At 70.5% G+C, this 56238-nt stretch carries 54 protein-coding genes (2 of these 54 running past the window's edge); 28 read left to right on the top strand and 26 right to left on the bottom strand.

Annotated features, from left to right (window positions below):
* A protein-coding gene (locus ACH4TV_RS21470) for a proline dehydrogenase family protein (RefSeq protein WP_398400337.1) crosses the window boundary here: on the bottom strand, window positions 1-9 show its 5' end (the start). Its footprint begins 903 nt before the window's first position; the window shows 9 of its 912 coding nt (coding positions 1-9); its start codon is at window positions 7-9; its stop codon lies off the left edge, out of view.
* Window positions 10-439: 430 nt separating this feature from the next.
* Here ACH4TV_RS21470 and ACH4TV_RS21465 point away from each other — a divergent pair, with 430 nt between their 5' ends.
* From ACH4TV_RS21465 to ACH4TV_RS21455, 3 genes are all read left to right on the top strand, one after another.
* The gene (locus ACH4TV_RS21465) at window positions 440-1618 is read left to right on the top strand and encodes an FAD-dependent oxidoreductase (protein ID WP_398400335.1); all 1179 of its coding nucleotides are present in this window, start codon (window positions 440-442) and stop codon (window positions 1616-1618) included.
* Window positions 1615-2826, top strand: coding sequence for an allantoate amidohydrolase (locus tag ACH4TV_RS21460; RefSeq protein ID WP_398400333.1), 1212 nt, complete (start codon window positions 1615-1617; stop codon window positions 2824-2826). The genes ACH4TV_RS21465 and ACH4TV_RS21460 overlap by 4 nt, the downstream gene beginning before the upstream one ends.
* A 174-nt stretch (window positions 2827-3000) precedes the next feature.
* Window positions 3001-3699: a GntR family transcriptional regulator gene (locus ACH4TV_RS21455; protein ID WP_398400331.1), complete on the top strand. Its 699-nt coding sequence runs from the start codon at window positions 3001-3003 to the stop codon at window positions 3697-3699.
* Window positions 3700-3781: 82 nt separating this feature from the next.
* Here ACH4TV_RS21455 and ACH4TV_RS21450 read toward each other — a convergent pair whose 3' ends face one another.
* Complete coding sequence (locus ACH4TV_RS21450; protein ID WP_398400329.1) at window positions 3782-5170, bottom strand: glycoside hydrolase family 43 protein; 1389 nt, start codon at window positions 5168-5170, stop codon at window positions 3782-3784.
* 321 nt (window positions 5171-5491) lie between these two features.
* Between ACH4TV_RS21450 and ACH4TV_RS21445 the strand changes: the two genes are divergently transcribed.
* The 3 genes from ACH4TV_RS21445 to ACH4TV_RS21435 all read left to right on the top strand — a co-directional run bounded on the left by ACH4TV_RS21445 (window position 5492) and on the right by ACH4TV_RS21435 (window position 7857).
* Window positions 5492-5710: a hypothetical protein gene (locus ACH4TV_RS21445; RefSeq protein ID WP_398400327.1), complete on the top strand. Its 219-nt coding sequence runs from the start codon at window positions 5492-5494 to the stop codon at window positions 5708-5710.
* A 159-nt stretch (window positions 5711-5869) separates the two neighbouring features.
* Window positions 5870-7357 carry a flotillin family protein gene (locus ACH4TV_RS21440; protein ID WP_398400324.1) on the top strand — a complete coding sequence of 496 codons (1488 nt, stop codon included), beginning with the start codon at window positions 5870-5872 and terminating at the stop codon, window positions 7355-7357.
* Window positions 7358-7410: 53 nt separating this feature from the next.
* Window positions 7411-7857, top strand: a complete 447-nt coding sequence (locus tag ACH4TV_RS21435; protein WP_398400322.1) for a type II toxin-antitoxin system PemK/MazF family toxin — start codon at window positions 7411-7413, stop codon at window positions 7855-7857.
* Window positions 7858-7934: 77 nt separating this feature from the next.
* Here the strand turns inward: ACH4TV_RS21435 and ACH4TV_RS21430 are convergent, their stop codons facing one another.
* Complete coding sequence (locus ACH4TV_RS21430; RefSeq protein ID WP_398400320.1) at window positions 7935-8756, bottom strand: TIGR02452 family protein; 822 nt, start codon at window positions 8754-8756, stop codon at window positions 7935-7937.
* Between the two features lie 278 nt (window positions 8757-9034).
* Between ACH4TV_RS21430 and egtA the strand changes: the two genes are divergently transcribed.
* The 5 genes from egtA to ACH4TV_RS21405 all read left to right on the top strand — a co-directional run bounded on the left by egtA (window position 9035) and on the right by ACH4TV_RS21405 (window position 13737).
* On the top strand, window positions 9035-10351 hold the full coding sequence (gene egtA, locus ACH4TV_RS21425) for an ergothioneine biosynthesis glutamate--cysteine ligase EgtA (RefSeq protein WP_398400318.1): 1317 nt from the start codon (window positions 9035-9037) through the stop codon (window positions 10349-10351).
* The gene (egtB, locus tag ACH4TV_RS21420; protein ID WP_398400316.1) at window positions 10348-11673 is read left to right on the top strand and encodes an ergothioneine biosynthesis protein EgtB; all 1326 of its coding nucleotides are present in this window, start codon (window positions 10348-10350) and stop codon (window positions 11671-11673) included. Before egtA ends, egtB begins: the two co-directional genes overlap by 4 nt.
* A complete protein-coding gene (egtC, locus tag ACH4TV_RS21415) occupies window positions 11673-12473 on the top strand; it encodes an ergothioneine biosynthesis protein EgtC (protein ID WP_398400314.1) in 801 nt (266 codons plus the stop codon). The genes egtB and egtC overlap by 1 nt, the downstream gene beginning before the upstream one ends.
* Complete coding sequence (egtD, locus tag ACH4TV_RS21410; RefSeq protein WP_398400311.1) at window positions 12470-13432, top strand: L-histidine N(alpha)-methyltransferase; 963 nt, start codon at window positions 12470-12472, stop codon at window positions 13430-13432. Before egtC ends, egtD begins: the two co-directional genes overlap by 4 nt.
* A gap of 89 nt (window positions 13433-13521) precedes the next feature.
* Window positions 13522-13737, top strand: coding sequence for a dodecin (locus tag ACH4TV_RS21405; RefSeq protein WP_398400309.1), 216 nt, complete (start codon window positions 13522-13524; stop codon window positions 13735-13737).
* Window positions 13738-13755: 18 nt separating this feature from the next.
* Here the strand turns inward: ACH4TV_RS21405 and ACH4TV_RS21400 are convergent, their stop codons facing one another.
* The gene (locus tag ACH4TV_RS21400) at window positions 13756-14259 is read right to left on the bottom strand and encodes a hypothetical protein (protein ID WP_398400306.1); all 504 of its coding nucleotides are present in this window, start codon (window positions 14257-14259) and stop codon (window positions 13756-13758) included.
* A gap of 284 nt (window positions 14260-14543) precedes the next feature.
* On the opposite strand from ACH4TV_RS21400, the gene ACH4TV_RS21395 reads away from it, so the two are divergent.
* The 6 genes from ACH4TV_RS21395 to ACH4TV_RS21370 all read left to right on the top strand — a co-directional run bounded on the left by ACH4TV_RS21395 (window position 14544) and on the right by ACH4TV_RS21370 (window position 23594).
* Window positions 14544-15956, top strand: coding sequence for a family 43 glycosylhydrolase (locus tag ACH4TV_RS21395; protein WP_398400738.1), 1413 nt, complete (start codon window positions 14544-14546; stop codon window positions 15954-15956).
* Window positions 15957-16007: 51 nt separating this feature from the next.
* Window positions 16008-18812 carry a beta-L-arabinofuranosidase domain-containing protein gene (locus tag ACH4TV_RS21390; protein ID WP_398400304.1) on the top strand — a complete coding sequence of 935 codons (2805 nt, stop codon included), beginning with the start codon at window positions 16008-16010 and terminating at the stop codon, window positions 18810-18812.
* A gap of 199 nt (window positions 18813-19011) precedes the next feature.
* Complete coding sequence (locus ACH4TV_RS21385; RefSeq protein WP_398400302.1) at window positions 19012-21225, top strand: MMPL family transporter; 2214 nt, start codon at window positions 19012-19014, stop codon at window positions 21223-21225.
* A gap of 116 nt (window positions 21226-21341) precedes the next feature.
* On the top strand, window positions 21342-22556 hold the full coding sequence (locus tag ACH4TV_RS21380) for a sensor histidine kinase (RefSeq protein ID WP_398400300.1): 1215 nt from the start codon (window positions 21342-21344) through the stop codon (window positions 22554-22556).
* Window positions 22553-23236: a response regulator gene (locus ACH4TV_RS21375; protein WP_398400298.1), complete on the top strand. Its 684-nt coding sequence runs from the start codon at window positions 22553-22555 to the stop codon at window positions 23234-23236. The genes ACH4TV_RS21380 and ACH4TV_RS21375 overlap by 4 nt, the downstream gene beginning before the upstream one ends.
* A gap of 100 nt (window positions 23237-23336) precedes the next feature.
* A complete protein-coding gene (locus ACH4TV_RS21370) occupies window positions 23337-23594 on the top strand; it encodes a hypothetical protein (protein ID WP_398400296.1) in 258 nt (85 codons plus the stop codon).
* Here ACH4TV_RS21370 and ACH4TV_RS21365 read toward each other — a convergent pair.
* The 5 genes from ACH4TV_RS21365 to ACH4TV_RS21345 all read right to left on the bottom strand — a co-directional run bounded on the left by ACH4TV_RS21365 (window position 23578) and on the right by ACH4TV_RS21345 (window position 29116).
* Window positions 23578-25779: a hypothetical protein gene (locus ACH4TV_RS21365; RefSeq protein ID WP_398400294.1), complete on the bottom strand. Its 2202-nt coding sequence runs from the start codon at window positions 25777-25779 to the stop codon at window positions 23578-23580. The genes ACH4TV_RS21370 and ACH4TV_RS21365 overlap by 17 nt on opposite strands.
* A gap of 315 nt (window positions 25780-26094) precedes the next feature.
* Window positions 26095-26634, bottom strand: coding sequence for a hypothetical protein (locus ACH4TV_RS21360; RefSeq protein WP_398400293.1), 540 nt, complete (start codon window positions 26632-26634; stop codon window positions 26095-26097).
* 183 nt (window positions 26635-26817) lie between these two features.
* Window positions 26818-28047, bottom strand: coding sequence for a cation:proton antiporter (locus ACH4TV_RS21355; RefSeq protein ID WP_398400291.1), 1230 nt, complete (start codon window positions 28045-28047; stop codon window positions 26818-26820).
* A gap of 7 nt (window positions 28048-28054) precedes the next feature.
* Window positions 28055-28540 (bottom strand): cation:proton antiporter regulatory subunit, encoded by a 486-nt coding sequence (locus ACH4TV_RS21350; protein ID WP_398400289.1) that lies wholly within the window; start codon window positions 28538-28540, stop codon window positions 28055-28057.
* 45 nt (window positions 28541-28585) lie between these two features.
* Complete coding sequence (locus ACH4TV_RS21345; RefSeq protein WP_398400287.1) at window positions 28586-29116, bottom strand: DinB family protein; 531 nt, start codon at window positions 29114-29116, stop codon at window positions 28586-28588.
* 97 nt (window positions 29117-29213) lie between these two features.
* On the opposite strand from ACH4TV_RS21345, the gene ACH4TV_RS21340 reads away from it, so the two are divergent.
* Window positions 29214-30260 carry an LLM class flavin-dependent oxidoreductase gene (locus ACH4TV_RS21340; RefSeq protein WP_398400285.1) on the top strand — a complete coding sequence of 349 codons (1047 nt, stop codon included), beginning with the start codon at window positions 29214-29216 and terminating at the stop codon, window positions 30258-30260.
* Here the strand turns inward: ACH4TV_RS21340 and ACH4TV_RS21335 are convergent.
* The 5 genes from ACH4TV_RS21335 to ACH4TV_RS21315 form a co-directional block, all read right to left on the bottom strand.
* Window positions 30184-31053, bottom strand: a complete 870-nt coding sequence (locus ACH4TV_RS21335; RefSeq protein WP_398400282.1) for a lysophospholipid acyltransferase family protein — start codon at window positions 31051-31053, stop codon at window positions 30184-30186. The genes ACH4TV_RS21340 and ACH4TV_RS21335 overlap by 77 nt on opposite strands.
* Window positions 31053-31826 carry a GNAT family N-acetyltransferase gene (locus ACH4TV_RS21330; protein ID WP_398400279.1) on the bottom strand — a complete coding sequence of 258 codons (774 nt, stop codon included), beginning with the start codon at window positions 31824-31826 and terminating at the stop codon, window positions 31053-31055. The genes ACH4TV_RS21335 and ACH4TV_RS21330 overlap by 1 nt, the downstream gene beginning before the upstream one ends.
* A gap of 310 nt (window positions 31827-32136) precedes the next feature.
* Window positions 32137-32886, bottom strand: a complete 750-nt coding sequence (locus ACH4TV_RS21325; RefSeq protein ID WP_398400277.1) for a succinate dehydrogenase/fumarate reductase iron-sulfur subunit — start codon at window positions 32884-32886, stop codon at window positions 32137-32139.
* Window positions 32883-34829, bottom strand: a complete 1947-nt coding sequence (locus tag ACH4TV_RS21320; protein ID WP_398400275.1) for a fumarate reductase/succinate dehydrogenase flavoprotein subunit — start codon at window positions 34827-34829, stop codon at window positions 32883-32885. Before ACH4TV_RS21320 ends, ACH4TV_RS21325 begins: the two co-directional genes overlap by 4 nt.
* 1 nt (window position 34830) lies before the next feature.
* Complete coding sequence (locus ACH4TV_RS21315) at window positions 34831-35502, bottom strand: succinate dehydrogenase (protein ID WP_398400737.1); 672 nt, start codon at window positions 35500-35502, stop codon at window positions 34831-34833.
* A 130-nt stretch (window positions 35503-35632) separates the two neighbouring features.
* On the opposite strand from ACH4TV_RS21315, the gene ACH4TV_RS21310 reads away from it, so the two are divergent.
* A complete protein-coding gene (locus ACH4TV_RS21310) occupies window positions 35633-36517 on the top strand; it encodes a LysR family transcriptional regulator (protein WP_398400274.1) in 885 nt (294 codons plus the stop codon).
* A gap of 25 nt (window positions 36518-36542) precedes the next feature.
* Here ACH4TV_RS21310 and ACH4TV_RS21305 read toward each other — a convergent pair whose 3' ends face one another.
* The 4 genes from ACH4TV_RS21305 to ACH4TV_RS21290 all read right to left on the bottom strand — a co-directional run bounded on the left by ACH4TV_RS21305 (window position 36543) and on the right by ACH4TV_RS21290 (window position 41333).
* On the bottom strand, window positions 36543-36959 hold the full coding sequence (locus ACH4TV_RS21305) for a DUF4440 domain-containing protein (protein ID WP_398400273.1): 417 nt from the start codon (window positions 36957-36959) through the stop codon (window positions 36543-36545).
* A 50-nt stretch (window positions 36960-37009) separates the two neighbouring features.
* Window positions 37010-39154: a putative bifunctional diguanylate cyclase/phosphodiesterase gene (locus ACH4TV_RS21300; RefSeq protein WP_398400271.1), complete on the bottom strand. Its 2145-nt coding sequence runs from the start codon at window positions 39152-39154 to the stop codon at window positions 37010-37012.
* Window positions 39151-39963, bottom strand: a complete 813-nt coding sequence (locus tag ACH4TV_RS21295; RefSeq protein ID WP_398400269.1) for an SAM-dependent methyltransferase — start codon at window positions 39961-39963, stop codon at window positions 39151-39153. Before ACH4TV_RS21295 ends, ACH4TV_RS21300 begins: the two co-directional genes overlap by 4 nt.
* Window positions 39964-40328: 365 nt before the next feature.
* On the bottom strand, window positions 40329-41333 hold the full coding sequence (locus tag ACH4TV_RS21290) for an SCO0930 family lipoprotein (RefSeq protein WP_398400267.1): 1005 nt from the start codon (window positions 41331-41333) through the stop codon (window positions 40329-40331).
* Between the two features lie 273 nt (window positions 41334-41606).
* On the opposite strand from ACH4TV_RS21290, the gene ACH4TV_RS21285 reads away from it, so the two are divergent.
* The 3 genes from ACH4TV_RS21285 (at window position 41607) to ACH4TV_RS21275 (ending at window position 43925) form a co-directional block, all read left to right on the top strand.
* Window positions 41607-42356, top strand: a complete 750-nt coding sequence (locus ACH4TV_RS21285) for a hypothetical protein (protein WP_398400264.1) — start codon at window positions 41607-41609, stop codon at window positions 42354-42356.
* Between the two features lie 18 nt (window positions 42357-42374).
* Window positions 42375-43139 carry a hypothetical protein gene (locus tag ACH4TV_RS21280; protein ID WP_398400261.1) on the top strand — a complete coding sequence of 255 codons (765 nt, stop codon included), beginning with the start codon at window positions 42375-42377 and terminating at the stop codon, window positions 43137-43139.
* A gap of 261 nt (window positions 43140-43400) precedes the next feature.
* Window positions 43401-43925, top strand: coding sequence for a hypothetical protein (locus ACH4TV_RS21275; RefSeq protein WP_398400259.1), 525 nt, complete (start codon window positions 43401-43403; stop codon window positions 43923-43925).
* Between the two features lie 90 nt (window positions 43926-44015).
* Here the strand turns inward: ACH4TV_RS21275 and ACH4TV_RS21270 are convergent, their stop codons facing one another.
* Window positions 44016-44504, bottom strand: coding sequence for a hypothetical protein (locus tag ACH4TV_RS21270; protein ID WP_398400257.1), 489 nt, complete (start codon window positions 44502-44504; stop codon window positions 44016-44018).
* A 395-nt stretch (window positions 44505-44899) separates the two neighbouring features.
* Here ACH4TV_RS21270 and ACH4TV_RS21265 point away from each other — a divergent pair, with 395 nt between their 5' ends.
* Window positions 44900-45562 carry a class F sortase gene (locus tag ACH4TV_RS21265; protein ID WP_398400254.1) on the top strand — a complete coding sequence of 221 codons (663 nt, stop codon included), beginning with the start codon at window positions 44900-44902 and terminating at the stop codon, window positions 45560-45562.
* Window positions 45563-45606: 44 nt separating this feature from the next.
* Here the strand turns inward: ACH4TV_RS21265 and ACH4TV_RS21260 are convergent, their stop codons facing one another.
* Window positions 45607-46452: a polysaccharide deacetylase family protein gene (locus ACH4TV_RS21260; RefSeq protein ID WP_398400252.1), complete on the bottom strand. Its 846-nt coding sequence runs from the start codon at window positions 46450-46452 to the stop codon at window positions 45607-45609.
* 171 nt (window positions 46453-46623) lie between these two features.
* Between ACH4TV_RS21260 and ACH4TV_RS21255 the strand changes: the two genes are divergently transcribed.
* Window positions 46624-47100, top strand: coding sequence for a universal stress protein (locus ACH4TV_RS21255; protein ID WP_398400250.1), 477 nt, complete (start codon window positions 46624-46626; stop codon window positions 47098-47100).
* A gap of 15 nt (window positions 47101-47115) precedes the next feature.
* On the opposite strand, the gene ACH4TV_RS21250 is transcribed toward ACH4TV_RS21255, so the two are convergent.
* Window positions 47116-48267, bottom strand: coding sequence for a CapA family protein (locus tag ACH4TV_RS21250; RefSeq protein WP_398400736.1), 1152 nt, complete (start codon window positions 48265-48267; stop codon window positions 47116-47118).
* A 205-nt stretch (window positions 48268-48472) separates the two neighbouring features.
* On the opposite strand from ACH4TV_RS21250, the gene ACH4TV_RS21245 reads away from it, so the two are divergent.
* The 3 genes from ACH4TV_RS21245 to ACH4TV_RS21235 all read left to right on the top strand — a co-directional run bounded on the left by ACH4TV_RS21245 (window position 48473) and on the right by ACH4TV_RS21235 (window position 50487).
* Window positions 48473-49021, top strand: a complete 549-nt coding sequence (locus tag ACH4TV_RS21245) for a sigma-70 family RNA polymerase sigma factor (protein WP_398400248.1) — start codon at window positions 48473-48475, stop codon at window positions 49019-49021.
* A 148-nt stretch (window positions 49022-49169) separates the two neighbouring features.
* Window positions 49170-49685: a hypothetical protein gene (locus ACH4TV_RS21240; RefSeq protein ID WP_398400246.1), complete on the top strand. Its 516-nt coding sequence runs from the start codon at window positions 49170-49172 to the stop codon at window positions 49683-49685.
* 139 nt (window positions 49686-49824) lie between these two features.
* Window positions 49825-50487, top strand: a complete 663-nt coding sequence (locus tag ACH4TV_RS21235) for a zf-HC2 domain-containing protein (protein ID WP_398400244.1) — start codon at window positions 49825-49827, stop codon at window positions 50485-50487.
* Window positions 50488-50502: 15 nt separating this feature from the next.
* On the opposite strand, the gene ACH4TV_RS21230 is transcribed toward ACH4TV_RS21235, so the two are convergent.
* From ACH4TV_RS21230 to ACH4TV_RS21220, 3 genes are all read right to left on the bottom strand, one after another.
* Complete coding sequence (locus tag ACH4TV_RS21230) at window positions 50503-51366, bottom strand: Fpg/Nei family DNA glycosylase (protein ID WP_398400242.1); 864 nt, start codon at window positions 51364-51366, stop codon at window positions 50503-50505.
* A gap of 31 nt (window positions 51367-51397) precedes the next feature.
* Window positions 51398-53485, bottom strand: a complete 2088-nt coding sequence (locus ACH4TV_RS21225; RefSeq protein ID WP_398400240.1) for a SpoIIE family protein phosphatase — start codon at window positions 53483-53485, stop codon at window positions 51398-51400.
* Window positions 53486-53549: 64 nt separating this feature from the next.
* On the bottom strand, window positions 53550-53810 hold the full coding sequence (locus ACH4TV_RS21220) for a hypothetical protein (protein WP_398400239.1): 261 nt from the start codon (window positions 53808-53810) through the stop codon (window positions 53550-53552).
* Window positions 53811-53898: 88 nt separating this feature from the next.
* Here ACH4TV_RS21220 and ACH4TV_RS21215 point away from each other — a divergent pair, with 88 nt between their 5' ends.
* Complete coding sequence (locus ACH4TV_RS21215; protein WP_398400237.1) at window positions 53899-55323, top strand: lipase maturation factor family protein; 1425 nt, start codon at window positions 53899-53901, stop codon at window positions 55321-55323.
* Here ACH4TV_RS21215 and ACH4TV_RS21210 read toward each other — a convergent pair.
* A complete protein-coding gene (locus tag ACH4TV_RS21210; protein ID WP_398400235.1) occupies window positions 55311-56147 on the bottom strand; it encodes an amidohydrolase family protein in 837 nt (278 codons plus the stop codon). The two genes, ACH4TV_RS21215 and ACH4TV_RS21210, sit on opposite strands and share 13 nt — an antisense overlap.
* On the bottom strand, window positions 56144-56238 hold the final stretch of the coding sequence (locus ACH4TV_RS21205; protein WP_398400233.1) for an L-rhamnose mutarotase. 220 nt of this gene lie beyond the right edge of the window; the window shows 95 of its 315 coding nt (coding positions 221-315); its start codon lies off the right edge, out of view; the stop codon is at window positions 56144-56146. Before ACH4TV_RS21205 ends, ACH4TV_RS21210 begins: the two co-directional genes overlap by 4 nt.

Here is a 56238-nt window from a genome sequence, read left to right as displayed (position 1 = left end):
GTTCGGCACGGGGATGCCCTTCTGATCGGAGTAGAGCGTCGGGAGCACCGTGGATGCGCGACGGCTCCGGGCTCTCCGCGAGGAGGTCTTCGAGACGAGTGAGAGTGCGCACCGGTTACCGTAATTTGTGATCACACATCACGCAAGGTTCGTTCATGCGAAAACATCAACCACCACCCGACCGATCTGCGACTACACCAGGAACGCCGCGCCGCAATCGACTTCTAGTGCACATTTTGGCTGGTCAAGCACATATTCCAGCCCGCCGAAGAGCACAGCCGCCGAGCAGGCGATTCTGCGAACCCTGGGCCATGGAGCAGCAGACATCGACCTCCAAGTTACCGGCGGGTCACTATGGACGCCAGATGTGATCACATGTCACGCTCACTGAACCAGGTGACCTTTCTCTGCCGCGAACACGACATATCAGGAACAGACCATGGCAACTGAGCAGTCCACCTTTGTCGTTGTCGGCGCGGGGCTGGCCGGCGCCGCGACCGCATGGCGCCTCGCGGAAGCCGGCAACGACGTCACACTCGTCGAACGCGGTCTGCCGGCCGACCACGAAGGCAGCTCGCACGGCTCCGCACGGATCTTCCGATACGCCTACCCGTCCACGCTCTACACCGATCTGGCCCTCCGGTCGCGACCCCTCTGGTCGGAGCTGGAGGCGGCTGCCGGAAAGCAGCTGATCAGCCGGACCGGCTGTCTGGACTGGGGCGAGCGGCGCGACCCGGGCGCACTCGCGCGCTCCCTGGAGGCGGCCGGCATCGAGCACGAACTGCTCAGTCCTGCGATGGCCTCGGAGCGCTGGCAGGTCGAGTTCGACTCGCCGGTGCTGTGGCATCCGGACGCCGGGGTGATCGACGCGGAGAGGTCGGTCGAGGCGATGGTCTCTCTCGCGGTCTCCCACGGTGCCCGCCTGCGAACGGGGCGGGACGTACAGAGAATCGACAGGATGGCGTCCGGCTATCGTCTGCATGACGGCGCGGGTGGCACTTTCGATGCCGAGCGAGTGGTCCTCTGCGCCGGCGGCTTCCTGCCTCGACTCCTGCAGAACACTGGTGCCGACGAGCGGTTCACAGCCGCGATGCCGCGGTTCACGGTCACCCAGGAACAGGCCTACCACTTCCCCTACCGTGACGGCGCCGAAGGCTGGCCGACCTTCATCCACAAGACCGAGGCGATCCGAACCTACAGCCTTCCCGGTGGTCGCGACGCCGATTTCCGTGGCCAGAAGCTCGCGGAGTACGCCGTGGGGAAGGTGCTGCCCTCGGCATACGAGCAGGACGGGCAGATCGATCCGGCGAACCGCGAACGGCTGCTCTCCTACGTCAAGGACAACCTCCCCGGCCTCGTGCCCGAGCCGTACGCGGAGACGACCTGCCTCTTCACGACGACCCCGAGCGAGGACTTCGTGCTCGACCGTACCGAGAACCTCACAGTGATCTCCCCGTGCTCCGGACATGGCGCGAAGTTCGCTCCACTCATCGGCGTTCTCGCCGCCCATCTCGCCGGCGCCGGCACTCCTGCCGCCGGTCGCGCCGCCCTCCCCCGGGAGTTCCTGGTCGGCGGCAGCCTGGGTGCCGCTTCCCTCCGGGACGGGGGACGGCGATGACCGCCTCGTCGATGATGGCCGGCCTGTCCGGGATCGGCCGCGATCCGAAGCGCGGGGGCTACAGCCGCCCCGTGTTCTCGCCGGCGGAACTCGAGTTGCGGGAGTGGTTCGCCGGGGAAGCCCAGCGTCTGGGGCTCGACGTGGAAACGGACCGGAACGGCATCATCTGGGCCTGGTGGGACGCACCGGGCCGAGCTCGTGACCATGCTGTCGCGACCGGGAGCCATCTCGACTCGGTGCCCGGCGGCGGCGCGTTCGACGGTCCACTGGGGGTCGTCTCGGCACTCGCGGCGGTCGAGCTGATGCAGGCTTCCGGTTTCCGCCCGAGCCGCCCTGTGGTCATCGTCGTCTTCCCGGAGGAGGAGGGATCGAGGTACGGCCTGCCCTGCCTCGGCTCCGGTCTCATGGCCGGCACGGTCTCCGTGGACCGAGCCCTTGCGCTCAAGGACGACAACGGCGACACGCTCGCCGATCTCTTCGGCCGCAACGGAATCGACCCCGACCGGGTCGGACCCGACGCGAGAGCCCTGGAACGCATAGGCGCCTTCGTGGAGCTCCACGTCGAGCAGGGCCGAGGCCTCGTCGACCTGTCCGAGCCCGTGGCCATCGGCCGCAGCATCATCGGGCACGGCCGCTGGAAGCTGCGCTTCGAAGGGCAGGGCAACCATGCCGGAACGACGTTGATGTCGGACCGCCGCGACCCGATGGTCCCCGCGGCCCGGACGATCCTCGCGGTACAGGAGGCTGCGCGGGCCGTCGCGGGTGCCCGTGCGACCGTCGGGAAAGTGATTCCGGTGCCCGGCGGCTCCAACGTCATCGCCTCGGCCGTGGACGTCTGGCTCGACGTGCGGCACGCGGACGAGTCGGTCCTGGAGCCCCTCGTCGATGAGATCACGACCCAGGCACGCGGACTCGCACTCGCGGCAGACTGCCACTCGTCGGTCACCCGTGAGTCGTACAGCCCGACCGCGACCTTCGATGCCGACCTGATCCAGCGCTTCACGAAGGTCCTTCCGTCCGCGCCACTGCTCGACACGGGTGCCGGTCACGACGCGGGAGTGCTGGCGCCGTTCACCCCCTCGGCAATGCTGTTCGTGCGTAATCCCAGCGGAATCTCACACTCCCCGGAGGAGCACGCCGAGGACGCCGATGTGGACGCCGGCGCACAGGCGCTCGCCCTGGTCCTGATGGATCTGTCGTCCGAGTAGCCCTCGTACCGTCTCGGCGTGGCTGTCAGGAGGTGCGCGATCCGGGCCGGCGGGACCGGGGCCGGCCGATTCCGGGCCGGCCCGCCTGGGCCGTACGACCGGCCGGGTCAGACCGCTCCCGTACGCGGCTATCGTGTTCCTGTCTTCTCTGCTGCCGACGCGATGGAGTTCTCAGTGGTCACAGGAACTGGCCGCGAGAGCCAGACCGTCAACCCGACGCTCGTCGCGGACCAGGTCTACGAGGTCCTCGCCCAACGCATCTTCGACGGCGAACTCGCGGCGGGAGACCGTCTGCCCGTCCGGGACCTGGCCGAGCAAGTGGGAACGAGCGTCATGCCGGTTCGGGAGGCGATTCGGCTCCTGGTGAAGAACGGCCTCGCCGTGGCCCACCCGCATCGAGGGGCCCGGGTCCGCGAGTTCACCGTTCACGAGCTACTGGATCTCTATGAGGTCCGGACGATCCTCGAGGTCGAGGCCACCCGGAAGAGCGCGGCGTCCGTCACCGGCGACGACCTGGACAAGATGCGGGGCGCTTGTGAACGGATGTACCGGGCCGTCGTCCTGGGACGCGTCACGGATGCTCTCGACGAGGACGAGGACCTGCTGCGGCACCTGTACCGCGCAGGCGGCAACGAGGTCCTGGTGTCGACCATCGACTCCTTGTGGATCCAATGCCGGCCCTACAAGGTGATCGGTGCACGTGTGGCCCTGGAAGCTCACGACTCGTCCTTGTGGACCCCCCAGCCTGCGCTGATCGACGCGCTCTCGGCCGGCGACACGGAACTGGCCGCCACGATCACGCGTGACTCCCTTCTCAGCGCCCGCCGACGCCTCGTGCGGGAGATGCGTGTCCCGGAGGACCCGGACCAGTAGGCATACGCAGCGACCCCTGTGACGGTCGGACCGCACAGGGGTCGCACCCGGACCATCCGGATCAAGCACGCGCCGCCGGCTTTCAGGCCCAGGCGGTCACCGGCACGAACGAGCTGTCCTGGCGGAAGGTGTCCGTGCCGTCCGTCACGTCCACGCGCAGCTGGTAGTTGTAGTGGCGCAGGAAGTAGCCCGGGTAGTTGTACGACTCGAAGCGCATCGAGCCCGACGCCGTGCCCGTCCGCGCGATGAACGTGGCGTCCCTCGCGAAGGTGGACGTACCGTCGTTGGCGTCGAACCGGGCGCGGTAGCTGTAGTGGCGCAGGTAGTTGCCGGCGCTGTCGCGGAAGGAGTAGCCGTTGGCGTCGGCGAGACCGGCGACGACGGTGAAGGTGGCCGCCTGCTTGACCGCGGCGGTGCTGGAGCTGCTCACCACGGGGAGGTTGAGCAGGGAGGACTCCACCTGCCAGTACCGCGTCGAGTAGTTGGCCGACCGGAAGGAACGTGTGACGCCCTTCGCCAGGGTCGGGCCGCCGCTGACCGTCTCCTTGATGACGGTGAAGTGGCGTGCCGTGCCGGAGACCACGGGCAGCGCCTTGGGAGCGGTCCAGGTGGCGAACGTGTTGTAACTGTCGCTGTAGTAGTAGTTCCCGTCGCCGTAGCCGTCGAAGAAGATCCGCCAGCCGCCGTTGTCGAGCTGGATCACGGACGGGCCTTCGCGGTAGCTGCCCCAGCCCGCCCAGTTGCCGGTCTTCGAGATGGTGTAGGGGCCGGCGAGGTTGGTCGCGGTGGCGTACTCGATGTACTTCGTCGTCTCGTTCTTCGGGAACGCGTGGTAGGTCGAGCCGATCTTCACGATGACCGTGTCGATGTGGTTCGCCCCGATGCCGGACAGGGCGACCGGTGAACTCCACGCGGTGAGCCCGGAGTTGGTCGCCCTCAGCAGATACGGGGTGAAGATCCACTCGTCGCTGGTGACCGAGCAGGACACGATGATGTTCACGCTGCCGTCGCTGTCGACGAACCACTCGGGCGCCCAGGCGCGGGAGAGGTTGGCGATCGGGACCGTGTAGTCGTACAGGAAGGTCCAGTTGACGCGGTCCGAGCTGCGGGCGAAGCCGATGGTGGTGCTGGTGTCCTGCCAGGTGTGCGTGGTGTAGGTGACGTAGTAGTAGCCGTTGGTGTGCTTGATGATGCTCGCGTCGCGGATGCGGTTGCTGGGCGGGGTGTAGGCCGAGGACTGCACGAGCCGGAAGTCGGTGGCGTCGTCGGACTGGTAGACGTTCACCGTGCCGTCGTTGCTGTTGAGGAACGGCACGATGGTGTACCGCGTGGCGGATCCGCTGGGCGGGGCCGCCGCGGCGGCGGTGCCGAGCAGTCCGGGCAGTTCACCCAGGACGAGCGCCGAGACGGGCAGGGCGGCCAGCGCACGCAACAGGCTGCGGCGGGAGGGCGTGGGGCGGGGTCTGGTCACGTGCGGCTCCTTGGTGATCCAACCGACGGCTCTCCACGTTCGACATTGCGAACGCAGTTCGGTAAATCGGTCAGACCGTAGATCCGGGCCGTGCGCACGTCAATACTTCGGGCACGCCCCGGACCTGTGAATCTCCGCCCGGCCAGGCATATTCGACATCCCGAACGACATCACTCCGCCGGCCGTTACCGTGCGGTAGAGGAGCTGTGGAATAGCAATGGAGAACACGCCGACGCGGCGGACAGGGAGTGGGCCGCGGGTGGACGAGCCGGTCGCCGACTCGACGGCCACGCAGGGGGGTTCGGCCCGTACCCTGTGACCATGGACGACGCGCCGATGGTCGGCTTGATGGGGCGGGTGACCGGCACGATCGGACCGGGGCTGGTCGGCGAGGTGATCGTCCGGGTGCGCGGCGGTGCCGAGCACTTCCTGGCGTACCCCGCCGCCGCGAAGGACCGCATCGAGCGGGGGACGGTGGTGATGGTCGTGGAGTATCTGCCGCCGCGCACGGTGTACGTCACCCCTGCGTACGACAGTTGAGCCCGGCCGGCGTGCCGTCGGGCTGTCCGGGTACGTCTGCGGATGATCACGTATGCGTCAAACTTGCAACAAGGATTCGTCAGGTTCTGTACCCCGGCCCCGCACAGGAGCACCCTTGCGTTCGTTCGGTGCCGAAAGGGCACCAGGCAAAGGGGGCGTATGCCGATGTTCGTCGGCGTCGTTGCGGGGATCGCGGTAGCAGCGGTTCTCGCACTCATCGGTGTGTTCAAGATGATGTGGCGGGTCGCTGAACCCAACGAGGCACTCATCATCTCCGGTTCCAAGCACAGGACCGAAGGCCTTGAGGAAGGCATGGGGTTCCGTATCGTCACCGGGCGCGGCACGCTTGTGCTGCCCGGGATGCAGGCGGTGCGCAAGCTGTCGCTCGACCTCAACGAGACCGAGCTGCTGGTGGACTGCGTGACCACCCAGGGCATTCCGCTGAAGGTGCGGGGCGTGGTCATCTTCAAGGTGGGCGACGACTTCGTGTCGATAGCCAATGCGGGCCGCCGTTTCCTCGACCAGCAGAAGATGATGGCGGAGCGCGTGCACAACGTGTTCGCCGGGCATCTGCGGTCCATCGTCGGCGGGTTGACCGTCGAGGAGATGATCCGCGACCGGGAGAAGCTCACCGGGCAGACCCGGGCCGCGTGCGGCACCGAGATGGAGAAGCTCGGGCTGATCGTCGACTCCCTCCAGATCCACGAGATCGAGGACCCGACCGGGTACATCAAGAACCTCGCCATGCCGCACGCCGCCGCCGTACAGCGGGACGCGCGCATCGCACAGGCGGAGGCGAACCGTCTCGCCACCGAAGCCGAACAGAAGGCCGCGGCGCGGATGTCGGAGGCCACCCGGGACAGCGAGATCCTCCAGGCCGGGTACCAGGCCGAGCGCGACAAGGCGGCGGCCAAGGCCCGGCAGGCCGGACCGCTCGCCGACGCCGCCGCCCGGCAGGACGTCGTCGTCCAGGAGACCCGCATCGCCGAACTCGACGCCCTGCGCCGCGAGCAGCAACTCCAGGCGGACGTCCGCAAGCCGGCCGACGCACAGGCCTACGAGACGCGGGCGCGGGCCGAGGCCGAGCGTGACGCGCGTATCTCGGCGGCGCAGGCCAAGGCCAAGGAGACCGAGCTCGCGGCCACGGCCGAGGCGAACCGGGTGAAGGCCGCCGCGGGCGCCGAGGCCGAGGCGACCAAGGCGCGAGGTGCGGCCGCCGCCATGGCGACCAGGGCCACCGGTGAGGCCGAGGCCGCCGCGTCCCAGGCCAAGGGGCTCGCCGCCGCCGAGGCGACGCGGGCGAAGGGGCTCGCCGAGGCGGAGACCATCAAGGCGCGGGCAGCCGCACTCGCGGAGAACCAGGAGGCGGTGGTCGCCCAGCAACTCGCCGAGAACTGGCCGGAGATCGTGAAGGCCGGCGCGTCCGCCTTCGGCAGCGTGGACAACATGGTGGTGCTCAACGGCGCGGACGGTGTGGCGGAGATGCTCGCCAAGGCGCTCACGATGGGCGGTACGGGGCTGGGGCTGGCGCGGCAGCTGCTCGCGTCCATGAACCAGAACGGGCAGGCTCCGAACGGGACTTCGGCGTTGAACGGGCTGGTGGCGCCGGGCTCCCAGAAAGTGCCGGTGGAGAAGGACGAGGGGTGATGCGGTGAGGGCGGTGCGGTGAGGGGCGGTGCGCAGGCTCTAACGTGAGCCTCGTGACTGCCTTCACCGATGCCGATGTTCCGGGGCGATACGGCCCCTCCGCCACCACCGAGGCCGATCCTCGCGACGTGGGCCGGGTGCGTACCGAGTACTCACCGGCCCACGACGGCGATCCCGATCCCGGCGAGATCGTGTGGACCTGGGTGCCGTTCGAGGAGAACGACGGGCGGGGCAAGGACCGGCCCGTCCTTGTTGTCGCTCGCGAGGCCGGCGGGACGTTTCTTGCCGTGCAGCTGTCGAGTAAGCGGCATGACGGGGACCGGGAGTGGGTGCCCATTGGGAGCGGCCCCTGGGATCGGACCGGGCGGGACTCGTGGGTTGATGTGGATCGGGTGCTGCGGCTGTTTGAGGACGGGATGCGGCGGGAGGCCTGTGCATTGGATCGGATGCGGTTCAACTCTGTTGTTTTGCGGCTGCGGGAGCGGTATGGGTGGCGGTGAGTTTCGGTTGTGATCACAGTGCGGGGCTGTGGGGGCTGGTCGCGCAGTTCCCCGCGCCCCTATAAGCAAGCCGCGCCCTAGGGGGCGCTTGCTCCAGTGAACGTGCGTTCGAAGGACGCCCGCGTCGTCGCGTTCTTCGTGCGGTCCAGCACCGCGAACACCACCCTCTCGAATCTGCCCTCGAAACGGCCGCCCACCAGCAGGTTCCTGAACGTGGCCGCCACCATGGCCGGGTCGTTCTGGAAGACTCCGCAGCCCCACGCGCCCAGTACCAGGCAGTGGTAGCCCTCTGTCGTGGCCGTTTCCAGGACCCGTGCCGCTCGGCTCGCCAAGGCTCCCGGAAGTTCGGGGGCCCGGTCAGGGGCCGTTCGTCGTACGACGCCCGCGTTCGGGGCCGCCGAGGTCAGGAAGCCGGCCGTGAACGGGGTGTCCAGCAGGTTGCCCCGGTCGTCGCGGAAGACCGGTACCCCGGGTGAGTGGATGACGCGGTCCGTGTAGAAGGGGTCGCGGTGGGCGCGGTGGTGGTCGTAGAACTCGCGCGCCTCTCTCAGGCAGACGTACAGCGCCGAGGCGCGGCACAGGGCCTCTTCCTGGGCCTGCGCGCCGTTCAGGTAGCCGCCGCCCGGATTGCGGGCCGAGGAGAAGTTCAGGACGGCCACCGGGCCGGGGAGACGGCGGGCGGCCTCCAGGCTGCTCTCACCGGTGACCTCGAACGTCGTGTCCAGCAGTGAGGCCGCCGGAGGCACCTCCACCGGGCCCGGGCCGTAGAGGCGGGTGCCCGCCCGGGCGGCCTTGATCGCCGCGGCGAGTCGCACCTCGCGTCCGTCGGACGCGCGGTAGGAACCGGCCGCGACGATCTCCTCCGTGCCACGGGCGAGGTCGCGCAGACGGGCGCTCATGGCGCCACCCCCGTGTGCGCCATGTCAGTGCCCCGTGCTCGCTCCCCCGCCGTGCTCATGCAGGCATCGTGGGCGATGCTGGTCGTGCGGTGCAACAGAGTTTCCCGGCCCGCGAACGGCACGGAAACGCCAAGGAAACGGAGATCCATCGTCCGGAAAGCGCCCATGTGCACCCTTGTGCGATTCGACGCGAGGGGTTTGGGTGGGACGAGCGTTGCCTGTCCGGCCCACCCGTAGCCGGGCCGGCGGCATGGTGGAGTCTCAGGAGGAATCCCAACATGTCCGATTCGGTGAGCGGCTGTACCAAACGCCGCACCGCCCTCTCCGAGGCCGAGGTCGAAGCCCTCGTCCGGGGAATCTGTTTCAAGACCGGACCGCCCCGCACCCTCGGTGTCGAGGTGGAATGGCTCGTCCACGAGCTGCGGCAACCGCAGCTCCCCGTCACACCCGCACGGCTCGAAGCGGCCTACGCTTCCCTGCGGACCCTGCCTCTCAGGTCGGCGCTCACCGTCGAACCCGGCGGCCAGCTGGAGCTCAGCTCCGCTCCCGCCGACACCCTGATGGAGTGCATCGGATCCGTCTCCGCCGATCTGGACGCCGTCCGCGCCGTACTGCGCGAGGACGGTCTCGGTCTGGTCGGAATCGGCCAGGATCCCTGGCACCCGCCCCGCCGTTTCCTCCACGAGCCGCGCTATGACGCCCTGGAGCGCTGCCTCGACCTCACCGGCCCGGCCGGCCGCGCCATGATGTGCACCTCGGCCTCCGTCCAGGTGTGCCTCGACGCCGGGTACGAGGAACCGGGCCCCCTCGGCCACGGACGGCGCTGGTGGCTCGCGCACCAGCTCGGCGCGGTCCTGGTCGCCGCGTTCGCCAACTCCCCGCTGGCGCACGGCAACCCCACCGGCTGGCGTTCCAACCGGCAGGTGCTGTGGATGGAGATCGGCGCGGGGCGGGCCGGCGCACCCGCGATGGACGCCGACCCGCGGCACGCCTGGGCCCGGCATGTGCTCGACGCCCCGGTGATGTGTGTACGGCAGGACAGCGGGCCGTGGGACGTACCGACGGACGGTCTGACGTTCCGGGAGTGGATCCGGTCCGGGGTGCCCCGGCCGCCGACCCAGGAGGATCTCGACTACCACCTGACGACGCTGTTCCCGCCGGTCCGGCCGCGCGGCCATCTCGAACTGCGCATGATCGACGCCCAGCCCGGCGACGACGGCTGGATCGTCCCGCTCGCAGTGACGACCGCGCTCTTCGACGACCCGGAAGCCGCCGAGCGGGCCTACCGGGCGGTCAAGCCGCTGGCCGAGCGCGCCGGGTCGTTGCCCGCCCCGCACAATCCGCTGTGGGCCGACGCGGCCCGCTACGGCCTGACCGACCCCGAACTGCACGAGGTGGCCGTCGTCTGTTTCTCGGCCGCCCTGGAGGCCCTGCCCCGGCTCGGTGCGAGCCGCGAGGTCGTCGACGCCGTCGCCGCTTTCCTGAACCGCTATGTCATCCAAGGCCGTTGCCCCGCCGACGACCTGCTCGACCGCCTGCGTGGCACGGACCGGCGTGCGCACGGGACCTCGTACGGGAAGGACCTCCGCACATGACCGACGCCGCCCTGGACACGGAGGCGCTCCGGGAGCGCGCGCTGGCCGCGCTCACCACCGCGCGGGAGCGGACCGCGTTCCTCACCTCCTGCGTGGACGAGCCCGAACTCACCGCCCAGCACTCGCCGTTGATGTCCCCGCTGGTGTGGGACCTCGCGCACATCGGCAACCAGGAGGAGATGTGGCTGCTGCGCGCGGTCGCCGGGCGGGAGGCGATGCGGCCCGACATCGACGGGCTGTACGACGCCTTCGAGCACCCGCGCTCCGAACGGCCCTCGCTGCCGCTGCTGCCGCCCGCCGAGGCGCGCACGTACGCGGCGGAGGTGCGCGGGCGGGCCCTGGACGTGCTGGAGAGCGCCGCGTTCGAGGGGACGGGCGCGCGGCTGACCGAGGCCGGGTTCGCCTTCGGGATGATCGCCCAGCACGAACAGCAGCACGACGAGACGATGCTGATCACCCATCAGCTGCGGAAGGGGCCCGTGGCGCTCACCGCGCCCGATCCCGAGCCCGTTCCCCTCTTCACCGGTCCGGCCGAAGTCCTGGTCCCCGGGGGCCCGTTCACGATGGGCACCTCCACCGAGCCGTGGTCCCTGGACAACGAACGACCCGCGCACCGGCGGGAGGTGGCGTCCTTCTTCATCGACACGACCCCGGTGACGAACGCCGCCTACCAGGCGTTCATCGCGGCCGGTGGCTACGACGACCCGCGCTGGTGGACGCCGGACGGCTGGGCGCATGTGCGCCAACACTCGCTGCACGCACCGCTGTTCTGGTACCGGGACGGCAGGCAGTGGCTGCGGCGGCGGTTCGGGGTCACCGAGGTGGTGCCGCCCGACGAGCCCGTCCTCCACGTGTGCTGGTACGAGGCCGACGCGTACGCCCGCTGGGCCGGGCGCCGGCTGCCCACCGAGGCGGAGTGGGAGAAGGCGGCCCGGCACGACCCGGTGACCGGCCGCTCGACGCGCTACCCGTGGGGCGACGCCGACCCCGCCCCCGAACACGCCAACCTCGGTCAGCGGCACCTGCGTCCGGCGCCCGCCGGCTCCTATCCAGCCGGTGAATCGCCGCTCGGGGTACGGCAGTTGATCGGTGACGTGTGGGAGTGGACGGCGAGCGATCTCGCGCCGTACCCGGGGTTCGACGCGTTTCCGTACAAGGAGTACTCGGAGGTGTTCTTCGGACCCGAGTACAGGGTGCTGCGCGGTGGTTCGTTCGCCGTGGACGCGGTGGCCTGCCGGGGGACGTTCCGCAACTGGGACTATCCGATCCGGCGGCAGATCTTCTCCGGGTTCCGCACCGCCCGTACCCCGGAGGCTGTCTGATGTGCCGTCAACTGGCTTATCTGGGGCCCCCGGAGGCCATCGGCGCGCTGGTGACCGAGCCGCCGCACGGGCTGTACCGGCAGTCCTGGGCGCCCCGGCGCCAGCGGTACGGCACCGTCAACGCCGATGGTTTCGGGGTCGGTTGGTACGCGGAGGGCGATCCGGTGCCGGCCCGCTACCGGCGTACCGGACCCGTCTGGGCAGACCCCTCCTTCGCCGACCTCGGCCGGGTCGTGCGGACCACCGCCCTGCTCGCCGCCGTACGTGACGCGACGGTGGCGGGCGCCGACGGGGAGGCCGCGGCGGCGCCGTTCGCCGCCGGTGCCTGGCTGTTCGGGCACAACGGGGCGGTCAAGGGGTGGCCCGGGTCGCTCGCTCCCCTCGTACAGGCGCTGCCCGCCGAGGAGTTGCTGTCGATGGAGGCGCGCTGCGACTCGGCGTTCGTGTGGGCCCTGGTGCTGAACCGGCTGCGCGCCGGTGACGACGTGGGGCGGGCGCTGGCGCGGACGGTACTGGAGGTCGCCGCGGCGGCCCCCGGGTCCCGGCTCAACCTGCTGCTCACCGACGGCGACACGATCGCCGCGACCACCTGGGGCGACACACTCTTCCACCTCTCCGGGCCCGGCCCGCGCACGGTCGTGGCCTCCGAACCGTACGACGACGATCCGCGCTGGCAGGAGGTACCCGACCGCACCCTCGTCATCGCGAGCCGCACCGAGGTACGGCTCACCCCGCTCCAGGACGTGAGCGACACGAGCGGCGACCTGGCATCCGTACCACCCGAGGAGCTTCGTACGTGAGTCCGTTCCTGGTCACCCGCACCCTGCCCGAGGACGCCACGGAGGCCGCCCTGCGCGCCGATGTGCTCCACGGGCTCACCCGCACCCCGAAGACTCTCCCGCCGAAGTGGTTCTACGACGCCCACGGCAGTGAACTCTTCGACCGGATCACCGAGTTGCCCGAGTACTACCCGACCCGGGCCGAGCGCGAGATCCTTCTCGCCCGGGCCGGGGAGATCGCCGCCGCGTCCGGTGCGCGCACGCTGGTCGAGCTGGGCTCCGGCTCGTCGGACAAGACACGGCATCTGCTGGACGCGCTGACCGAGCTGGACACGTATGTGCCCGTCGACGTCAGTGAGAGCGCGTTGCGGCAGGCGGGCGAGGCGCTGGTCGCCGAGCGGCCCGGGCTCGGCGTACACGCCCTGATCGCCGACTTCACCGGCGGTCTGGCGCTGCCGGGCACGCCCGGGCCCCGGCTGGTGGCGTTCCTCGGCGGCACGATCGGCAATCTGCTGCCCGCCGAGCGCGCCACGTTCCTGGCCTCGGTCCGCTCCCTGCTGTCCCCCGGCGACGCGCTGCTGCTCGGCACGGACCTGGTCAAGGCCGAGTCGGTGCTGGTCCCGGCGTACGACGACGCGGCGGGCGTGACGGCCGCGTTCAACAAGAACGTACTGACCGTCGTCAACCGTGAGTTGGGCGCCGACTTCGACCCGGACGCCTTCGAGCATGTGGCGCTGTGGGACGCGGAGAACGAGTGGATCGAGATGCGGCTGCGCTCCCTCGCCGGGCAGACCGTGAAGATTCCCGCACTCGACCTCGCCGTCGATTTCGCGCCGGGTGAGGAGATGCGTACGGAGGTGTCGGCGAAGTTCCGGAAGGAGGGTGTGTACGGGGAACTGGCCGCGGCGGGGCTGGAGGCGACCCACTGGTGGACGGACACCGGTGGCCGCTTCGCACTGTCGCTCAGTGTGGCCCGTTAGCGACGTCTCGCGAACCTCCGCCACATCGGGCACGGTGGAACGGGGAATGCCGCCAGGTACACCCGCCACGGCGAAGAGGAGCACCCGCAATGTCCAACCACACCTACCGGGTCACCGAGATCGTCGGCACCTCGCACGAAGGTGTCGACCAGGCCGTCCGCAACGGCATCAGCCGGGCCTCGCAGACCCTGCGCAACCTGGACTGGTTCGAGATCACCCAGGTCAGGGGTCAGATCGTGGACGGGCAGGTCGAGCACTACCAGGTCGGCCTGAAGGTCGGTTTCCGGCTGGAGGACGGCGACTGACCGCCGTAGGTCACCTGTTCAGGTCCGGCCCTCGCCCTCCTGGGCCTCCTTCAGCGCGGCGGACTCGGCCGTCCAGCGGGCTCGTACGACGGTGAAGCCCGCCCGCTGGGCGTCCTGGCAGACGAGTTCGTCGTCGTCCACCAGGACGCGGATCTCGCGGTCGCGGGCCAGGCCGCGGAGGGTCTCCAGCTTGGTGGCGCGGACGGGCCTGCGGTCGTCGTTGCGCCGCATCCACACCCGGCCCTCGGGCAGCCCGTGCACGGCGAGCCAGGCGAGGGTGTCGCGGCGGCAGCGCTCGGGCCGCCCGGTGAGATAGACGACCTCGCACTCCCGTGCGCTCTCCAGGGCCAGCGCCACGCCCTCGGCGAGCGGCGGGTCGTGCGGGGCGGCGGCGAAGAACGCCGCCCAGTCGCGCGGCTTGCGCTCCAGGAACCGCTGCCGGTGCGCGGTGTCGGCGAGCGTGTTGTCCAGGTCGAACACGGCGAGCGGTCTGCGGCTGTTCGGTCTGCTGTTCTGTGTCACGGTCCCCGACCCTAGTCAGCCGGACCCGGCAACCTCCACGCCAGACAATCTCCAGGCGGCGTGAGAAGTCAACCGAAACTCAACACGTCGGAAACATTGACTCACTCCCGCCCCCTACTTATCTTCTGGTCGAGACTCCGTACACAGTTCTAAATATCGAACAACGTCTGCTGCCGCACAGACAGCTGAACAGGCCGTGAACAGGCCCTCGAAGGAGAACCGCCGTGGACCGCACCCGCAGCAGCTCGACCAGCCGTCGCACCCTCCTCAAGGCCTGCACGGCGCTGGTCGTCGCCGTGACCGTGCCCGTCGCCGCCGGGACGCCGGCATTCGCCGCCGTCCCGGCCTCCCCGGCTGTCACCTTCACCAACCCGGTCGCCGAGCAGCGTGCCGACCCGCACATCCACAAGCACACCGACGGCTACTACTACTTCACCGCCACGGTCCCCGCGTACGACCGGATCGTGCTGCGCCGCGCCACCACGCTCCAGGGCCTCGCGACCGCCGCCGAGACGACGATCTGGACCAAGCACGCCAGCGGTGAGATGGGTGCCCACATCTGGGCGCCGGAGATCCACTTCATCGACGGCAAGTGGTACGTGTACTTCACCGCCGGCTCGTCCAACGACATCTGGAAGATCCGGCCGTACGTCCTTGAGTCCAGCTCCGCCAACCCGCTCACCGGCACCTGGACCGAGAAGGGCCGCATCGCCCTGCCGCTGGACACCTTCTCGCTCGACGCGACGACCTTCGTGCACAACGGCACCCGCTACCTGAGCTGGGCGCAGAACGACCCGGCCGTCGGTGCCGGCACCAACATCTACCTGGCCAGGATGTCCAACCCCTGGACCATCACCGGCAGCCCGGTCATGATCTCCCGTCCCACCCTCGCCTGGGAGAAGGTCAACCAGACGGTCAACGAGGGCCCGGCCGTCATCCAGCGGAACGGCAAGGTCTTCATGACCTTCTCCGCCGCGGCCACCGATGCCAACTACTGCCTCGGTCTGCTGACCGCCAATGACACCGCCGACCTGATGAACCCGGCCTCCTGGACGAAGAGCCCGAACCCGGTCTTCAAGAGCAACGACGCGACCGGCCAGTACGGCCCGGGCCACAACACCTTCACCACGTCCGAGGACGGCAAGTCGGACATCATGGTCTACCACGACCGCAACTACAAGGACATCAGCGGCGATCCGCTCAACGACCCCAACCGGCGCACCCGGTACCAGAAGCTGTACTGGAACGCCGACGGCACCCCGAACTTCGGCATCCCCGTCTCCGACGGTGTCACCCCGGTCCGCTTCTCCTCCTTCAACTACCCGGACCGGTACATCCGGCACTGGGAGTACCGGGCGAAGCTGGAGGCGAACGTCACCAACCTCGCCGACTCGCAGTTCCGGATCGTCACCGGGCTAACCGGCTCCGGGACCGTCTCGCTGGAGTCGGCGAACTTCCCCGGCTACTACCTCCGGCACAAGAACTACGAGCTGTGGGTGGAGAAGAACAGCGGCACGGCCACCTTCCTGGCCGACGCCTCCTTCACCCGGCGGGCGGGCCTCGCCGACTCGGCCGGGGTGTCCTTCGAGTCGTACAACTTCCCGGGCCGTTACATCCGGCACTACAACGGTCTGATCCAACTCCAGGCGCTGAGCACCTCCTTGGACCAGCAGGACGCGACCTACTACGCCGAGTAGTGCGCCGAGCAGGGCTTCAGACACGTCAGTCACCTCAGAGACGAGGCACATGTGACCCCCCATCTCTCCCGGCGGTTCCTTCTCCAGAGCGCGATACTCGCCGCCGCCGCGCCCGCGTTCGCCTACGCGGGCTCCGGCCGGGCCGCCGCCGCGGTCGTGCCCGCGCCGTCCGCCTGGACGCTGCGTCCCTTCGAGCTGAAGGACGTCTCGCTCGGCCAGGGCGTCTTCGCGAGCAAGCGCCAGCTGATGCTGGACCACGGGCGCGGTTACGACGTGAACCGGCTGCTCCAGGTGTTCCGCGCCAACGCGGGCCTCTCCACCGGCGGCGCGGTCGCCCCGGGCGGCTGGGAGGGCCTGGACGGCGAGGCCAACGGCAACCTGCGCGGCCACTACACCGGCCACTTCATGAGCATGCTGTCGCAGGCGTACGCGAGCACCGGCGACCAGGCGTACGCCGACAAGATCCGCACCATGATCGGCGCCCTGACCGACGTGCGCGCGGCGCTGCGCACCGACCCGCGCATGCTCACCGTCACCGGGAGGTGGGGCGGCGCGCACGAGAACGTCCGGGGCTCCTACCAGTACGTGGACCTCCCGGCGACCGTGCTGGGCGGGGCCGCGGCGATCACCCTGTCGACCTGGGTCAAGCCCACCCACGACGCCAACTGGCAACGCGTCTTCGACTTCGGCAACAACACCACCCGGTACATGTACCTGGTCACCCGCAACGCCAGTGGGGTGCCGCGCTTCGCCATCACCACCAACGGTCCCGGCAGCGAACAGGCCCTCAACGGGACCGCCGCGCTGCCGCTGAACCAGTGGAGCCACCTCGCGGTGACCATCTCGGGCACCACGGGCACCCTCTACGTCAACGGCACCGCCGTCGCCACGAACACCGCGATGACGCTCAACCCGTCCGTCCTGGGCACCCTGACGAACAACTGGCTGGGCCGCTCGAACTACTCCGGCGACCCGGTCTACGCGGGCGCCTTCGACGAGTTCAACGTCTACTCGCGCGCCCTGACCGCGGCCGAGATCACCTCGTTCCAGGGCAACGAGGCCAAGAACTCCGCCGCGGGGCTCGGCAACCTCGCCTCGTACTACTTCTCCGCCACCTCCGGCGGCACCTTCGGCGACGCCTCCGGCCGCGGGCTGACCGCGACCCTGCGCCGCACCTGGGGCGGGCCGAGCCATGCCGGGTTCCTCGCCGCGTACCCGGAGACGCAGTTCATCGACCTGGAGTCGAGGACCAGCGCGGACTACACGAAGGTGTGGGCGCCCTACTACACCGCGCACAAGATCCTCAAGGGTCTGCTGGACGCGTATCTCGCCACGGACGACGCCCGGGCGCTCGACCTCGCGTCCGGTATGTGCGACTGGATGTACTCCCGGCTGTCCAAGCTGCCCGAGGCCACCCTGCAGCGGATGTGGGGCATCTTCTCCAGCGGCGAGTTCGGCGGCATCGTCGAGACGATCGTCGACCTGTACACGATCACCGGCAAGGCCGAACACCTCGCGCTGGCCAAGCTGTTCGACCTCGACACGCTCATCGACGCCTGCGCCGCGAACACCGACACGCTGGACGGCCTGCACGCCAACCAGCACATCCCGATCTTCACCGGTCTGGTCCGGCTGTACGACGCGACAGGTGAGACCCGTTATCTGACCGCCGCGAAGAACTTCTGGGGCATGGTCGTGCCCTACCGGATGTTCGGCATCGGCGGTACGAGCACGGCCGAGTTCTGGAAGGCCCGCGGCCTCGTCGCGGGCACGATCAGCGACACCAGCGCCGAGTCCTGCTGCGCGTACAACCTGCTCAAGCTGAGCCGGATGCTGTTCTTCCACGACCAGGACCCGAAGTACATGGACTACTACGAGCGGGGCCTGTACAACCAGGTCCTCGGCTCGAAGCAGGACAAGGCCGACGCGGAGAAGCCGCTCACCACCTACTTCATCGGCCTGACGCCCGGTCATGTCCGTGACTACACCCCCAAGCAGGGGACCACCTGCTGCGAGGGCACGGGCATGGAGAGCGCCACCAAGTACCAGGACTCGGTGTACTTCAAGAAGGCCGACGGGAGCGCGCTGTACGTCAACCTGTACAGTCCGACCACCCTGACCTGGTCCGAGAAGGGCGTCACCGTCACGCAGACGACGGACTACCCCAGGGAGCAGGGCTCCACCCTCACCATCGGCGGTGGCAGCGCGGCCTTCGAGCTGCGGCTGCGGGTGCCGTCCTGGGCGACGAGCGGCTTCCGGGTGACGGTCAACGGCACTGCGGTGAGCGGTACCCCGGTCGCCGGGAGCTACTTCGCCGTCTCGCGGACCTGGCGCGCCGGTGACGTCGTTCGCGTCACCATCCCGTTCCGGATGCGGGTCGAGAAGGCCCTCGACGACTCGGGGCTCCAGACCCTCTTCTACGGCCCGGTCAACCTGGTCGCCCGCAACAGCAGTACGAGCTATCTGCAGTTCGGGCTCTACCGCAACGCCGCCCTCTCCGGCGACCTGCTGCCGACGCTGGCCCCGGTGGCCGGCAAGCCGCTCCACTACACGCTGAACGGCACCGAGTTCGCCCCGTTCTCCGAAGGGACCGAGGATCCCACGCACGCCTACTTCCGGCGGTCCGAGCCCAGGGTCGTCTTCGGCACCACCGACTCCGGCGTCACCAACCCGGCGAAGACCGACGGCACCACCCTGCTGGACGAGATCTGGGCCGGCGCCCCGTTCGCCAACAAGGCCGCCCTGGTCTCACGGGTGCAGAGCACGGTGCCCTCCTGGGTGTCGGCGGGTCTGCTCACCCAGGCCGCCGCCAACACGGTGGTGAGCACGGCACAGGGGGCGACGTACGTGGCCTGATCACGTCGCGGACGTCCTGATCCGGGCGGTACCCCTACTCCAGGGGTACCGCCCGTCGTGCGCGCGGATGACGGTCAAAGGCGCGTGTACTGCGTTCTCAGTACCCGCGATTGTCGGCAGGCGCACGACGACGGGAGGGGGGTGTTCCCGGGAGCCTTGGCAGGAACCCGAGATCCGATGATGTGGAGACCTCCCCCTCGTGGCTACCTTCCTGTACAAGCTGGGCCGACTGGCCTTCCGACGGCGCTGGTACGTCGTCCTGATGTGGGTGGCGGTACTCGCCGCCGTCGGCGCGGGCGCCGCCACCGCACCCGCCGCTCCCGACGCGGACAACTCGATGCCGGGTATCGAGTCCCAGAAGGCCTTCGACCTGATGGACCAGCGGTTCCCCGGCTCCGACGCGCAGGGCGCCGGCGCCCGGGTGGTCTTCGTGGCCCCGGGCGGCGAGAAGGTCACCGCCACCGAGAACAGGGCGGCGATCGAGAAGTTCGTGGCCGAGGTGTCCGACAGTTCGCAGGTCGCGTCCGCCACGGGCCCCTTCGAGGCCCAGGCGGTCAGCAAGGACGCCACCACCGCGTACGCCACCGTCAGTTACCAGGCGAAGGCCGACGATCTCACCGACGCCACCAAGGACCAGCTCAGGGACGCCATCAAGGAGGCCCAGGGTTCGGGGCTGACCGTCGAGGTCGGCGGCACGGCACTGGCGAGCACGCCCTCGGCGGGCGGTGCGGCCGAGGCGATCGGTATCGCCATCGCGGCCCTCGTCCTGCTGGTCACGTTCGGTTCGCTGGCCGCCGCCGGGCTTCCGCTGCTGACCGCGATCATCGGTGTGGGCGTCAGCATGGCCTCGATCCTGGCGCTGAGCAGCGCGCTCGGTCTGTCGCCGACGACCGGCACCCTCGCCAGCATGCTGGGCCTGGCCTGCGGTATCGACTACGCGGTGTTCATCGTCTCCCGCTACCGCGAGGAGCGCACCAAGGGCCACGGACCCCAGGAGGCGGCGGCGCTCGCGACCGGTACCGCCGGTTCGGCGGTCGTCTTCGCCGGTCTCACCGTCGTCATCGCGCTGGCCGGACTCTCCGTGGTCGGTGTGCCGATGCTGACCAAGATGGGACTCGCCGCCGCGGCCGCGGTCTTCGTCGGCGTGCTGATCGCGCTGACGCTGGTCCCGGCGCTCGTCGGGTTCTGGCCCAACGCCCTGCTGTCGCGCTCCGCCCGTAAGTCGGGGCAGGTCAAGGAGGCCGCCGAGCACAATGGCGGCACCCGCTGGGCCCGCTTCGTCCTGCGCCGCCCGATCCCGGTGCTGATCGCCTCGGTGGCCGGCCTCGGTGCCCTCGCCATACCGGTGATGGACCTCCAGCTGGGCACCTCCGGCGACGAGGCCAAGCCGACCTCCACCACCGAGCGCCGCGCCTACGACGACCTGGCCACCGCCTTCGGCCCCGGCTTCAACGGACCCCTGACGATCGTCGTGGACGCCAGGGGGGCCGCCGACGCCAAGGGCGCGGTGGCGACGATCTCCGAGAAGATCGCCGCCACGAAGGGGGTCGTGTCCGTCTCCCAGGCGCGTTTCAACACCGCCGGTGACACGGCGATCTTCTCCGCGGTCCCGGCCGACGCGCCGACCAGTACGAAGACCCAGGACCTCGTCAAGACCATCCGCGCCGACCGCCCGGCCACCGTGGCCGGCACGGACGCGGAGTTCAGCGTCACCGGCAGCACGGCGGCGAACATCGACGTCGCCCAGAAGATGCAGGACGCGCTGATCCCGTACCTGACCGTGGTCGTGGGTCTGGCCATCGTGCTGCTCCTGCTGGTCTTCCGGTCGATCCTGGTCCCGGTCAAGGCGGCCCTCGGCTTCCTCCTGTCGGTGCTGGCGGCACTCGGTTCCGTCATCGCGGTCTTCCAGTGGGGCTGGGGCGCGGAGCTCCTCGGCGTCGAGACGACCGGTCCGATCATGAGCATGATGCCGATCTTCCTGGTGGGCATCGTCTTCGGACTGGCCATGGACTACGAGGTGTTCCTGGTCGCCCGGATGCGGGAGGCGTACGTCCACGGGGACGGGCCCGCGCAGGCGGTCGTCACCGGGTTCCGGTACAGCGCCCGGGTCGTGGTGGCCGCCGCGCTGATCATGATGGCCGTCTTCTCGGGCTTCATCGGCGCCGGTGAGTCGATCATCAAGATGATCGGCTTCGGACTGGCGGTGGCCGTCCTGTTCGACGCGTTCGTCGTCCGGATGGCGCTCGTCCCCGCCGTACTGGCGCTGCTCGGCAGGTCCGCCTGGTGGCTGCCTGGCTGGCTCGACAAGGTGCTGCCGCGGGTCGACGTGGAGGGCGAGGCGCTCGCGCACAGGTCGGCCGCACCCCAGGACGGGGCGGACGGTTCGGCAGACCGGGAGGCGGTCCGGGTCTGACCTATGGCCGTACGCCCCTGAGGGCCGCCCGTGCTGGACACACGGGCGGCCCTCACCGGACGTCGTGACGGACTGTCGTGGACCATGGGGCCACGCCCTTCGACCGGAGAGAGCCGATGAGCACCAACCTGCAGCGCTCCATGACGCGCCATCCGCGTGTCGTCGACACGGCGATCGTCGTGACGCTGTTCGTCCTCTTCCTGGTGGGCGCCGAGATCACCCTGCCCGGCGCCACCCAGCCGGCTCTGTGGCCCGCCGCGCTCATCGCCGTCAACGCCTGCGCGGGCGTACTCCTGAGCCGCAGTCATCCCCGTACGGCCGTCGCGGTGACCACGGTCTGTGCCATGACGGCGAGCGCGCTGGGCTATCTGCTCACCGTGCTGATCCTGGCGCCCGCCATGGTCGCCATCTACTGGCTGGCCGTCCTCACCGACCGGCGGACGACCCGTTACTACTGCGTCGGCGTGATCGCCCTGCTGGTGGCCGCGGCCACGCTCCTCGACCCGGCCGACCATCCGCTCGTCCTCAAGACGGTCGCCCCCGTCGCCTACATCCTGGTCCCGGTCACCACCGGCAGTTCACGACGTATGCGCCACGCCTATCTGGACGCCGTGCACGCCCGCGCCGAGCACGCCGAACGGACCCGCGAGGAGGAGGCCCGGCACCGGGTCACCGAGGAGCGGATGCGCATCGCCCGCGAGCTGCACGACGTCGTCGCCCACCATCTGGCGCTGGCCAACGCCCAGGCGACCACGGCCGCGCACCTCTCGCGCACCAACCCCGAGCAGTCCCGCAGGATGCTGACCGACCTCTCCGGCACCACCTCCTCGGCGCTGCGCGAGCTCAAGGCCACCGTCGGTCTGCTGCGCCACGAGGGGGACAGCGACGCCCCCCTGGAACCGTCTCCGGGGCTCTCCCGGCTCCCTGAGCTGATCGTCGCGGTCGAGTCCGCCGGGCTCCAGGTCGCCCTCACCACCGAGGGCAGGGAGCGCCCGCTGTCCCCCGGGGTCGACCTGACGGCGTACCGGATCGTGCAGGAGGCGCTCACCAACATCACCAAGCATGCCGTCGGGGCGACGGCGTGCGTGCGGCTCGGGTACTCGGCCGACCGGCTGACCATCACGGTCACCGACAACGGCCCCGTCGCGGCCCCCGCCGGCCCCACCGACCGCGCGGCCGCGCGCGGCTACGGTCTGATGGGCATGCGGGAGCGCGCCCACTCCGTCGGCGGCAACCTGGAGGCAGGCCACCGTCCGGAGGGCGGCTTCGAGGTCTCGACCGCGCTGCCCCTCTACCCCCAGCCCTCGGAAGAAGAAGAGCGCACCCCATGACCATTCGCGTCCTGCTCGCCGACGACCAGGCCCTGCTCCGGGCGACGTTCCGGATCCTGATCGACTCCGAGGCCGACATGACGGTGATCGGCGAGGCCACCGACGGCCGGGAGGCGGTCGAGCTGACCCGCACCCACCTCCCCGACCTGGTCCTGATGGACATCCGGATGCCCGGCACCGACGGTCTGGCCGCAACCGCCGCAATCTGCGCCGACCCGGAGCTGTCCGCGACCCGGGTGCTGATCCTGACGACCTTCGAGACGGACGAGTACGTGGCCCAGGCGCTGCGGGCCGGCGCCAGCGGCTTCCTCGGCAAGGACGTCACCGCCGAGACGCTGCTCGCCGGTATCCACACGGTGGCCGCGGGAGACTCCCTCCTCTCCCCCAACGCCACCCGCACCCTCATCACCCGCTTCCTCAGCACCCCGGCACCGGGCACCCAGCTGGCGACCCCGGAGGCGCTCGGGGCGCTCACCACCCGCGAACGTGAGGTGATGTCGCTGGCGGCCGAGGGCAGGTCGAACGACCAGATCGCGGAGAAGCTGTACGTCAGCCCGCTCACCGTCCGCACCCATGTGCACCGGGCGATGACGAAGCTGGGCGCCCGCGACCGGGCCCAACTGGTCGTCATGGCCTACCAGTCGGGGCTGGTGCAGGCCGCGCCCCCGCAGCCGTTCTGAGTAGTGGGACAACAGGGCCACGGGGACTGCCGCAGAGCATGGTCGGGTCGTCGGGCAACTGCCGGGCGCGCGGCTGGCGTTGGAGACCGCGGCCGGCCATATGGTCGACAGCCAGGACACCCACGACGTGCTCGGCCGGATGGCGGCACGGATGCGATGGCGCTGCGACGACCCCCGCGCCATCGAGGCGTGGCGTCCGGATGTCCGGCTGGACGAGTCCTGCACCTTCGTGCAGCTGCCCCCGGCACTCCGCCGCCGCCTGCCCCGCTCCACCCGGCTGCTGCTCGGGCTGCTGGGGAGGGTCAGGCGGCGTGACATGGAGGCCTACCGGTTCAATCTGTTCAGCTGCGGCGGCTGAACCCTGCGATCCCCTTCCCCTGGCCCCGGCGGTACGCGATCCAGCCGGCCGCGGTGAGCGCCGCGGCGCCCGCGGTCATCCCCAGGGCGTCGACGCCGGTGGAGGCGAGGCTGCCGCCGGTGGTGCCGGTGGCCGTGGTGCCGCCGATGGTGGAGCCCGAGCCGCCGGTCGTGTCGGCAGCGCCCGTGGTACTGCCCGTGGTACTGCCCCCGGTCGTGCCGGCGCCCGTCGTACCGCCGGATGCCGTGCTGCCGCCGGAGGTCGTGCTGCCCCCGTCGGTGCCGCCGGTCGTGCCGCCGTCGCCGCCGGTGTCACCGCCCGTGTCCCCACCGGTGGACCCGCCCGACCCGCCTGAGGTGCCCGAGTCGACGGTCACGGTGAGCGTGACGGGCGCGGTGCGGGTGGTGCCGGCCGTGTTGGTGAACTCGGCGCGGTAGCGGTGGCCGTCGTGGCCGGCCTCGGCGGTGAAGGCGTACGTGTTCCCGGTCGCCCCGCTCACGTCCTGCCAGGTCTGCGCCCCGTCGGTGCTGACCTGCCAGCGCAGGGTCGGCTGCGGGGTGCCCTCGGCCTGGGCGATGAGGGTGACCGTGTCACCGGCCGTGACCGTCTGGTCCGTCGGCGCCTGGACGACCTTCGGCGACACGAACTGGTCCAGCTTGACCACCTTGCCCTCGGCGGGGCTGGTGGCGTAGACCGCCGTACCGCCCGGGGCGACGGCGACCGCGGCCGAGCCGAGCTGGGACTGGTTGCCGGGCAGCGGGACCGCCTCGACGGCGACCGCGTAGGTCGTCGTGTCGTACACGGCGAGCGACCCGTTGTTGTCGCCGCCGCTGCCGGTGTCGCCGTTGTCCTGCCGTACGACGAACGCGCGTCCCGTGGACGGGTCGAAGGCGACGGCGGCGGCCTCGTCGGTGCCCTCGACGGTGGCGAGGAGTTTCGCGTCCCGGTCGAACACGAGGACCGAACTGCCCGCGCCCACCCAGACGTTGCCGGTGGCGGGGTCGGTCTCGACGAACCCGATGGACGCGTCCGGGAGTTGGGCGGAGGCCGTGACGGCGAAGGTGCCGGTGTCGACGCGGAGCAGCTGCCCGCCGGTGGCCCCCGTGGACCAGACGGTCGCCCGGGAGACGTCGACGGCGATCCGGCGTCCGCCGTCCAGGGTGAGGGTGCGGCGGACGGCGCCGGTGGCCGTCTCCAGCTCGGAGAGGGTGGCGCCCTGGGCGACCAGGACGGTGTCGGCGGTGGCGCCCGGGCCGAGGTCGGTGATGGTCGCGCCGGTCAGCCAGACGCCCTTTGCGCTCTGGTCGCCGTCCTTCGCGGTGCCGATGCCGCGCAGGGGGTAGCGGTAGAGGACGCCGTCCCCGGGGAGTGCGGCGGCGAGTTGTGCGGCGGCCGCGGTGCGCAGGACGCCGTTCGTTCCGGGGGCCTGGCTGATGTGGCTGCGGACGGTGCCGTCGGCGGGGTCGAGGACGTACAGGCCGCGCTCGTCGACGTCGGCGGTGTCGGCGAGGTTGTCCGAACCGACGTACAGCTTCCCGGAGTCGGGGTGCAGGAGCACGTCGAGCGGTTTGCCGGTGGTGGTGAACTCGGCGGCCTGCCGGTAGCTGACGGTGCCTGCCGGGACGTCCACTCCGTCGCCGCCCCCGCCGGGTTCCTGGCCGGTGAAGGTGACGGGGATGCGTACGTCCTGGGAGCGGTCGCCGCTGCCCCGGTGGTCGACGCGGGTGACGATCGCGCAGGACACCTGGGCGCAGTCGAGGCCGTCGCCCGCGGCCGTGATGTCGAGGGTCACGTCGAAGGTGCCGCCGTCGCCGTACGCGACGGCCAGGTCGCCCTCGTAGGTGTCGCCCTTGGGGACGATCCAGCGCGAGGCCGCGCCGCCCCCGGACATGTCGGCGCCGCCCAGGCAGGGGCTGGGGACGCGGTTGTCGCCGTTGTCCTTGCAGAGGGCGACGTAGATGCCCTTGGTCTGGTCGTATCCCTCGCCGGTGACCTGGAGGCTCTCGCCGTCGGGGGCGAGATCGGCGGAGGCCGAGACGGTGAGGCGCTGGCCCTCTTTGCCGAGGGCGGTCTTCGGCGAGTCGGCGGCCTGGGCACCGGGACCGGCACCGAGGGTGGCGAGCGAGAGGGCGGACACGGCGGACAGCGAGGCCACCGCCCAGAGTCTGCGGCGCGAGTGTGTCATGGGGTCCTCGGGGGTGAGCCAGCCACGGGCTGGGCCTGTCCGGCGGATCAGGCTGGAGGAAAGCAGCGGCGCCTCATCGGCGCACGCGAGCGGGGTGATGGGGGTCCCCCCGCGCGAGCGCAGCCGAGCGTGGGGGAGTCGGCAACCGACGACAACGCCTCAGATGGGCGCCCGCCGCAGAGCGGCTGATGTCACGGCCACCCCGCGCCTCCGGCGTGATCCGCCGGACAGGCCCTGGGCCCGGCCGGGTATCGACCGGCCGGGCCCCACCCCGACGACTGCGGACGGCTGTGGGAGACGGGAAACGCGAGACGGCTACTGGAAGGTGACCGGGACGTGGACGTCGTACTTGCGGTCGTTGGTGTCGAAGTGGTCGGCGCGGGTGACGACGGCGCAGGTGACGTCCTCGCCGCAGACCTGGCCGTCGTCGAGGGTGGCCTTCACGAAGATCTGCACGCTGAAGGTGCCGCCGGTGCCGAACGTGGAGCTGTTGGCGAACAGGCCGCCGAAGGTGTTGTTGATCCAGTGCGAGGCGCCGGTCGAACCACTCTCGTCCTGGCCGCCCAGGCAGGGCGTCGGCTTGTTGGCACCCTGGGCGCCGTCCACCGCGCACAGCCCGACGTAGACGCCCTGGCCCGTGTTGTAGCCGGAACCCGTGACGGTGATGACCTGGCCCGCCGCGGCGGCCGTGGCCGGCGCGGTCAGCGACAGGTTGTAGGTGGTGCTGCCGTCGACGACGGTGCGGGTCGCGGTGGCGGCGGAGGCCGAGGTGGCGAGCCCCAGGGTCAGCGCGGCGGACGCTGCGACGGCGAGACCGGTACGGGTGGCGGTGCGTACGGACAGCAGAGATCTCATGATCGGGTGGGCGCCTCTCGCGATAGGTAATTAGGTAAGGCATACCTAACTTCAAGGTCCGGGGAATGTCAACGGGAAGCAAAGGGCACATCAACCTCCCCAGGAGATACAGCAGTTGAGGCAACGACAAAGCCACCCACCCCGGGGCGAATTCGAGGGGTGGGTGGCTTCGTGAGGAGGTCTTCAGTCGCCGACCGTCGTGGGCACCGCCTCGTCCTGCGATGCCGTGGCCGGGTTCTTCGGTCCGGCGCGCCGGTCCCGCCACGCACCCACGCGGGCGGCCAGAGGCTCGGTCCAGCGGGCGGTGAGCGGGCCGGCGACGACCAGGATCAGGACGTACGCCGTGGCCAGCGGGCCCAGGTCGGACTCGATGCCGGCGGTGACCGCGAGACCCGCGATGACGATGGAGAACTCGCCGCGGGCGACCAGCGCGCCGCCCGCGCGCCAGCGGCCCTTGACGGAGATCCCGGCGCGGCGGGCGGCCCAGTAGCCGGTGGCGATCTTCGTGCCCGCCGTGACGGCGGCCAGCGCGAGGGCGGGCAGCAGGACGGGCGGGATGCTGGCCGGGTCGGTGTGCAGCCCGAAGAAGACGAAGAAGATGGCCGCGAACAGGTCCCTGAGCGGACTGAGCAGGGTGTGCGCGCCCTCCGCGACCTCCCCCGACAGAGCGATTCCGACGAGGAACGCCCCTACGGCGGCGGAGACCTGAAGCTCCTGGGCGATGCCCGCGACGAGGATGGTCAGACCGAGGACGACCAGCAGCAGCTTCTCGGGGTCGTCGCTGGAGACGAAGCGCGAGATGACGCGGCCGAAGCGGACGGCGACGAACAGCACCAGTCCGGCGGCCCCGAGCGCGATCGCCAGGGTCACGCTGCCCGCGGCGAGGGAGACGCCGGCCACCAGGGCGGTGACGATGGGCAGGTAGACGGCCATCGCCAGGTCTTCCAGGACCAGGATGCTGAGGATGACCGGGGTCTCGCGGTTGCCGACCCGGCCCAGGTCGCCCAGCACCTTCGCGATGACCCCGGAGGACGAGATCCAGGTGACCCCGGCGAGCACGACGGCGGCGACCGGTCCCCAGCCGAGCAGCAGCGCGGCGGCGGCGCCGGGCAGCGCGTTCAGGGTGAAGTCCACCAGGCCGGCCGGGTAGTGGGACTTGAGGTTGGAGACGAGGTCGCTGGCCGTGTATTCGAGCCCGAGCATCAACAGCAGCAGGATGACGCCGATTTCGGCGCCGGTGGCGATGAACTCCTCGCTCGCGCCGAGCGGGAGCAGCCCGCCTTCGCCGAAGGCGAGACCGGCGAGCAGGTAGAGCGGTATCGGGGAGAAACTCAGCCGGGCGGCCATCCGGCCGAGCAGTCCGAGAGCGAGGATGATGGCGCCGAACTCGATCAGCAGAACCTGGGAGTGCATGGTGCTGTCACTCCCGTCCGAGTATCGCCGCGGCGGCGTCGACGCCCTCGCGGGTGCCGATCACGATGACGATGTCTCCGCCGGCCATCCGGAAGTCGGGCGTCGGGGAGGGGATCGCCTCGGCCCGCCGCAACACCGCGACCACGGACGCGCCGGTCTCCGTCCGCATCCGTGTCTCCCCGAGCACCCGCCCGTTCCAGCGCGAACCGGCGGCAACCTCCACCCGCTCCGCGACCAGACCCAGCGGAGTGGTGGACAGCAGGCTGGGGCTGTGGTGGGAGGGGCTCAGCGCGTCGATCAGCGAGGCGGCCTCGGGCGCGGTCAGCCGCAGCGACTGGGCGCACGAGTCCGGATCGTCGGCCCGGTACATGCTCACGGTACGGCCGCCGTCGCGGTGGGCCACCACCGACATATGCCGTTGCTCACGCGTGACGAGGTCGTACTGAACCCCGATACCCGGCAGCGGAGTCGCCCGCAGGCGTGGCGCAGACACGTTGGATCCCCTTGCTGGTTGGTTGTGTTGGACCTTTGTCAGGGCTCAGGCCCCGGTGGCCCCGTCGATGAGTTCACGGAGGAGGTCGGCGTGGCCGTTGTGGCGGGCGTACTCCTCGATCATGTGGACCATGATCCAGCGCAGCGAGAGCCCCTGGGTACCGGCCAGGGCCGCCTCCGCCTCCGAGAGCCGCCCGGTTTCGTCCAACGAGGCCGCGGCGCTGACCAGTTCCCGACTCCGCGCGATCTCCGTCCGCCAGACGGCCAGCGTCTCGTCGAGCCCGCGCCCGGGGACAAGGCCGAAACCGTCGCCCTTGCCCTCCGGGTGGATGACGGGCACGTCGAGGCCCGCGAATATCCGCTGGAACCAGTTCCGTTCGATGTCGGCCATGTGCTGGACGAGACCGAGCAGGGTCATCTCCGAGGGAGCCGCCGAGGCGAGGCGTAACTGCCGGTCGTCGAGGCCCTGGCACTTGAGGGCCAGGGTGGCGCGGTGGAAGTCGAGCCAGGCTGCCAGCATGGCACGCTCGTCGGCGTGCGCGGGAGGTATCGGACGGCCGTCCGCTGTAGTCGACATGTACTGCACCCTTGCACAGGTGCCCGGGAGGCCGCGAGGAATACGTGCGGCCGGAAGATCGCTGACACGGACACACCCGAGGACGTCCGGAGCCGTTATGCCGAACCCAGCAGATCAACCGGCGCAGCCGCAGCGACCGGGTCCGTGGCCGGTACTGTCCGCGACCCGGTTCTCGGTGCTCGACCGGTCCCGGACCCGGGAGGGACGCCCGGACTCCGAGGCCCTGCGGGACACGGTCGCGCTGGCCCGTGAGGCGGAACGGCTCGGCTTCCACCGGTTCTGGGTCTCCGAGCACCACGGCGTCCCCGGGGTCGCCGGTTCCGCGCCCACCGTGCTGGCCGCCGCCGTGGCCGCCGCGACGCGGACGATCCGCGTCGGCACCGGCGGGGTCATGCTGCCGAACCACCAACCACTGGTCGTGGCCGAGCAGTTCGGCGTCCTGGAGTCCCTGTTCCCGGGCCGGATCGACATGGGGCTCGGCCGCTCGGTCGGCTTCACCGACGGCGTACGCCGGGCCCTGGGCCGCGACAAAGAGGTGGCCGAGGACTTCGCGGCCCAGCTCGACGAGCTGCTCGGCTGGTTCGACGGCACCTCCCCGACCGGGGTGCACGCCCGCCCCGCCGAGGGCTTGACGGTGCCGCCCTTCGTGCTGGCCATGGGCGAGGGCGCGGCGATCGCCGCCCGGGCGGGCCTGCCGATGGTGATCGGCGATCTGCGCAGCCGTGAGCGGATGCTGCGCGGCATCGACGCCTACCGTGCCGGTTTCCGGCCCTCGGCCTGGGCGAGCGAGCCGTATGTGGTCATCTCGGGAACGGTCGCGGTGGCCGGCACCCCGGAGGAGGCCCGGCGGCTCCTGATCCCCGAGGCCTGGTCGATGGCGTACTCCCGCACGCACGGCACCTTCCCGCCGCTGCCGCCGGCCGAGGTGGTCGAGTCCCGCCCGATGACCGCCAAGGAGCGCGGCTTCTACGAGTCCGGGCTCACGGGCCAGCTCGCCGGAACGGCGGACGAGGTGGCCCATGAGTTGGAGACGGTGGTGAAGGAAACGGGCGCGCAGGAGGTCCTGGTCACGACCAGCACGTACGACCGAGATGCCCTGCTGGACTCCTGCCGGCGGCTGGCCGGACTGTTCCGGGCGGCGTGACGAGCTGCGGCTGATGCGCTCCCAGCGGCGGCGGCTGGGCGGCGCGGGCCAGAGCGCGCCGGTCCGGGTGGCTGCCCGGCGCTATGGCCTCCCGTACCCCGACCTCCGCCACCAGCCCGCGCGCCGACACCACCCGCCACACCGACGCGAGCAGGGAGTCCTCGCCGACGAACGCGGGCGCGGTGCTGGCCCCTCCCCCGGCGAGCCGGTAGTGGATGTGGACCGGCTGGACGGGGACCCCGGCGTCCAGCGCGGCCTGGAACACGGCCCGGTGGAAGGGGCCCTGCGCCTTGCCGCACCAGGTGCTGCCCTCGGGGAAGGCCACGACCGCCGTGCCCGCGCGCAGGGCGTCGGCGATCTTCGCGACCGTCTGCGGCAGCGCCCGCAGCCGGTCGCGCTCGATGAACAGCGCGCCGCTGCTCGCGGTCAGCACACCCGCCACCGGCCACTGCCGGATCTCGGCCTTGGCCAGCATCCTGGCCGGTCGTACGGCGGCCAGCAGCGGGATGTCCAGCCACGAGATGTGGTTGGCGACCAGCAGAAGGCCCCCGGCGGGGGCGGTGGCGCCGGTCGTCCGGACCCGCACCCCCGCCGCCCGCACGATCACACGGACCCAGATCCGTACCCACCCGGCGGGGATCCTCCTGCCGAACGGACACAGCGCGATCCCCGCGAGCAGGACCACAAGGACCGTCATCAGCCGCAGCACGGCCAGGGGTACGGCCGTCACGGAACCCTTCGTCTCCACACACGTCCTCGGGGTGCAGGGCGCGCTGGGCAGCCAGACGCTCATCAGGCCGGGACGAGGGAGAGGAAGTGCCGCAGATAGCGCTGGTTGATCCGGCGCATCGACAGCAGCACGTACAGGTCGGCCACCCCGAAGTCCGGGTCGTGGGCGGGCTCCCCGCAGACCCAGGCACCCAGGCGGACGTACCCGCGCAGCAGCGGGGGCAGTTCGGTGCGGCCCTCGGGACGGGTCACGCCCTCGGCGGACCAGGGCAGCAGCGGCCGTACCCGGAACTCCTCCGGAGCGAGGTGCCGGTCGCGGACGCGGTCCCAGGTGGCGGCGGCGAGCGCGCCGCCGTCGGAGAGCGGGATGGAACAGCAGCCGGCGAGCCAGTCGTGACCGCGGTCGATCATGTAGCGGGCGATCCCGGCCCAGATGAGGCCGATGACCGTGCCGTCGCGGTGGTCGGGGTGGACGCAGGAACGGCCGACCTCGACGAGTCCGGGGCGGATCGCGTCGAGCGGGGAGAGGTCGAACTCGCCCTCGGAGTACAGGCGTCCGGCGATCGCGGACCGTTCCGGGGGCAGCAGCCGGTAGGTGCCGACGACCTGGCCGGTGACCGTGTCGCGGACCAGCAGGTGGTCGCAGTACGCGTCGAAGGGGTCGATGTCGAGGCCGGGCTGCGGGGAGGACAGCAGGGCCCCGAGTTCACCGGCGAAGACGTCGTGACGCAGCCGCTGCGCGGCTCGTACGTCGTCCTCGTCGCGGGCGAGGGTGACGGTGTAGCGGGTGGGTACGGCGGGGAGCGGGGGACGTTCGATGGTGGAAACGCCGGTCATGGCTCTCTCCTGGTCACGGGCCGGGGACGGCGAGGCGGCGAGCTGGCCGGTCCCGTTACGTCCGGCCGCATCAGTTCTTCCGACTGCGGCTGTCCGGGGCGTGACTCTCGAAGAGAGATCGGGTGTGAGCTTGCTGAATGCCAGGGGTGCCTGGCGGGACCGGGGATGAGCACCACTCCCGGTCCCGCCCGTCCGCACCTTGTCGGCGAACGGTCACTGGAGCGCCCCCAAGGGGCGCGGGGCTGTCACATTTACGGCTCCGCCGGGTGGGCGCGACCAGCCACGACGGGACGCGCACCCGACAACGGCCCTATCGCTTCGCCTCTCTCCGAGCAGCTCGCAGCCACTCCTTGTTCATCCCGGTGATGGAGAAGAGCGGGATGCCCTTCGGGCAGGCCGTGGCGCACTCACCGGCCAGCGTGCAGCCGCCGAACCCCTCCTCGTCCATCTGCGCGACCATGTCCAGCACCCGCGTCTCCCGCTCGGGTGCCCCCTGCGGCAGCACGTTCAGATGGTTGACCTTGGCGGAGGTGAACAGCATCGCCGCGCCGTTCGGGCAGGCGGCCACACACGCCCCGCAGCCGATGCACTCGGCGTGCTCGAAGGCGAAGTCGGCGTCCGGTTTCGGTACGGGGGTGGCGTGGGCCTCGGGGGCGGCGCCGGTGGGGGCGGTGACGTAACCGCCGGCCTGGATGATGCGGTCGAAGGCGGACCGGTCCACGACGAGGTCCTTCACCACCGGGAAGGCGGCGGCGCGCCACGGTTCGACGTCGATGGTGTCGCCGTCCGCGAAGGACCGCATGTGGAGCTGGCAGGTGGTGGTGCGTTCGGGCCCGTGCGCGTCGCCGTTGATGACGAGCGAGCACGCGCCGCAGATGCCCTCACGGCAGTCGTGGTCGAAGGCGACCGGGTCCTCGCCCTTGAGGATGAGTTCCTCGTTGAGGGTGTCGAGCATCTCCAGGAACGACATGTCGGCCGAGATGCCGTCCACCTCGTACGTGGACATGGCACCGTCGGCGTCGGCGTGGCGCTGGCGCCAGACGCGCAGGGTGAGCTTCATGCGTAGCTCCGCTGGGTGGGGTGGACGTACTCGAAGACAAGGTCTTCCTTGTGCAGGGTCGGGGCCTTGCCCGTCCCCGTGAACTCCCAGGCGGCGGCGTACGAGAACTCGTCGTCCCTGCGCTCCGCCTCGCCGTCGGGGGTCTGGGACTCCTCGCGGAAGTGGCCGCCGCAGGACTCGGCGCGGTGCAGGGCGTCGAGGCACATCAGCTCGGCGAGTTCCAGGTAGTCGACGACACGGTTCGCCTTCTCCAGGGACTGGTTGAACTCCTCGCCGGTGCCGGGGACTTTGATCCGCCGCCAGAACTCCTCGCGGATCTGCGGGATGCGCTCAAGGGCCTTGCGCAGCCCGCTGTCGCTGCGGGCCATGCCGCAGAACTCCCACATCAGTTCGCCGAGTTCGCGGTGGAAGGAGTCGGGGGTGCGGTCGCCGTCGACGGAGAGGAGAAGATGCAGCCGGTCCTCGGTCTCCGCCAACACCTCCTGTACGGCGGGGTGTTGGGCGTCGACCGGGTCCTGGCCGGGGTGGCGGGCCAGGTAGTCGTTGATGGTGGCCGGGAGGACGAAGTACCCGTCGGCGAGCCCCTGCATGAGGGCGGAAGCCCCGAGCCGGTTGGCGCCGTGGTCGGAGAAGTTGGCCTCGCCGATCGCGAACAGCCCGGGGACGGTGGTCTGGAGGTCGTAGTCGACCCAGAGGCCGCCCATCGTGTAGTGCACGGCGGGATAGATCCGCATGGGGACCGTGTACGGGTCCTCGGCGGTGATCCGCGCGTACATGTCGAAGAGGTTGCCGTACTTCTCCTCGACCGCCTTGCGTCCCATCCGCCGCACGGCGTCGGCGAAGTCGAGGTAGACGCCCTGGCCGCCGGGGCCGACGCCCCGCCCCTCGTCGCAGACGTTCTTGGCGGCCCGGGAGGCGATGTCTCGCGGCACGAGGTTGCCGAAGGACGGGTAGATGCGCTCCAGGTAGTAGTCGCGCTCGTCCTCGGGGATCTCGCCCGCGGGCCGCCGGTCCCCCTTGGCCTTCGGCACCCAGATCCGGCCGTCGTTGCGCAGGGACTCGCTCATCAGCGTGAGCTTGGACTGGTGATCCCCGGTGCGCGGGATGCAGGTCGGATGGATCTGGGTGAAGCAGGGGTTGGCGAAGTGGGCGCCGCGCCGGTGGGCCCGCCAGACGGCGGTGGCATTGGAGTTCATGGCGTTCGTCGAGAGGTAGAAGACGTTGCCGTACCCGCCGGAGGCGAGGACGACGGCGTCCGCGAAGTGGCTGGAGATCTCCCCGGTGATCAGGTTCCGGGCGACGATCCCCCGGGCCCGCCCGTCCACGACGATCAGGTCGAGCATCTCGGTGCGCGCGTGCATCTCGATGTTCCCGGCGGCGATCTGCCGGCTGAGGGCCTGATAGGCGCCGAGGAGCAGTTGCTGTCCGGTCTGGCCGCGGGCGTAGAAGGTCCGCGAGACCTGGACACCGCCGAAGGAGCGGGTGTCGAGCAGCCCGCCGTACTCGCGGGCGAAGGGCACCCCTTGTGCCACACACTGGTCGATGATCTCGACGGAGATCTGCGCCAGCCGGTGCACGTTGGACTCGCGGGCGCGGAAGTCGCCGCCCTTGACGGTGTCGTAGAACAGCCGGTGCACGGAGTCGCCGTCGTTGCGGTAGTTCTTCGCCGCGTTGATACCGCCCTGGGCGGCGATCGAGTGGGCGCGGCGCGGGGAGTCCTGGTAACAGAACTGGACGACGTGGTAGCCCTGTTCGGCGAGCGTGGCCCCGGCCGAACCGCCCGCCAGCCCGGTGCCGACGACGATGACGGTGTGCTTGCGCCGGTTGGCCGGGTTGACGAGCCTGGCCTCGAAACGGCGCGTGTCCCAGCGCTCCTTGACCGGGCCGGCGGGCGCCTTGTGGTCGACGAGGGGCTCACCGGTGACGTATTCGGTGTAGGTCATTTCAGCTCACCACTCCGGTCATGACGCCCACGGGTACGGCGAGGAAACCGGCCGTGAGCAGCAGCGCGAGAACGTTGGCGACGGTCTTGAGGGCGCGGTCGCGGGTGCGGCTGCCGACGCCGAGGGTCTGGGCGGCGCTCCAGAAGCCGTGCCGGATGTGCAGGCCGAGGGCAAGCATCGCGACGATGTAGATGACGTTGCCGTACCAGGTGGAGAAGGTGTCGACGACGTTCTGGTAGGGGTGGCCCTCCTGGAAGCCGCCCGAGTGCACGGTGCCGGTGGTCAGGTCGAGGATGTGCCAGACGATGAACAGGGCGAGGATGATCCCGCCCCAGCGCATGGTGCGCGTCGCGTAGCTCGACCGCGCCTTCTTGTGCACGTACTTGCTCGGCCGGGCCCGGAGGTCGCGGCGGCTGAGCTGGTAGGCGGAGGTGGCATGGGCGACGACGGCGGCCACGAGCACGACGCGGACGAGCCAGAGCGTCCACTCGTCGTGCATGAAGGGCTCGCCGACCGTGCGCAGCCAGTGCGCGTAGTGGTTGAACTCGCCGGGCCCGAAGAAGATCTTCAGGTTGCCGATCATGTGGACGACGAGATACAGCAGCATGATCAGACCGCTCACGGCCATGACTGTCTTCTTGCCGACGGACGAGTCCCACACGGTACGTGCGATGGACGGCCGTCGGTCCGTCCGCGTTGCCAGAGCCATGGCTCAGACGCTAGGCCGGGAAACCCTGATCGGTCCAAGACATGGTCCGGCTCGTTTCCATAGACACAGCCTATGCAAGCCGTACCCTGGACGCATGCAGTTCCAGCAGCTCCAGTACTTCGTGGCGGTCGCCGAGACCCGGCACTTCACCCGGGCCGCCGATGTCGTCCATGTCGCGCAGCCCTCGCTCTCGCAGCAGATCAAGGCGCTGGAGCGGGAGTTGGGGGCGGATCTGTTCCATCGGGCGCGCGGCAACATCACGCTCACGGACGCCGGCGAGGCGCTCCTGCCGCTGGCCCGGCGCATCCTGGCCGACGCGGACACGGCCCGGCACGAGGTGCAGGAGCTGGTGCAGCTGCGGGCGGGCCGGGTGCGGCTCGGTGCGACGCCGAGCCTGTGCACGGGTCTGCTGCCGGACGTGCTGCGCGCCTTCCACGACCGCTATCCCGCCATCCGGCTGCTGGTCGAGGAGAGCGGCTCGCACGATCTCGTACGGGAGCTGGCGCGCGGCGCTCTCGATCTCGCCCTGGTCGTTCTCCCGCTGCCGGCCCCGGCTCCGGCGCTGACCACGGTGGAGGTGCTGCGCGAGGACCTGGTGGTGGTGTCGTCCCCGGAGGCACCCGCCCCCGGCCGGGGGCGGCGGACCGTCCGCGTCGCCGACCTGGAGGGCGAGCGCCTGGTGATGTTCCGGCACGGCTACGACCTGCGCGAACTGACCGTGGCCGCGTGTCGCGCCGCTGGGTTCGAGCCGGAGTTCGCGGTGGAGGGCGGGGAGATGGACGCGGTGCTGGGGTTTGTGCGGGCGGGGCTGGGCGTGGCCGTCGTGCCGCGCATGGTGGCCAGCCGGTCGGGGCGCGGGCTACGGGTAACTCCGTTGGCTCGGCCGGGATTGTTCCGGGCGATCGCGCTGGCGCACCGGAGTGATGTGGCTCCGCCTCGGGCGGCTCGGGAGTTGCAGCGGATGCTTTTGGAACGGTAGGGGGCGCTCAGGTCGTGGAGACAGCTCAGGTGGTACGTGGCTGGTCGCGCAGTTCCCCGTGCCCCTTACGGGGCACTGGTGTGCCCTGGTGGTAGTACATCCGCCAGCCCGTCTCCTCGTTCTGCTTGCGCCAGATCGAGCTTCGGCGGGCCCGGTGGCCGTCGAAGTCCGTCTCGTACGTGAGGTGCACCAGGCCGGGGGCCAGGACGGCGCCCGTGATGACCGACGGCTCGTAGCGGGGCCCCTCGGTCGAACCGCCCGGGTGGTCGGGCAGGTCGGCCACCATCTCGTCGTACGTGTAGCGCCGCCCCGAGGAACCGACCTCGACGAACTCGGGGTCCAACAGCGGGGCGGCGAGGGCGCGGGAGGCGCGGACAGCAGGGTCCATGAGGCGCAGCTCGGCCTCGATGGCCTCGCTCACGTCGGCTGATTCCGGGGTCACGCGCCCATCCTCGCGCGTGACCCCGGCGCCTTCGCAACCGAGTGGGGGTCTCAGCCCGTCGCGTCCACCAGGGCCAGGTCGTGGAGGCGTTCGGGTGGGCCGGGGCGGGCGTAGTACCAGCCCTGGGCTGTGTCGCAGCCGAGTATGCGCAACTGCTCGGCCTGGGCACCTGTTTCCACGCCCTCGACCGTGACCGCGAGGTCCAGGCTGTGGGCGAGGGAAACGATCCCCTCGACGATCTTGAGGTCGACGGGGTCCGCCGGGAACTGCTGCATGCCCTGGGTGAAGGAACGGTCGAGCTTGAGGATGCTCACCGGGAGTCGGCGCAGGTTGGCGAGGTTCGAGTAGCCGGTGCCGAAGTCGTCCAGGGCGATGTCCACACCCATCTCGGCCAGGCGGCGGAGCGGCTTCAGGAGGTCGTCGTCGGCGCCGATCAGGGCCGATTCCGTCACCTCCAGACACAGCACCTCGGGTTCCAGACCCGCGCGTTCCAGGATGTCGACCGTGTCCTGCACCAGCCCGGGGTGCGTGAGCTGGCAGGGGGACAGATTGACGTTGATGCGCAGCGGGCCCCCGGCCGGGTGGCCGCCGTACAGTTCCTGCCACTCGCGGGCCTGGCGGACCGACTGTTCCAGGACCCAGCGGCCCAACGGGACGATCAGGCCGGTGTGTTCGGCGAGCGGGATGAAGCGGTCGGGGCCGAGGACGCCGTGCTGCGGATGCAGCCAGCGCACCAGGGCCTCGGCGCCACGGACGCTGCCGTCGCCGAGGTGGACCAGCGGCTGGTACTCGATGAAGAACTCGTTCCGGTCCAGCGCGGCCGGCAGTGCCGTCGTCAGGCCGTGGCGGGTGATCGCCTTCAAGTCGGCCTCGGGGTCGGCGAGTTCGAAGCGGTTGCCGCCCGCCGACTTGGCCCGGTACATGGTGATGTCGGCGCTGCGCAGCACCTCCGCAGGGCCACGCTCCCCCGCCGGTCCCTCGACGATGCCGATGCTGCCGCGCACGGTCAGCTCACGGCCGTCGACGCTCACCGGGGCGACCAGTGCGTGCATGATGCGAGCGGCGAGTTCGTCGACCTCGGCCTCGGTGTCGGGGCCGGTGGTCAGCGCCACGAACTCGTCGCCGCCGAGCCGGGCCACCATCTCGCCCGGCGCCGTCGCGCAGGACTGGAGCCGGTCGGCGATCTCGACGAGCAGCCGGTCGCCGGCCGCGTGCCCGAGGCTGTCGTTGATGGTCTTGAAGCCGTCGAGGTCGAGATAGCACAGGCCGAAGCGCTGCCCCTCGCGCGCCGTCACCGCCTTCTCCAGGCGTTCGAAGAACAGGGTGCGGTTGGGCAGTCCGGTGAGCGCGTCGTGCGTGGCCTCGTAGCGCAGCCGGAGGTTGAGGAGCCGGCGCTCGGTGGTGTCCTCCATCAGGGCCAGCTGGTACTGGGGGTGACCGTCGGCGTCCCGGAGCAGGGAGACCGTGAGGTTGGTCCACAGGACCGTTCCGTCGGGGCGGTAGAACGCCTTCTCGACGTGGTAGTGCTCGCGCTCGCCGCGGACGAGTTCGTCGTACAGCCTCCAGGTCTGCGGGGCGTCGTCCGGGTGGGTCCACTCCGTGACCTTGCGGCCCCGTACGGTCTGCTCCGAGCCGCCGAACATGCGTTGCAGCGCGCCGTTTATCTGCAGGATGTTGCCGTCGAGGTCGGCGATGCCGATGCCTATGGCCGCGCCCTCGAAGACCGCGCGGAAGCGGGCCTCGCTGTCGTGCAGCGCCTCGGCGACCGCGCTGCGCGCGCTCTGCGCGGCCCAGGCGATCGCCTCCTGCTCGGCCAGTGTCCGGTCGCGCAGTGCCGTTGCGAAGCCGGCCGCCATGGCGTGCTGGAGCCGCGACGAACGGGCGCGCAGGTCGTCCTGCGGGCCGTCCTCACCGCAGTACAGCACCAGGTAGGCGTCCACGCAGTCGAGCGAGCGGCTGAGCGCCTCGGGGTCGGTGCAGTGCACGGAGACCAGCGCGGCGCCCACCGCCCGGCCCACCTCGGCCTCGAACGTCCTGGCCCGCAGCGCCTCGCTCAACCGCCCGGCGAGCGGCAGGAGGTGCTCCTCGAACTCCGGCCTGGTCAGCGAGGTGGAGGTCACCGGGTACACCGCCCGGCTCCAGATGGTCGCGAACCTGCGCAGTCTGTCCTGGGGGCCGTCCGGATCCGCGATCACGTCGTACGCCCCACGCCGGCGAATCCGGAGAAGGCGTAGGGATCCTCGTCCTCCAACGCCGTGTCCGGCCGCCAGCGCGGCATCGGCACCAGTCCCGGTTCCACCATGTCGTACCCTTCGAAGAACCGCGCGATCGAATCGCGCGAGCGCATGACCAGCGGGTTGCGAATGTCCTTGTACACGTCGACCGTGCCCTCGGCCCGTTCGGGCGACAGCGGGATTCCCTCGTACGAGGCATGCGTGAGGACGAGCAGACTGCCGGGCGCGAGCGCGTCGCGCAGCTCGGCGACCGCCGCGTACGGGTCGTCCGTGTCTTCCACGAAGTGCAGTATGGCAACGAGAAGCAGGGCCACTGGCCGGTTCTGGTCGATGAGGCCCTGCATCTGGGCGCTGGCCAGGATCTCCCGGGGCTTGCGCAGATCGGCGGCGAGGACGTCGGCGTGCTCGTTGCCGGCCAGCACCGCCTGGCTGTGTGCGACGGCAACCGGGTCGTGGTCGACGTACAGCACGCGCGCCTCGGGGCTCACTGCCTGGGCGACTTCGTGGACGCTGCCGAAGGTGGGAATGCCGGAGCCGATGTCGAGGAACTGGGTGATGCCCTCGGCTGCCGCGAAGCGGACGGCCCGGCGCATGAACGCACGGTTCGCCTGCATGATCTTCGGAAGTCCCGGCATGAACTCCATGGCCCTGCGGGCCGCTTCCCGGTCGACCTCGAAGTTGTGCGAACCGCCCAGGTAGAAGTCGTAGATCCGGGAAACGCTCGGCACCGAGATGTCGATGCCCCGGGGGGCCCAGGCGGGACGCTCCATCTATCTCTCTCCAAGGAGTTGGCAGGCGTTGGCGCTCCAGTGTTCGAGCTGAGGTTACTGATCGCCTGCCAAAGGAGCGAGCGGAAACGGAAATTGACCGTCCGTTCCCGGTCACTGCCTGCGGCACGTGCCGAATTGACGCGCCGCGAACTCCGCACGAAAAATGTCCGGAGGATTCCAAAGAGTTCTCAATGGGTACGAAGTCGCGGCGAAGTCCCGGAGAAATACGGCGAGTCAGGGACGATTCACCGGCAAATCGCCCTACTCGCCGGCGTGTTCCGGACATGCCGAAGCGGCCTGCTCCCTCCGTGCGGCACAGACTGTGCGACACGGAGGGAGCAGGCCCCTGGGGAAGTCGGTTCCTCCTACTGGCTCGGCTTGCCGACCGCCTTGCCATCGGGGGCGATGGCGTACCAAGTGCCGCCGACACCCTGACCGTTGGTGTCACCGGGAACCTTGTCACCGGCAAAGGTGTAGATCGGCCAGCAGTCGATGCTCTGCTGCTTGAGGCCGTCCGGACGGTTCAGGACGACATAGCCCCTACGGCCGTCGTTCTTGTTGTCGATGCCCTTGGTGTCGGCAGCGGCGACCGGGGCGATGACGGGCCACTTCTCGAGGCACGCTCCGACACAGGCCGACTTCATCGGCCACGGGGTGTCCTTCTCGAAGCGGTAGGCCGTCATGCCGTTCTTGTCGACGACGATCGTGCCGAGCTTGGGGTCGTTGCGGGTGGACAGGCCGGGCAGCGAGGCCAGCGTGGCCTTCTTGCCGTCGGGAGCGAGGCCGTACCACTTGCCGCCCACACCCTGGCCCTTGATGTCACCGGCCGCGGTGTCCTTGGCAAAGTAGTAGGCGGGCCAGCCGCCGACGGTCAGCTGCTTGGTGCCGTCGGAACGGGTCACCTCGCCGAGCAGTGCGGCATCGATACCGGCTCCGGCCGTGACATCGCCCGCCGGAACCGGCGGCCAGGCGGTGGCGCAGTCGCCGTCACAGCTGGACTTCGGCGGTTCGGCCGTGTCCGCGTCGAAACGGTAGATCGTACGACCGGAGCTGCTGGCCAGCACCTTGCCGATCTCCGCACTCGTGACCACGTTCAACTGACCAGCCGCGGCGGCGTTGCCCGCGGCTGCCTGCTCGCCATTGGCATCGGTGCCGGTACCCGTACCGGTACCTGTGCCCGTACCGGCGGTGCTCGTGCCGACCGTGGAACCGTTGCCACTGCTCGCGTTGCCGTAACCAGCGGCAGGAGCGGCGGCACCGACGTTCTGACTCGTCGAATCGGCGCCCTTGTCCTGACCGCACGCCGTCGTGAGCACCAGCACGGCCGCAGCTGACGCTACGAGTGAGGCGCTCCGCCAGGAGGTCTTCATTGTGAAACTCCCCGTAATCGTTAGGGTGTCGCGACGCCCTGCTGGGCCGCCGCACGGTCCTAGGTACGGGCGGTGGTGGTCACTTCGTTCAACCCCCGCACAAATTTCTTTCCGAACCCTGTGATCCCACCCGTCACACCTCGCACATGCGGACGGATCACCGCCGCACAGGGAACACCTGATCCAAACCTTCACCCCTGGTATGTCACCCCTTCGGGGCAATCCCCGCGCGCTCGGGCGCGCGCGAGGGCGCCAGGCCCCATGATCTTCGTCGTGCATGCACACACACGGACGCAATTCGCCCTCGCCATACGGATGTTGGCCCTGCTGGCACTGACCTGGCTGCTTGTCGGTGTGCCAAGCGGCACGGCGGCGGCGACCACGTGCGCCTATGTCTCCGCCGATCCCGACGGCAACGCGTCGGTGGAAGTGGTGGTCACGGGGGACGGTACGGCGGTCACGGTCGGCGGCGGCACACCGGTCGCCACCGGAGGCGGCTGGTCGGTCAGCGCGGGCAACGGTGGAGCGGCCGTCACCGGGAACGGTGCGACGGTCATCGCCGGCACCGGCTCCTGGTGCCCGAGTCCGACACCCCCACCGCCCTGCCCCACCCCGACCCCGACACCGACGCCCCCTCCGCCGCCCCCACCCACCGTGGAGCCGCCGCCGAGTCCGAGGCCCACACCCACGCCTCCCACGCCCACCCCGAAGCCCACTCCCCCGCAGAAACCGACGCCGACTCCAGAGCCGAAGCCACCGGCTCCGCCTCCCGCCCCGGCACCGGCGCCGCCGATCCCGAGCCCCCCGCCATCGCCCGCTCCCACCCCCACCCCCGCGCCCACCCCGAAGCGCACCCCGACGCCGAGTCCGAGCCCGACGCTGTCACCGGCTCCGGTGAGTTACCCGCCGTACCACGTGTCCGCCCGCAAACGGACCGTCCGCAGCGGCCCCTCACTGATCTCGTTCACCCTGCTCATCACGCTGCCCGCCGTGATCGCCGTCGCCGCACTGCGTCCGCGCTGACCCCTTGGAGGCATCCCCTTGTCGGAATGGCTTGTTCTCGCCGTCGCGATCGCGGCCGCGTGCGCGGTCGTCATCCTCATCACCTTCGTCCGGGACCGCAGGGCCCCGGAGGACGAGGATCCGTCCGACACCCCGGACGTGATCGAGTACATGACGATGTGGATCGGCGTGGTGTACGCCATCGTGCTGGGTCTGGCCATCGCCGGCGTCTGGGAGGCGCGCGGTGTCGCCCAGGACCACGTCTCGACCGAGGCCCACGCACTGCACGAGATCTCGGAGCGGGTCCGGGTCTACCCGCCCGACGTCCGTGACCGTATTCGGGACGACGTCAACGCCTATGTCGGACACGTCGTCAATACCGAGTGGCAGGAGATGTCCGACAACGGCAAGGTCACCGAGCGCGGCGACCAGCTGCTGCAGCGCATCCGCGTCGACGTCACCGACTACGAGCCGAAGACGGACTTCCAGGCGCAGGCCTACCAGCCGCTCCTCGACCAGGTGACCACGGCGGACCAGGCACGCACGGCCCGCGCCGACTCGACCGGGCCGACCATGCCCGGCGTCGTCTGGTTCGGCCTGATCGCGGGAGGCATGATCACGGTCGGCATGATCTTCGCCCTCCAGATCCGTCGCACACCCCGCGAACTGATCCTCGCCGGGCTGTTCTCCACCCTGATCGCCTTCCTGCTCTTCCTCATCTGGGACTTCGACGCGCCCTACAGCCGTGGCATCACGGCCACCGCGGATCCATTCCTGACGCTCTTTCCGGGCATCGGCAAGTGACGGCCCGCCGGATCCGATGACCGGCTGACGGTTCCTCACCGGACGCGCCCACGGGGGACACCCGCCACACGCGGGTGTCCCCCGGCTTGCTCAACGAGGCCCCCCGAGCGGCCCACATCCATGCCCCATTCGTACGACACCGATCGCGCGTGCGCACACGTGTTCCTAGCGTTTCGGATATCGAGGTGCATTTCTGGCGCGACCGGAACGGCGCGAGCGGAAAAGGTCCGCAGCTGCTCCTCGGGGACCCGGAGGACTCACATGCGCGCGATACGCGTCGCTTCGGCCGCACTGCTGGGCATCACCGCCCTCACGCTCACGGCACCCGCCGCTCACGCGACCGTCACGGACAACAGCGTCACGTCGTTCGGCTTCAGTGTCGTGCCCTCGACCATCGCGGCGGGCGGGCAGGTCACCCTGCGCGTGGACAGCTGCAACGACGACACCCGGGTCTCCTCCGGTGTCTTCGACCCGGTCACCATCCCCAAGGGACAGTCGTCGGCGACGGCGAAGGTCGACTGGGACGCCAAGCCGGGGGCCGCGTACCGGGTGACGTTCACGTGCGGCGGCGAGAGCGGCCATACGGACCTCACCATCGCCATCGGCCGGCCCAGCGACCCGACCCACTACCCCTTGCCCGTGCAGCGGGGTGTGCACGCCGGAGAGGGCGGCAGTGTCGCCGGCTTCGACCTCAAGGAGATCGGCCTCGGAGCCGCGCTCATCGCGGGGTCGATGGCGGTGGCGTACCACTTCTCACGCCGTCGCACCGGCGACGACAACGCCTGACGGCACCCGCGCAGCCCTTCGCCCCGGACCCTGACGGGTTCCGGGGCGAAGGGCTGTCGACGTGCGGTCCGCGCTCCGAAGGGGTGAGCGTCAGATCCTGCTCTCGGACCGGCGGCGCATCCAGAACACACCACCACCTACGAGCGCGGCGGCCACCAGCCCGCCCCCGATCGCCATGTCGGCCGGCGTGGCCCCGCTGGAGCTGCTGCCGCCGAGACCGCCCCGGACGCCACCGATGACCGTGAAGACACCGGCGAAGACCTTGGGCCGCCTCTCACAGGTGGTGGTGACGCTGTACGAACCCGCGGTGGCGTTCGCGTTGACGGTCACCGTCGCCGTCGCCGTGCTGCCGCCCATCGACTTGAGCCTGGTGGCCGGGAAGGCGTTGGAGCTGACGGTGCTGCCGTGCATGGTGCACGCGGAACCGTTGACCGTGAGCACCAGTTGCCCGCCCGGGGCGATGGCGCTCGGCGCGGCTGTGACGCCGGTCGGCTGGTCCCAGGCCGAAGCGGCCGGGGCGGCGAGCCCCACCGCGGCGACCGTGGCGGCAGACACCACCAGGGCACGAGTAGTACGCATCTGAACCTCCGCGGAAGGCGCCCCGGGAACCGTCCCCGGTAGATCGGCGAGAAAGCGCCTCCCAGACGAACCCTCAGATGCCTTGCGCGCAGCCGCATTTCGGGAATGGTCCGTCCTGGTGAGGGGACACGCCGAAGGAAGACCACACAATCAGATATTGCCGCAGGTCACGGACCGTCAGAAAAATACTTTCGACGGCAACTCGGATGGCTCACCCTGTACGTGCCAAGTCCACGCCACGTACGCACAGGACACTCACCGGTCCCCCACGAAGGACACGAACGGCACACCCGCCACCCGTTCGCTGCTGCCCCGTCGCCGGTTTCACGCCGGGCACTTAGCGTTCTCGTATGCGCGATTGACACGGCGACGGCCGGGTCGAGAGGGGATGGCGAATGGCTGCGTCCGAGGTGGCGGAAGAGGAGGAGCAGCGGAAGAAGCGCGCTCCGTGGGGCGTGATAGCGCTTGTTCTGCTGACCGGACTCGCTCTCATCCGGAACGGTTCGGGAGAGTTCGACGTGGGGCCGCCGCAGCCCGCCTCGGCGGCGGCAGCGGACAGCCGCCTGCCGGGCGGCACCTTCTCCGGCAGCCCGGCCGCGCTGCCGTACTCGGTGGCCGACCGGGTGCGGATCCCGGCGATCCAGGTCGACGCGCCGGTGCTGCCGGTGGGCCTGGACGCGGCCGGCTGGGTGGACGCCCCGCCGGCGGAGGACCCGAACCTGGCCGGCTGGTTCACCGGCGCGGTGTCGCCCGGCGAGAAGGGCACCGCGGTGGTCGTCGGTCATGTCGACAACAAACTGGGCCCCGCCGTCTTCTACGGACTCGGGGCCCTCAAAAAGGGAAATCGCGTCGAGGCCCAGCGCCAGGACGGAAAAGTGGCCGTGTTCGAGATCTACGGCATCGAGGTCTTCGACAAGAACAACTTCCCCGGCGACCGCGTCTACGGCAGCAAGGGCACCCCCGAATTGCGCGTCATCACCTGCGGGGGCGGTTTCTCGAAGCAGAACGGCTACAACGGGAATGTCGTGGTGTTCGCCCGCCTGGTCGAGGTTCGCTGAGCGTTTCCCGACCGGCGGGCGAAAGCCCGTATTCAGCAATTCCGTTACGTGTATTGCCTGCTCGGTACGGTGATGCGGTACCCGGAATCCAGCAGCTGAGGCAGATAGTCGCGCAGTGCCCGGACGCTCTGCGAGCGGTCGCCGCCCGCGTCGTGCGAGAGCACCACGACACCCGGGGCGGCGCCGCGCTCGACCCGGTCGACGATGGTGCGGGTGCCCGGGGTCATCCAGTCGAGGGTGTCGACGGTCCAGGCGAGCGGCTCCATGCCGAGGTCGGCCCCGAGTTGGAAGGCGGCCCGGTTCCAGGCGCCGTAGGGGGCGCGGAACCAGACGGGCGGTTCACCGTAGGCGTCCTCGATGACCTCGCAGGTCCGCTCCATCTGGGAGTGGATCGCGGAGCGGGTCAGGCGGGTGAGGAGGGGGTGGGACCAGGTGTGGTTGCCGACGACGTGCCCGTCCTCGGCCATCTCCGCCAGCAGGTCCTTGTGGTCGGCCGCCATCTCCCCGCACACGAAGAACATCGCGCGGACGTCGTGCTCGCGCAGGGTCCGCAGGATGTCCGGGGTGTAGCGGGGGTCGGGGCCGTCGTCGAAGGTCAGCACCATGGTGCGGCCACGTCCGGACACCCGCAGCAGCGGCTCGCGGCGGACCATGGTGCGCCCGTGGGTGACGGCGTGCGGCGGGCCGTACCCGGTGAGCGGCTGGAGACGGTAGGCGGAGGGCTTGAGTGCGATGTGCGCCGGGGCGCCCGCGGCGGGGGTGGCGGGCCGGGCGGCCGGGGTTCCGTCCCCGCCCGTGGTGAGCAGCACGGCCGTACCGGCGGCCGCCCCCGCGGCGGCGGCCCCGCCGATCAACACCCGGCGCCGCGTGAGCAACTGATCCTTCGTCATGAATCATCAGTCGCCCGATCCGGCCCCGACGCCCCGCATCGCCACCGGTGCGGCGGCTGGAAAACACCCGTTGGGACCAGTACGCGCCCCCGCCTCCCCCGGTGTCGACGGCGGCCGGTCGCGCCCTCCCCGCGTGCCCTGCGGTGCCCCCGCTCCCGATAGCCTCGAAGGGTGACGGAACAGCAGCGCTCCCCCCAGTTCGAGCATCGGTTCGAGCGGGGTACGGACGGTCCCAAGGTCATCGTGGTCGGTGTGGACGGCTCCGACTCCTCGCTCCGTGCCGCTGCCTACGCCGCGGGTCTGGCCCGGCGCCAGCACGCGCTGCTCGCCCTGGTGTACGTGCAGCCGGTGATGGCGGCGGGCGCCGCGTTCGGGGCGCCCGTGGCGGAGACGACGGATCAGATCGCCGAGGATCTCATCACGCAGATCCGGGAGGGCACCGAGCAGGTCAAGGGGATATTCGACGTCCGCTGGGAGTTCCACACCTTCCGCGGTGACCCGTACGCCGGCCTGGTGAAGGCCGCCGACGACCTCAAGGCGGACGCGGTGGTCGTCGGCGCGTCCGAGCAGGCGGGCCACCGGATCATCGGCTCGGTCGCGATCCGGCTGGTCAAGGCGGGCCGCTGGCCGGTGACGGTCGTGCCGTAGCCGCACCCCCGTGCACTACCGGCCCATCGTCAGGCCGTCCTGGCCCGCACCCCGGCTCAGCACGATGTCCCGGATGCGGTCGCGCACGGCGCTCACGTCGGCGCCCCGCGCGAGCGCCTCGTTCAGGTTCGTCACCCGGCCCGCGGCCAGGTCGTAGCCCTGGGGTACGAACTCGGCCCGGGTCACCTCCCAGCGGCCGCCCTCGCGGGCCGGCGGGGAGAAGGTGAAGCGGCCGAGGGTGCCCTGGTTGCCGCGCGGGTCCTTGAGGCCCGCGTAGTTGGTCATCTCGCCGGCGATCTGGTCGCCCATGCCGTAGACCACCCAGGTGCCGTTGACCTTCTCGTAGGCCTGCGGGACATGGGCGTGGGTGCCGAGGATCAGATCGAGGTCGGGGCGGCCGTCGTCGGTGCGGGACGCGGTGAGCCGGTCTGCCAGGCCCAGTTGCGTCTCGTCGGGCTCGTCCTGCCATTCGGTGCCCCAGTGCAGGGACACGACGACGACGTCGGCGCCGGCCCGGCGGGCGGCCCGGGCATCGGCGACGATCCGGCCCTCGTCGATGAGGTTGACGGCCCAGGGCTGCCCGTCCGGGAGCGGGTAACCGTTGGTGTCGTACGTGTAGGCGAGGTGGGCGACGTCGGCGGCGCCCGCGCGCAGCAGCGTGACCGCGCCCGCCTCGCCCGCCGTGCGCGCCGACCCCGCGTGGCGTACGCCCGCACGGTCGAGGGCGTCCAGGGTGCGGTGAATGCCGGTGGCACCGTCGTCCAGGGTGTGGTTGGAGGCGGTGGAGCAGCCGTCGTAGCCGGTGTCGGCGAGGGCCTGGGCGATCTCGGGCGGGGACTTGAAGGCGGGGTAGCCGGTGTAGTCGCCGTCCGCGCCGTACACGGTCTCCATGTGGCAGAGCGCCAGGTCGGCGCGGGAGACGACGGGGGCGATTCCGGCCAGCATCGGGCGGAAGTCGTAGCCGGAGCGGCCCGCGTCGGCGTGCGCGCGCTCGATGATCGAGGCGTGCGGCAGGACGTCCCCGGAGGCGACGAGGGTGAACCCGCGGGCGGCCGGGGGCGCCGCCGGCCGGCCGGTCGGGCCGGGTGGCTGTCCGGCCTGGCAGGCGGTGGTGGCCGTGGCGAGCAGGACCACCGCCAGGGCCGTGGTCGTCGGTCGGCTGAGCATGGTCATCGACTCACCCCGTTGCGGTCGTATGTACATATCCATCAGTACGAATCCGCATACGGGCCTAAACGGGGATAGGGCCGTTCAGATGAGGAACCCGCCGTTCAGACCGTTCGTCGCACCGTTCGCCGACGGGTTCGACCGTCCGCCGCACACCACGGTCCGTGCTCTGTCCCGAATCGGGCCCCTGCGATGCCATACGGCCATGACGGCCGGAACCACCATCACCCACGGGACGACGACCGCCGAGCACGAGCTGGCCGCGCTTCAGCGCGAGCACGGCCGACCGCTCTTCGCGCTGCTGCTGCGCCTGTGCGACGGCGACCGGCAGCGCGCCGAGGACCTGGTGCAGGAGACCCTCGTACGCGCCTGGCAGCACCCCGAGGCGCTGCGTGCCGACGACTTCGAGTCCGTACGGCCGTGGCTGCTGACCGTGGGACGGCGGCTCGCCATCGACGCGCGGCGGGCCCGGCAGGCGCGGCCCGCCGAGGTCGGGGACGCGGTCCTGGAGAACGCGCGGGTGTGTGCCGATCACGCGGAACGGTCCGCGGCGACGCTCGATGTGCGGGACGCTGTGAAGACACTCACTCCCGAGCACCGTGAAGTCCTGGTGCTGGTGTATTTCCAAGGGGCGAGTGTGGCGGAGGCCGCCACGGCGCTCGGTATTCCGCCCGGTACGGTGAAGTCTCGCGCGTACTACGCGCTGCGCGCCCTGCGCCGAGTCCTTCCGGGTTATGCAGCCGACCTGCGCTGAAACCAATGATCGGGTCAAACCTCGGTAAAGCGCCTTGCTGACGACCATGGTTGGGCAATCAGCTGTCTTCATCCGTGCGCCGGACTGGTCGACAGTCCCGGAGGCCCGGGGCCGGGCGACGCGCACGCACCGAGGAAGGCAGGAAGGGATGCTCCACAGAGGTCAAGAGAGCACGGACGGCACCGGCGGGGGCGAACTCACCGTCCCCATGGCCTGGTTGTACGCCGAGTACATCGCCGACGAGCTCCTGCGGACGGGCGACCTGATGCCGCCGACGTCCTTCGAGTTCCGCGCGGGTCGGGACGCGCTGGCACTCACCATCTTCCTGTCCGACACCAGCGGTGAACTCTCGGGCATCCGGGTCATCACTCAACTGGAGAAGTGGCTTTCGCTGACGGCGTACGACCAGCCCTGGCAGGACTGGGTCCGTGAACGTATCTCCAGGTTGGCGGCCGACGCACTCGAATCGAGGGCGCCGGCACCCGACTTGGACCTGGCTGCCGCCGCCTGGCGGTGGCTGGAGGAGACCGAGCTGCTCGCGCCGGACCTGGACGCCGTACCGGGGGGCGGGCCCGTGCTCGGTGAGGACGACGGACCGAAGGTGTGGACCCCGGCCTGGCGGCTGGGACTGCCTCTCGGTCATCTGGCGATCCATCTTTTTTAGAATCCGACCAATCCGCGGTCCCCTCCGCTCCGAACGCCTTAGGTCTCGATTCGGTATGGCGCTTGAATGATTCCGCTGTCCGGTGCGTACCGGTGGTAGCAACACCACCCCACCCGTACCATCGGCACGAGGATTCGGCATGAGGTCCCTGGAACGGCATCGCGACGTCGGCGCATACGCGCTCGGCGTGCTCGACGAGGCGGACGCCTTCCGCTTCGAGGACCACCTCATGGAGTGCCCCCAGTGCGCGGTCCATGTGACCGAATTCGGGGCCGCCACACGGCAGTTGCTGCTGTATCGGCGGGCCACGCCGCACTCCGTGCACCCCATGGCCCAACCCGGTCCCAGGCTTCTGGACCGGCTGCTCGGCGAAGTCGCGAACCGGCAGCGGGCCGGCCGGCGGCGCCTGCTGTTCGCCGTGGCCGCCGCGGTCGTGTTCGCCGTGGCCGGGCCCGGCGTCGCGATCATGGCGAGCAACGGCGACGGCGACGCGGACCGGACGCAGCAGCTCGCCGCGACCGACGAACGCTCGGGCGTCTGGGCACAGGTCACCAGCGAGAACACGGTCTGGGGCAGCCAGATCGAACTGAAGGTCAAGGACGGCGCAGGCCCCCGAGCCTGCCACCTGGTCGCCATCACGGACGACGGCAAGGAGGAGACGCTGACCAACTGGAACGTACCCGAGCACGACGCCCGCGAGAGCGTGATGATGGGCGCTTCGGCCTTCCACTCGGACCAGATCGACCGGTACGAGCTGCGCGCCGCGGACGGCCTGCACCTGGTGACGCTCGACGCCCCCTGACCAGCCTCGTACCGGCTACTTGAGCAGGCGTGACAGTCGGCGGTCCGCGAGCGGTCTACCGCCCGTCTGACAGGTCGGGCAGTACTGCAGCGAGGAGTCGCTGAACGAGACCTCCCGGACGGTGTCGCCGCACACCGGGCAGGGCTCGCCGGTCCGGCCGTGCACCCTCAGGCCGCTCTTCTTCTCCGCCTTCAGACGTCCGGCCGCCAGGCCCCGGGAACGCTCGACGGCCTCGGTGAGCGTCGTACGCAGGGCCTCGTACAACCGTCGGGTCTCCTCGGGCGTGAGCGAGGCGGCGAGTTTGAACGGGGACATCCGCGCGGCGTGCAGGATCTCGTCGCTGTAGGCGTTCCCCACCCCCGCGATCAGGCTCTGGTCGCGCAGCGCGCCCTTCAGCTGTCGCCGCTCCCCCGCCAGCAGCGCGGCGAGGCGTGCCTCGTCGAAGCCGTCGGCGAGAGGGTCCGGACCGAGGCGGGCCACGCCGGGCACCTCCTGCGGATCCCGTACGACGTACACCGCGAGGCGCTTCTGGGTGCCCGCCTCGGTGAGGTCGAAGCCCTCACCGGTCTCCAGGGCGACACGCAGCGCGAGCGGGCCTTTTCCGGGCTTCGGCGGGCCGTCCGGGAGACGGTCGCGCCAGTGCAGCCAGCCCGCGCGGGCCAGGTGGGTCACGAAGTGCAGGCCCCCGTCCGCGGCCAGGTCGAGGAACTTGCCGTGCCGGTGCACGGCGGTGACCTCGCGGCCTTCGAAGGCGGTGACCGGCGGGTCGTACGTCTTCAGGACGCTGATCGCGACGGGCAGCACGCGGACCACCTCATGACCCACGAGCCGGTCGGTCAGGAAGTCCTTGAGCGCCTCGACCTCGGGAAGTTCCGGCATACGTCCAGAGTGCCACCGCGGGCCGCCGCGCTCAGTTCGGGGACGGCACCACGAACTCGCACCACACGACCTTGCCGCCGCCCCGCGCCTCGACGCCCCACACGTCGGTGAGGAGGTCGACCAGGAGCAGACCGCGCCCCGAGACCCCGGACTCCCCTGCCTCCCGGCGCCGCGGCAGGGCGCTGGAGGGGTCCTCGACCTCGACCCGCAGCCGGCGTTCGGCGCCGCTGAGGACGCGCAAGGTGACGACCGCCGAGCCCTCGGTGTGCATCAGGGCGTTGGTGATCAGCTCGTCCGCGACCAGTTCGACCTCGTCGGCCTGCTCCCGGGCGCCCCAGGCCCGGACCGCCGCGCCGATCATGTGCCGGGCCTCGCTGAGCGCGTCCGGGTCACCGGGCGCGACGTGCTGCTGGAGGCGCCCGCCGGACTGGACGGCGGCCAGACCCCGGCGGCGCAGGAGCAGCAGGGCCACGTCGTCGTCACCGCCCCGCTCGTCGGCCACCTCGATGAGGCGGTCGGCCAGTTCCCAGGCGCTCTCCGGGCCGGCGGTGATGAGCGCCCTGAGGGTCCGCAGCCCGTCGTCGAGGTCGGCGCCGGGCTCCTCGATGAGCCCGTCGGTGCACAGCACCAGGGTCTCTCCGGGGTCCAGTTCGAGGGTGCCCACCGGGTAGGCGAGGCGCCCGAACTCGGCGGAGAGGCCGAGCGGCAGCCCACCGTCGACCGGGACGCGGCGGCAGGTGCCGTCGGCGCGCCGGACCAGCGGGTCGAGATGCCCGGCCCGGACCACCTGGACCACCCCGGTGGACAGGTCGGCCTCCGCGTACAGGCAGGTCGCGAAGCGGTCGGTGTCCAGTTCGTGCAGGAAGACGGAGGCACGGGCCATCACGGTGGCGGGCGGATGCCCCTCGGCCGCGTAGGCCTTCAGGACGATCCGCAGCTGGCCCATGACGGCGGCGGCGTGCGTGTCGTGCCCCTGGACGTCCCCGATGACCGCGCCGACCCGGCCGCCCGGCAGCGGGATCACGTCGTACCAGTCGCCGCCGATGTCCCGGCCGAGCTGCCCGCCGGAGGAGGCGGCGCGGTAGCGGACGGCGATGTCGGCGCCGGGCACGCTGGGGATGGAGCGCGGCAGCATGGCCTGCTGGAGGCCCTGGGCGAGGTCCTTCTCCTGCTCGTAGAGCATGGCCCGCTGGAGGCTCTGCGCGATGCTCGTGCCGAGCGCGACGAGCACGGCCCGGTCCTCTGCCGAGAAGCCGTGCCGGTCGTTGTAGAGCAGGCCCATCGCGCCGATCGGCCGGGCCTGCGCGATGAGCGGCAGATAGGCGGCCGAGGTGATGTTCAGATCGGTGAGATGCGGCCACAGGATCGGATACCCGGCCGCGAACTCCTCCGGCGACTCGATGAAACGCGGGCTGAGGGTCCGTACGACGTCGCCCATCGGGTAGGGCTCGTCGATGCGGGTGATGCGGGTGCCGGGCACGGAGGCGCCCGCGGGGCCCTCGGCGACCAGCCGGATGCGGCCGGCCTCGACCAGGCCCATGACCAGGCTGGCCGCTCCGAGGTGCGGGACGGCGTGGGAGTCCGTGAGGACGTCGATGACGTCCTCGACGGTGCGGGCGTGCGCGAGGGCCGCCGTGATGACCTGCACGACGTTGGTCTGGCGGCGCCGGGCCTCGTCCTGGGCTGCCTGTTCGGTGCGGGCCTGGCTGTCCTGCAGCTCCTGGGTGGCGTCCCGGACAATGCCGATGACCCGGCGCGGGCGGCCCGTCTCGTCGCGGCGGATGTAGCCCTGGGTGTGGGTCCAGCGCAGGGTGCCGTCGCGGCGCCGGAGGCGGAAGTAGGCGCCGTAGTTCTCGCTGCCGTCCTTCATGGCCTCGGAGACCACGGAGTCGAGCCGGAGGCCCTCCATCCGGGGCACCCGCACGCCCAGGCTCTCGGGGTGTCCGTCGTATTCGTCGGGCCGCAGATCGAAGATCTGGTGTGCGAGCGCGTCCATGTGGAACAGACCGGCGTCCAGGTCCCAGTCGAATGTCCCCATGCGGTTGAGCGCCAGAATCGGATCCGGGTGGGCGGGCCAGTCGTCCGGGAGTGACAGGGCGCTCGCTCCCCGATCAGCCATGGGCCCACCTTGCCAGTGTTCGGCTGATTCTTCGACTTGTCCGACGTCTTTTGTCAGGCCGCGCTCACTCGCCGAGGCCCTCGCAGGGATCGTAGGAGCCGTACGCGGTGCTGGTCTCGTCGGGGATCAGGCCGCCGCCGTCGGGGAGGTCGGGGATCTCCGGGACGCGGTCGGGGCCGATCTCGTCGCAGACGTCCCGGGAGGTACCGGCGTCGACGCCGAGGTCCTCCGGGGCCAGGATCTCCTCGCCCGGCGGGTCGCCGTCCCAGCCGCCGATGACGAGGGCTGCCGAGAGTGCGCAGACGGTGACAAGAGTTCGGTGCATTCCCCATTGTCTGCGTCGCCCACTCGGCGTACGCAAGCCGAGAACGGTCACCCAGCGTCACACTGGAGAGGAGAGAGGAGCGGTTCACGTGGACTGGTTCACCACATCCGACTACTGGCTGAGCCGCGTGGTCTTCCAGCGCGGGCTGGCCTGCGTGTACCTCGTGGCGTTCCTGGGCGCCGCCCTCCAGTTCCGGGCGCTGATCGGCGAGCGGGGCATGCTGCCGGTCCCCCGGCTGGTCGCCCATGTGCCGTTCAGGCAGGCGCCGAGTGTGTTCCAACTCCACTACTCCGACCGCTTCTTCGCCGTCTGGTCCTGGACGGGCTGTGCGGTGTCGGTGGCGCTGCTCGCGGGGCTGGACTCCCGACTGCCGCTCTGGGCGGGCATGTTGCTGTGGCTGCTGCCGTGGGCGATGTATCTGTCGATCGTCAACGTGGGCCAGACCTGGTACGGCTTCGGCTGGGAGTCGCTGCTCCTGGAGGTGGGCTTCCTCGCCGTGTTCCTGGGCAACGACGAGGTCGCGCCCCCGATTGTCGTGCTGTTCCTGCTGCGTTGGATCCTGTTCCGCGTCGAGTTCGGCGCCGGGCTGATCAAGATGCGCGGCGACGCGTGCTGGCGAAAGCTGACCTGCCTGGACTACCACCACGAGACGCAGCCGATGCCGGGCCCGCTGAGCTGGTTCTTCCACCACCTGCCGAGGCCGGTGCACCGGATCGAGACAGCGGCCAACCACTTCATCCAACTCGCCGTGCCCGTCCTGCTGTTCACCCCGCACCCCGTCTCGACCGCGGCGGCATGCCTGATGATCGTCACCCAGTTGTGGCTGGTCCTGTCGGGCAACTTCTCCTGGCTGAACTGGATCACGATCGTGCTGGCCCTGTCGGCGGTACGCCTGCCGGGCACGGCGCCGGTCTCGCTCCCGGCCACCCCGCTCTGGTACGAGGTCGTCGTCCTGGCCGTCGCCACGGCGCTGGTGGCCCTCAGCTACCGTCCGGTCCGCAACATGCTCTCCCGCCGCCAGGTCATGAACCGCTCCTTCGACCCGCTCCATCTGGTCAACTCCTACGGCGCGTTCGGCAGCGTCAGCCGTATCCGGTACGAGGTGGTCGTCGAGGGCACGTCCGACGAGGTGGCGCGTGAGGACTCCGACTGGCGGGAGTACGAGTTCAAGGGCAAGCCGGGTGAACCGGGGCGCTGGCCACGCCAGTTCGCGCCGTACCATCTGCGGCTCGACTGGATGATGTGGTTCGCCGCGCTGTCGCCCGCGTACGCCGGGTCGTGGTTCGGCCCGATGGTCGAACGGCTCCTGGAGAACGACCGCGACACGCTCAAACTGCTGCGCCGCTCTCCTTTCCCCGCCGACGCGCCGCCCCGGTACATCAGGGCTCGCCTCTTCCGCTACCGCTTCACGACCTGGCGCGAACTGCGGGCCACGGGTGCGTGCTGGGAGCGGGTGTACGTACGGGAGTTCATGCCGCCGACGCGTCTGGCCGGGTCTGCTCAGAGGTCGTAGACGCGGGTCGCGGTACCCGTGAAGACCTGCTCGCGCTCGCCCGTGCCGAGGGAGGCCGTCAACTCCTCGGCCAGCGACACCACTTGGCCGTACGACGCCGCCAGTGTGCACACCGGCCAGTCCGAACCGAACATCAGCCGGCCGGGGCCGAAGGCGTCCAGGACCGTGTCCGCGTACGGGCGCAGGTCGCCGGGCGTCCAGGAGGCGTGGTCGGCCTCGGTGACCAGGCCGGAGAGCTTGCAGACCGTGTTGGGGAGCGCGGCGAGTGCGCGGACGGCGGTCGCCCAGAGTTCGAGACGGCCGTCGGCGACCGGGGGCTTGCCGAGGTGGTCGAGGACGAAGGTGAGGCCGGGATGGTTCTCGGCCGCCTTGACGCACGCGGGGAGTTGGTGCGGGAGGACGATCAGGTCGTACACCAGGTCCGCTTCGGCGAGGGCGGCAAGGCCACGGCGTACGTCCGGGCGCAGCAGCCACTCCGGATCCGGCTCGCCCTGGACCTGGTGGCGGATGCCCTTCAGGTACGCGCCGCCGGGGAGTTCACACAGCCGGGCCAGTTCGTCGGCGATGTCGGTACGGATCAGGTCCGTCCAGCCGACGACACCCGCGATCAGCTCCTGCTGCGCCGCGAGGGCCAGGAACTCCGGGGTCTCCTCGGGCACGGTGATCGTCTGGACGAGGATCGTGCGGTCGACTCCGGCCGCGTGGGCCTCGGGCGCGAGGTCCTCCATGGTGAAGTCCCGCCGCAGCAGGCTGCCTTCGGCGATCCAGTCCTGGTCCCGGGCCGCCAGATCCCACACGTGGTGGTGCGCGTCCACGATCGTCACGGCAGCTCCCAGACGACCGGCAGGCCCGACTCCGCGCCCTCGGCGGAGTAGTCGTGCACGACGTCCAGAAGTTCGGCCATCCGGGCCTGCC

Source organism: Streptomyces sp. NPDC020898, assembly GCF_044333925.1.
GTDB lineage: Bacteria > Actinomycetota > Actinomycetes > Streptomycetales > Streptomycetaceae > Streptomyces.
This window is presented reverse-complemented; position numbering and strand designations above follow the sequence as displayed.

Bases quoted from the DNA above. Each gene is read 5' to 3' on its own strand.
- ACH4TV_RS21465 (WP_398400335.1), top strand. From the start codon at position 440: ATGGCAACTGAGCAGTCCACCTTTGTCGTTGTCGGCGCGGGGCTGGCC.
- ACH4TV_RS21460 (WP_398400333.1), top strand. From the start codon at position 1,615: ATGACCGCCTCGTCGATGATGGCCGGCCTGTCCGGGATCGGCCGCGAT.
- ACH4TV_RS21445 (WP_398400327.1), top strand. From the start codon at position 5,492: ATGGACGACGCGCCGATGGTCGGCTTGATGGGGCGGGTGACCGGCACG.
- ACH4TV_RS21440 (WP_398400324.1), top strand. From the start codon at position 5,870: ATGCCGATGTTCGTCGGCGTCGTTGCGGGGATCGCGGTAGCAGCGGTT.
- ACH4TV_RS21430 (WP_398400320.1), bottom strand. From the start codon at position 8,756: ATGAGCGCCCGTCTGCGCGACCTCGCCCGTGGCACGGAGGAGATCGTC.
- egtA (WP_398400318.1), top strand. From the start codon at position 9,035: ATGTCCGATTCGGTGAGCGGCTGTACCAAACGCCGCACCGCCCTCTCC.
- egtB (WP_398400316.1), top strand. From the start codon at position 10,348: ATGACCGACGCCGCCCTGGACACGGAGGCGCTCCGGGAGCGCGCGCTG.
- egtC (WP_398400314.1), top strand. From the start codon at position 11,673: ATGTGCCGTCAACTGGCTTATCTGGGGCCCCCGGAGGCCATCGGCGCG.
- ACH4TV_RS21405 (WP_398400309.1), top strand. From the start codon at position 13,522: ATGTCCAACCACACCTACCGGGTCACCGAGATCGTCGGCACCTCGCAC.
- ACH4TV_RS21380 (WP_398400300.1), top strand. From the start codon at position 21,342: ATGAGCACCAACCTGCAGCGCTCCATGACGCGCCATCCGCGTGTCGTC.
- ACH4TV_RS21375 (WP_398400298.1), top strand. From the start codon at position 22,553: ATGACCATTCGCGTCCTGCTCGCCGACGACCAGGCCCTGCTCCGGGCG.
- ACH4TV_RS21370 (WP_398400296.1), top strand. From the start codon at position 23,337: ATGGTCGACAGCCAGGACACCCACGACGTGCTCGGCCGGATGGCGGCA.
- ACH4TV_RS21365 (WP_398400294.1), bottom strand. From the start codon at position 25,779: ATGACACACTCGCGCCGCAGACTCTGGGCGGTGGCCTCGCTGTCCGCC.
- ACH4TV_RS21360 (WP_398400293.1), bottom strand. From the start codon at position 26,634: ATGAGATCTCTGCTGTCCGTACGCACCGCCACCCGTACCGGTCTCGCC.
- ACH4TV_RS21355 (WP_398400291.1), bottom strand. From the start codon at position 28,047: ATGCACTCCCAGGTTCTGCTGATCGAGTTCGGCGCCATCATCCTCGCT.
- ACH4TV_RS21345 (WP_398400287.1), bottom strand. From the start codon at position 29,116: ATGTCGACTACAGCGGACGGCCGTCCGATACCTCCCGCGCACGCCGAC.
- ACH4TV_RS21340 (WP_398400285.1), top strand. From the start codon at position 29,214: ATGCCGAACCCAGCAGATCAACCGGCGCAGCCGCAGCGACCGGGTCCG.
- ACH4TV_RS21335 (WP_398400282.1), bottom strand. From the start codon at position 31,053: ATGAGCGTCTGGCTGCCCAGCGCGCCCTGCACCCCGAGGACGTGTGTG.
- ACH4TV_RS21330 (WP_398400279.1), bottom strand. From the start codon at position 31,826: ATGACCGGCGTTTCCACCATCGAACGTCCCCCGCTCCCCGCCGTACCC.
- ACH4TV_RS21325 (WP_398400277.1), bottom strand. From the start codon at position 32,886: ATGAAGCTCACCCTGCGCGTCTGGCGCCAGCGCCACGCCGACGCCGAC.
- ACH4TV_RS21320 (WP_398400275.1), bottom strand. From the start codon at position 34,829: ATGACCTACACCGAATACGTCACCGGTGAGCCCCTCGTCGACCACAAG.
- ACH4TV_RS21310 (WP_398400274.1), top strand. From the start codon at position 35,633: ATGCAGTTCCAGCAGCTCCAGTACTTCGTGGCGGTCGCCGAGACCCGG.
- ACH4TV_RS21295 (WP_398400269.1), bottom strand. From the start codon at position 39,963: ATGGAGCGTCCCGCCTGGGCCCCCCGGGGCATCGACATCTCGGTGCCG.
- ACH4TV_RS21290 (WP_398400267.1), bottom strand. From the start codon at position 41,333: ATGAAGACCTCCTGGCGGAGCGCCTCACTCGTAGCGTCAGCTGCGGCC.
- ACH4TV_RS21275 (WP_398400259.1), top strand. From the start codon at position 43,401: ATGCGCGCGATACGCGTCGCTTCGGCCGCACTGCTGGGCATCACCGCC.
- ACH4TV_RS21270 (WP_398400257.1), bottom strand. From the start codon at position 44,504: ATGCGTACTACTCGTGCCCTGGTGGTGTCTGCCGCCACGGTCGCCGCG.
- ACH4TV_RS21265 (WP_398400254.1), top strand. From the start codon at position 44,900: ATGGCTGCGTCCGAGGTGGCGGAAGAGGAGGAGCAGCGGAAGAAGCGC.
- ACH4TV_RS21260 (WP_398400252.1), bottom strand. From the start codon at position 46,452: ATGACGAAGGATCAGTTGCTCACGCGGCGCCGGGTGTTGATCGGCGGG.
- ACH4TV_RS21250 (WP_398400736.1), bottom strand. From the start codon at position 48,267: ATGCTCAGCCGACCGACGACCACGGCCCTGGCGGTGGTCCTGCTCGCC.
- ACH4TV_RS21245 (WP_398400248.1), top strand. From the start codon at position 48,473: ATGACGGCCGGAACCACCATCACCCACGGGACGACGACCGCCGAGCAC.
- ACH4TV_RS21240 (WP_398400246.1), top strand. From the start codon at position 49,170: ATGCTCCACAGAGGTCAAGAGAGCACGGACGGCACCGGCGGGGGCGAA.
- ACH4TV_RS21235 (WP_398400244.1), top strand. From the start codon at position 49,825: ATGAGGTCCCTGGAACGGCATCGCGACGTCGGCGCATACGCGCTCGGC.
- ACH4TV_RS21230 (WP_398400242.1), bottom strand. From the start codon at position 51,366: ATGCCGGAACTTCCCGAGGTCGAGGCGCTCAAGGACTTCCTGACCGAC.
- ACH4TV_RS21225 (WP_398400240.1), bottom strand. From the start codon at position 53,485: ATGGCTGATCGGGGAGCGAGCGCCCTGTCACTCCCGGACGACTGGCCC.
- ACH4TV_RS21220 (WP_398400239.1), bottom strand. From the start codon at position 53,810: ATGCACCGAACTCTTGTCACCGTCTGCGCACTCTCGGCAGCCCTCGTC.